46 protein-coding genes and 4 pseudogenes (2 of these 50 only partly in view) are annotated in these 57,671 nt (G+C 61.4%); 23 read left to right on the top strand and 27 right to left on the bottom strand.

The features are described from left to right. The 6 genes and pseudogenes from K410_RS0101085 to K410_RS0101055 all read right to left on the bottom strand — a co-directional run. On the bottom strand, positions 1 to 261 hold the beginning of the coding sequence (locus K410_RS0101085) for a site-specific integrase (RefSeq protein WP_028133121.1). Its footprint begins 1,566 nt before the window's first position; 261 of the gene's 1,827 nt are visible here — the first part of the coding sequence; it begins with the start codon at positions 259 to 261; the stop codon falls past the left edge of the window. Beyond that, on the bottom strand, positions 248 to 1,408 hold the full coding sequence (locus tag K410_RS0101080; RefSeq protein ID WP_028133120.1) for a tyrosine-type recombinase/integrase: 1,161 nt from the start codon (positions 1,406 to 1,408) through the stop codon (positions 248 to 250). The genes K410_RS0101085 and K410_RS0101080 overlap by 14 nt, the downstream gene beginning before the upstream one ends. Positions 1,409 to 2,458: 1,050 nt before the next feature. After that, positions 2,459 to 2,674, bottom strand: a pseudogene (locus K410_RS0101070) (zincin-like metallopeptidase domain-containing protein); the annotation flags it as partial. Positions 2,675 to 2,730: 56 nt separating this feature from the next. Next, positions 2,731 to 3,636 (bottom strand): ArdC family protein, encoded by a 906-nt coding sequence (locus K410_RS0101065; RefSeq protein WP_028133118.1) that lies wholly within the window; start codon positions 3,634 to 3,636, stop codon positions 2,731 to 2,733. 350 nt (positions 3,637 to 3,986) lie between these two features. Continuing rightward, a complete protein-coding gene (locus K410_RS0101060; RefSeq protein ID WP_049819865.1) occupies positions 3,987 to 6,149 on the bottom strand; it encodes an integrase in 2,163 nt (720 codons plus the stop codon). Further along, positions 6,146 to 7,354: a hypothetical protein gene (locus K410_RS0101055; RefSeq protein WP_230646861.1), complete on the bottom strand. Its 1,209-nt coding sequence runs from the start codon at positions 7,352 to 7,354 to the stop codon at positions 6,146 to 6,148. Before K410_RS0101055 ends, K410_RS0101060 begins: the two co-directional genes overlap by 4 nt. Positions 7,355 to 7,495: 141 nt before the next feature. Between K410_RS0101055 and K410_RS40915 the strand changes: the two genes are divergently transcribed. Continuing rightward, positions 7,496 to 7,903 (top strand): hypothetical protein, encoded by a 408-nt coding sequence (locus K410_RS40915; RefSeq protein WP_230646860.1) that lies wholly within the window; start codon positions 7,496 to 7,498, stop codon positions 7,901 to 7,903. A gap of 23 nt (positions 7,904 to 7,926) precedes the next feature. Here K410_RS40915 and K410_RS0101050 read toward each other — a convergent pair whose 3' ends face one another. From K410_RS0101050 to K410_RS0100980, 13 genes and pseudogenes are all read right to left on the bottom strand, one after another. Next, the gene (locus tag K410_RS0101050; protein ID WP_028133115.1) at positions 7,927 to 9,243 is read right to left on the bottom strand and encodes a tyrosine-type recombinase/integrase; all 1,317 of its coding nucleotides are present in this window, start codon (positions 9,241 to 9,243) and stop codon (positions 7,927 to 7,929) included. A gap of 367 nt (positions 9,244 to 9,610) precedes the next feature. Continuing rightward, a pseudogene (locus tag K410_RS36340) lies at positions 9,611 to 10,327 on the bottom strand (ArdC family protein); the annotation flags it as partial. 295 nt (positions 10,328 to 10,622) lie between these two features. Next, positions 10,623 to 11,210 carry a hypothetical protein gene (locus K410_RS0101040; RefSeq protein WP_028133114.1) on the bottom strand — a complete coding sequence of 196 codons (588 nt, stop codon included), beginning with the start codon at positions 11,208 to 11,210 and terminating at the stop codon, positions 10,623 to 10,625. Positions 11,211 to 11,605: 395 nt separating this feature from the next. Then, entirely contained in the window at positions 11,606 to 11,929 is a 324-nt protein-coding gene (locus K410_RS0101035) for a hypothetical protein (protein ID WP_028133113.1), read from the bottom strand. Between the two features lie 209 nt (positions 11,930 to 12,138). Continuing rightward, the gene (locus tag K410_RS0101025; RefSeq protein ID WP_028133111.1) at positions 12,139 to 13,011 is read right to left on the bottom strand and encodes a DUF7007 domain-containing protein; all 873 of its coding nucleotides are present in this window, start codon (positions 13,009 to 13,011) and stop codon (positions 12,139 to 12,141) included. Next, entirely contained in the window at positions 13,008 to 13,481 is a 474-nt protein-coding gene (locus K410_RS0101020; protein ID WP_028133110.1) for a UCP036055 family protein, read from the bottom strand. Before K410_RS0101020 ends, K410_RS0101025 begins: the two co-directional genes overlap by 4 nt. Before the next feature lie 84 nt (positions 13,482 to 13,565). Next, a complete protein-coding gene (locus tag K410_RS0101015; RefSeq protein ID WP_028133109.1) occupies positions 13,566 to 15,254 on the bottom strand; it encodes a ParB N-terminal domain-containing protein in 1,689 nt (562 codons plus the stop codon). 251 nt (positions 15,255 to 15,505) lie between these two features. After that, the gene (locus K410_RS0101010; protein ID WP_028133108.1) at positions 15,506 to 20,599 is read right to left on the bottom strand and encodes a helicase-like domain-containing protein; all 5,094 of its coding nucleotides are present in this window, start codon (positions 20,597 to 20,599) and stop codon (positions 15,506 to 15,508) included. Between the two features lie 160 nt (positions 20,600 to 20,759). Next, positions 20,760 to 21,317, bottom strand: coding sequence for a hypothetical protein (locus K410_RS36335; RefSeq protein WP_049819864.1), 558 nt, complete (start codon positions 21,315 to 21,317; stop codon positions 20,760 to 20,762). Positions 21,318 to 21,327: 10 nt separating this feature from the next. Further along, positions 21,328 to 21,930: a DUF1419 domain-containing protein gene (locus tag K410_RS0101000; RefSeq protein WP_028133107.1), complete on the bottom strand. Its 603-nt coding sequence runs from the start codon at positions 21,928 to 21,930 to the stop codon at positions 21,328 to 21,330. A 309-nt stretch (positions 21,931 to 22,239) separates the two neighbouring features. Continuing rightward, positions 22,240 to 23,139 carry a DUF3991 and toprim domain-containing protein gene (locus K410_RS0100990; protein ID WP_028133106.1) on the bottom strand — a complete coding sequence of 300 codons (900 nt, stop codon included), beginning with the start codon at positions 23,137 to 23,139 and terminating at the stop codon, positions 22,240 to 22,242. Between the two features lie 209 nt (positions 23,140 to 23,348). Continuing rightward, on the bottom strand, positions 23,349 to 23,525 hold the full coding sequence (locus tag K410_RS40210) for a hypothetical protein (RefSeq protein WP_028133105.1): 177 nt from the start codon (positions 23,523 to 23,525) through the stop codon (positions 23,349 to 23,351). Between the two features lie 490 nt (positions 23,526 to 24,015). Continuing rightward, a pseudogene (locus tag K410_RS0100980) lies at positions 24,016 to 25,442 on the bottom strand (replicative DNA helicase). A gap of 410 nt (positions 25,443 to 25,852) precedes the next feature. On the opposite strand from K410_RS0100980, the gene K410_RS38235 reads away from it, so the two are divergent. Then, complete coding sequence (locus K410_RS38235; protein WP_080672093.1) at positions 25,853 to 26,140, top strand: WGR domain-containing protein; 288 nt, start codon at positions 25,853 to 25,855, stop codon at positions 26,138 to 26,140. Positions 26,141 to 26,188: 48 nt separating this feature from the next. On the opposite strand, the gene K410_RS0100970 is transcribed toward K410_RS38235, so the two are convergent. Next, positions 26,189 to 26,917, bottom strand: a complete 729-nt coding sequence (locus tag K410_RS0100970; RefSeq protein ID WP_028133104.1) for a helix-turn-helix transcriptional regulator — start codon at positions 26,915 to 26,917, stop codon at positions 26,189 to 26,191. Between the two features lie 424 nt (positions 26,918 to 27,341). On the opposite strand from K410_RS0100970, the gene K410_RS0100965 reads away from it, so the two are divergent. The 14 genes from K410_RS0100965 (at position 27,342) to K410_RS0100900 (ending at position 40,727) form a co-directional block, all read left to right on the top strand. Next, on the top strand, positions 27,342 to 27,977 hold the full coding sequence (locus tag K410_RS0100965; RefSeq protein ID WP_049819863.1) for an acyl-homoserine-lactone synthase: 636 nt from the start codon (positions 27,342 to 27,344) through the stop codon (positions 27,975 to 27,977). A gap of 38 nt (positions 27,978 to 28,015) precedes the next feature. Continuing rightward, positions 28,016 to 28,582, top strand: coding sequence for a lysozyme family protein (locus tag K410_RS0100960; protein ID WP_028133102.1), 567 nt, complete (start codon positions 28,016 to 28,018; stop codon positions 28,580 to 28,582). A gap of 76 nt (positions 28,583 to 28,658) precedes the next feature. Further along, positions 28,659 to 28,955, top strand: coding sequence for a TrbC/VirB2 family protein (locus K410_RS0100955; protein ID WP_028133101.1), 297 nt, complete (start codon positions 28,659 to 28,661; stop codon positions 28,953 to 28,955). After that, positions 28,955 to 29,296: a VirB3 family type IV secretion system protein gene (locus K410_RS0100950; protein ID WP_028133100.1), complete on the top strand. Its 342-nt coding sequence runs from the start codon at positions 28,955 to 28,957 to the stop codon at positions 29,294 to 29,296. The genes K410_RS0100955 and K410_RS0100950 overlap by 1 nt, the downstream gene beginning before the upstream one ends. After that, the gene (locus K410_RS0100945) at positions 29,286 to 31,652 is read left to right on the top strand and encodes a VirB4 family type IV secretion/conjugal transfer ATPase (protein ID WP_028133099.1); all 2,367 of its coding nucleotides are present in this window, start codon (positions 29,286 to 29,288) and stop codon (positions 31,650 to 31,652) included. Before K410_RS0100950 ends, K410_RS0100945 begins: the two co-directional genes overlap by 11 nt. Further along, positions 31,649 to 32,371, top strand: a complete 723-nt coding sequence (gene virB5, locus K410_RS0100940; RefSeq protein WP_049819862.1) for a P-type DNA transfer protein VirB5 — start codon at positions 31,649 to 31,651, stop codon at positions 32,369 to 32,371. Before K410_RS0100945 ends, virB5 begins: the two co-directional genes overlap by 4 nt. Next, positions 32,368 to 32,613: an EexN family lipoprotein gene (locus K410_RS0100935; protein ID WP_028133097.1), complete on the top strand. Its 246-nt coding sequence runs from the start codon at positions 32,368 to 32,370 to the stop codon at positions 32,611 to 32,613. The genes virB5 and K410_RS0100935 overlap by 4 nt, the downstream gene beginning before the upstream one ends. 11 nt (positions 32,614 to 32,624) lie before the next feature. Further along, positions 32,625 to 33,611, top strand: coding sequence for a TrbL/VirB6 family protein (locus K410_RS0100930; RefSeq protein ID WP_028133096.1), 987 nt, complete (start codon positions 32,625 to 32,627; stop codon positions 33,609 to 33,611). Between the two features lie 343 nt (positions 33,612 to 33,954). Beyond that, positions 33,955 to 34,626, top strand: a complete 672-nt coding sequence (locus tag K410_RS0100925) for a VirB8 family type IV secretion system protein (protein ID WP_028133095.1) — start codon at positions 33,955 to 33,957, stop codon at positions 34,624 to 34,626. Continuing rightward, positions 34,623 to 35,474 carry a P-type conjugative transfer protein VirB9 gene (gene virB9, locus K410_RS0100920; protein ID WP_028133094.1) on the top strand — a complete coding sequence of 284 codons (852 nt, stop codon included), beginning with the start codon at positions 34,623 to 34,625 and terminating at the stop codon, positions 35,472 to 35,474. The genes K410_RS0100925 and virB9 overlap by 4 nt, the downstream gene beginning before the upstream one ends. An 11-nt stretch (positions 35,475 to 35,485) precedes the next feature. Next, positions 35,486 to 36,631 carry a type IV secretion system protein VirB10 gene (virB10, locus tag K410_RS0100915; RefSeq protein ID WP_028133093.1) on the top strand — a complete coding sequence of 382 codons (1,146 nt, stop codon included), beginning with the start codon at positions 35,486 to 35,488 and terminating at the stop codon, positions 36,629 to 36,631. Beyond that, positions 36,628 to 37,659 (top strand): P-type DNA transfer ATPase VirB11, encoded by a 1,032-nt coding sequence (gene virB11, locus K410_RS0100910; RefSeq protein WP_028133092.1) that lies wholly within the window; start codon positions 36,628 to 36,630, stop codon positions 37,657 to 37,659. Before virB10 ends, virB11 begins: the two co-directional genes overlap by 4 nt. Beyond that, positions 37,625 to 39,571, top strand: a complete 1,947-nt coding sequence (locus K410_RS0100905) for a type IV secretory system conjugative DNA transfer family protein (protein WP_028133091.1) — start codon at positions 37,625 to 37,627, stop codon at positions 39,569 to 39,571. The genes virB11 and K410_RS0100905 overlap by 35 nt, the downstream gene beginning before the upstream one ends. Then, a complete protein-coding gene (locus K410_RS0100900; RefSeq protein WP_028133090.1) occupies positions 39,555 to 40,727 on the top strand; it encodes an LPD7 domain-containing protein in 1,173 nt (390 codons plus the stop codon). Before K410_RS0100905 ends, K410_RS0100900 begins: the two co-directional genes overlap by 17 nt. Positions 40,728 to 41,484: 757 nt before the next feature. Here the strand turns inward: K410_RS0100900 and K410_RS36330 are convergent. From K410_RS36330 to K410_RS0100885, 3 genes are all read right to left on the bottom strand, one after another. Then, the gene (locus tag K410_RS36330; protein ID WP_049819861.1) at positions 41,485 to 43,929 is read right to left on the bottom strand and encodes a patatin-like protein; all 2,445 of its coding nucleotides are present in this window, start codon (positions 43,927 to 43,929) and stop codon (positions 41,485 to 41,487) included. A 518-nt stretch (positions 43,930 to 44,447) separates the two neighbouring features. Next, on the bottom strand, positions 44,448 to 45,716 hold the full coding sequence (locus tag K410_RS0100890) for a type II restriction enzyme NmeDI-related protein (RefSeq protein WP_028133089.1): 1,269 nt from the start codon (positions 45,714 to 45,716) through the stop codon (positions 44,448 to 44,450). A 425-nt stretch (positions 45,717 to 46,141) separates the two neighbouring features. Then, complete coding sequence (locus K410_RS0100885; protein ID WP_028133088.1) at positions 46,142 to 48,550, bottom strand: heavy metal translocating P-type ATPase; 2,409 nt, start codon at positions 48,548 to 48,550, stop codon at positions 46,142 to 46,144. Between the two features lie 53 nt (positions 48,551 to 48,603). Here K410_RS0100885 and K410_RS38225 point away from each other — a divergent pair. From K410_RS38225 to K410_RS0100865, 4 genes and pseudogenes are all read left to right on the top strand, one after another. After that, positions 48,604 to 48,902 (top strand): annotated as a pseudogene (locus tag K410_RS38225) (metal-sensitive transcriptional regulator). Positions 48,903 to 49,513: 611 nt separating this feature from the next. Beyond that, on the top strand, positions 49,514 to 49,768 hold the full coding sequence (locus K410_RS0100875; protein ID WP_028133086.1) for a DUF2933 domain-containing protein: 255 nt from the start codon (positions 49,514 to 49,516) through the stop codon (positions 49,766 to 49,768). Continuing rightward, entirely contained in the window at positions 49,765 to 50,445 is a 681-nt protein-coding gene (locus tag K410_RS0100870) for a methyltransferase family protein (RefSeq protein ID WP_028133085.1), read from the top strand. Before K410_RS0100875 ends, K410_RS0100870 begins: the two co-directional genes overlap by 4 nt. A gap of 22 nt (positions 50,446 to 50,467) precedes the next feature. Continuing rightward, complete coding sequence (locus K410_RS0100865; RefSeq protein WP_028133084.1) at positions 50,468 to 50,905, top strand: c-type cytochrome; 438 nt, start codon at positions 50,468 to 50,470, stop codon at positions 50,903 to 50,905. A gap of 94 nt (positions 50,906 to 50,999) precedes the next feature. Here K410_RS0100865 and K410_RS0100860 read toward each other — a convergent pair whose 3' ends face one another. From K410_RS0100860 to glgA, 4 genes are all read right to left on the bottom strand, one after another. After that, positions 51,000 to 51,785, bottom strand: a complete 786-nt coding sequence (locus tag K410_RS0100860) for a copper resistance protein B (RefSeq protein ID WP_028133083.1) — start codon at positions 51,783 to 51,785, stop codon at positions 51,000 to 51,002. A gap of 9 nt (positions 51,786 to 51,794) precedes the next feature. Then, complete coding sequence (locus tag K410_RS0100855; protein WP_080672090.1) at positions 51,795 to 53,858, bottom strand: copper resistance system multicopper oxidase; 2,064 nt, start codon at positions 53,856 to 53,858, stop codon at positions 51,795 to 51,797. Positions 53,859 to 54,120: 262 nt separating this feature from the next. After that, positions 54,121 to 54,360 (bottom strand): hypothetical protein, encoded by a 240-nt coding sequence (locus tag K410_RS0100850; protein WP_028133081.1) that lies wholly within the window; start codon positions 54,358 to 54,360, stop codon positions 54,121 to 54,123. Between the two features lie 129 nt (positions 54,361 to 54,489). Next, a complete protein-coding gene (gene glgA / locus K410_RS36325; protein WP_245269304.1) occupies positions 54,490 to 56,091 on the bottom strand; it encodes a glycogen synthase GlgA in 1,602 nt (533 codons plus the stop codon). Between the two features lie 122 nt (positions 56,092 to 56,213). Between glgA and K410_RS40910 the strand changes: the two genes are divergently transcribed. From K410_RS40910 to petA, 3 genes are all read left to right on the top strand, one after another. Then, the gene (locus K410_RS40910) at positions 56,214 to 56,978 is read left to right on the top strand and encodes a Spy/CpxP family protein refolding chaperone (protein WP_245269303.1); all 765 of its coding nucleotides are present in this window, start codon (positions 56,214 to 56,216) and stop codon (positions 56,976 to 56,978) included. A 183-nt stretch (positions 56,979 to 57,161) separates the two neighbouring features. After that, positions 57,162 to 57,395 carry an Hsp20/alpha crystallin family protein gene (locus K410_RS41490; RefSeq protein ID WP_080672088.1) on the top strand — a complete coding sequence of 78 codons (234 nt, stop codon included), beginning with the start codon at positions 57,162 to 57,164 and terminating at the stop codon, positions 57,393 to 57,395. 107 nt (positions 57,396 to 57,502) lie between these two features. Next, a protein-coding gene (gene petA, locus K410_RS0100830) for a ubiquinol-cytochrome c reductase iron-sulfur subunit (RefSeq protein WP_028133079.1) crosses the window boundary here: on the top strand, positions 57,503 to 57,671 show its start. 359 nt of this gene lie beyond the right edge of the window; the window shows 169 of its 528 coding nt (coding positions 1-169); the start codon lies at positions 57,503 to 57,505; the stop codon falls past the right edge of the window.

The following is a 57,671-nucleotide window of genomic DNA, read 5'->3' as shown; positions in this document are numbered from 1 at the left end:
GCGGGCAAAGCGGAGGATCGCTCCCCACGTCGTTCGGCGGGTCGCCGGCGTTTGGCCGACGCCATGCTCCCGGAACGCTTGGACCATGAGCCCGCGCAGATCGGCAGGCAGACCGGAAAGCTGCTCGGGGTCGAACCGTTGGATTGGCCGACCCCAGGCATCGGTGAAGATAACCTTATCGGTGATGAGGTCCGTTGCCGCATTCTCCGGCGGCGCAATTGTAATACGCCGATTGATCGACGTCCTTTTACGCCCGGCCATGAGGCACCAACTCACCGTAAAGATAGGCCAGGCTCTCGGCGAGCGTGTCGGCATGAAGCTCGACGCAGCGCAGATAGATTGCCGTCGACTGAATCGAGGCGTGTCCGAGCAGGACCTGCACGATCTTGAGCGGATTGAGATCTGGTGTTGTCGCCGCCTGCTTCTGCAGGCGCACGAGCATGGTCATAGCGAATGTATGCCGCAACCAATGGCCCGATCCTGTCAGCCCTGCCGACTGAAAGGCCGCGCCGAACGCGGCGGAAAACCTCGCTTTCGACACTGGGGCGCCGTTGCTGTTGAGGAACAGCGCCGATGACGGCCGATAACCGGCGCGTGTTCTGCGTCGGTGCTTCACCAGCGCTGCGCGCCGCTCTCCCGCATACCAGTGGGTCCGGTCGATCAGCCGCAGCGGCGGATAGACAGTGCGCGGCCGATCGCCCTTGGTAACGGTCAGCGGCACCCCGATAAGCGGGTCTTCGTCGATGTCCAGGTGAGCGACATCCGGCACCTGATGTAGCTGCAAGCCGCACAGTTCCTTGCGGCGCATGCCGGTGGCCAAAGCCCACTCGGCGATCAGGTCATAGGGTGACGGAAGATGCCGAAACAGGGATTGGAGCTGATCGACGCGCAGCGGTCGCGGCAGACGTTCAACCTCGGAAACAGTCAAAATGTTCGCCATCACGGTCGCAGGCCGGTGATCCAGATGCGCCAGCATGCCCTGACGACGCACTGAGCGAAGCGACACCTCAACATAGTCGAAGGGCACTGCCTCGATCAGACCGCGCCGATGCGCCCAAGAATAAAAGCGGCAGACCGTCCGGACACGATCGTTCACGGTGGACCGAGCATAGGGGCGCCCCGTATGGGGGCTCGGCGCGGCCAGCATCCGGTTGCGGTAGGCCGCGATCGTTCCCTCATCGGCGAGGTGCCAGTCCAGCTCACTTTGCTCCAGGCTGTCGAACCAGTCGTGCAGGTGCTCGCTATACGTCCTCAACGTCTCCATCGCATGCGAGCGGCCGGGAATGGTCGCGAGTTCGATCAGATAGCTAAAGGCAGGCTCGACAATCGACATCTGCGCATCGAGCAGAATGGGAAAGCCTGCTGGAATCCCGTCAACACCGGGCACTGCCCGTACAATCGAAACCATCCTGCTCTCCGGTGACAAAGCACCCGGAGGTGCAAGGTGACATCGATACCGTTCCAGTACTCACGACGTCGATGACAGAGATGACGGTACACAAACAAAAGATAATCGGAGCGCCTTCGGCGCGAGTCTTCTTTGCGATGCGAGGGGTTCCCCTCGCGCTCTCCCGTTCGCCACGTGGCAGGGGTGCAGGACTTCGCCTGCACCCCATCAAATAGCTTGTGGTGTCGCCGCCGCGTCAAGCGTTGTCCTCGCTACGCTGCGGGAACGCTTGACCCGGACGTCTGCGTGCCAGGCTCTCCGACGGTGGCGCTAAAGGACACTTCTCAGCACATGACCTAAGCCGGTGCCGCTCGAGGTGAAGGTGCCGATGGTCGCCATTGTCGTGTCCTTTCAGTTTCCCGGGCCGCCCATCGCGGCCTCGATGGCTGGCGACAGACCGGAGGCGATCGACCCGCACCCCGAAGGGGCCGGCACGCAGTAGAGGGCAGCCAGGGCACGACTTTCTTGTCTTGCGCGAGGAATGGACGCGCGAGCGGCCAGGGGAAGAAAGTCGTAACCGGCTGTTGCGGGGATAAGAGCGAGGCGGCGCCTTAGCGACGACGGCCTTCGGTCAGACATGCCAAATCGAGGACGACGTGGGTGTGCCTGAAGAAACGGCCGAGGGACACGATTTGCGCTCATCGAAACCCGACCGACGAAAGAACCCGATCACCGATCACCGCACACATCTTTCAATTCCTCAAGCTTGCGGGTCGAGAGCCGAACCGGGAAGGTAAGCGCGCTGCCCGGCCGACAAGAGCCACAGGGCCCGCAAGGTGAACGCACAGGCTGCGACCGCGATTTACTCGGCACAGCGATGACCTGCGCAACGCCAGAACGTTAGGTTCCCTCGAAGGAAGGCCGGCAAGGCCGCTGTCGGTTCGCGATATCCAGCCCGAGGAAAGGGCGCGGGCTGGCCGTCGAGCAGCCGACAAGGAGCGAGGGTCTCTGTGCTGATCGCCGGACAAGGAAGGGCCGGCAAGCGTCGGCGCGAATCGCGCTGTGCGCTCATCATGCCGCCTCCTCGACGTCTGCTGCTTTCGGCTGCAGGTCGTGGAGATAGGCGACGGCGCGTTGCGCATGCGCGGCAGCCGAGAAGATAAAGCGCTTCTCATTAGACAGAACCTCCAACCACGATGCGAGGTAGCTCGCATGATCCGGCCGCGGTTCGAGTTCGGGAGAGATCCCGAGATCCGCGCAGAGGAAGCAGCTCCCGAGTTCGGCAATATATCCTGACAGTCCAGCCCTTATTTGAAAGTTTACGCCGCTGGAGATGGTGCTGATCATGCTGCCATCTCCTCGGTTTGAGGCTGTTGGGCGTGCATCCAATCGGCCGCCTGCTGAGCCTTGCTGGCGGCCGTGAAGATGGCCCGAGGATCGTCCTTGAGGAGGCGCAACCAGGATGCCACGTATGCGGCGTGATCGGGCCTGGGATGATGGGCGACACCCAAATCTGCCAGGATGAATGACGCCGCCAATTCGGCGGTGGCTTCTTCGATCGGCAGCCAATCGCGCTTGAACCGTTCCTGGAAGTCCCGGTCGAGCCTGTGCTTTGCGCCTGTGGCATGCGCTGCCTCATGTATTAACGTGCCGGCTTGGGCCGCTGGGCTCGTGAACACCGCGTATTCCGGCATGAAGATCGTGTCGAGGTCGATGCGGTAGTGCGCATTGTAATTGCCGGTGACGATCGGGATCTTCAGTGCATCGATGAACGCGTCGACGTGAGTGAGGCGCTCGCTCTCCGGAAGCTTCTCGACGATCTGCGGTTCGTAGCCATCCACTTGGGCGACATTGAACACTGTGAAGGCACGTGCGAAGACGCGGCGACGAACGTCATCGTCACCGTCGTCTGCATCGTCGTTGGTGGCCGCCTTTGCCTGCTTCCAGAGAACAACCGTCGTTCCTCGTTCGCCCTTGCGCACCTGCGCGCCGATGGCGAGCCATTGTCGATAGGTTCCCCAGAGGCCGTCGGCGTAGCCCTGAGCTTGCGCAGCAATCCAGAGCGCGAGCACGTTGACACCCCGGTATCGGTTGCCCGACGAGATGTTCTGAGGGCGGGTAATGGCGGTGCCGTCGTGATGCCAGGGCATGCGCCATTCGCCGGCGCCAGCTTCGATGGCGGCGACGATCTCGGCGGTGATGCGGGTGTAGACATCGGCGCGTTCCGCCGAACTCGACGTATGGGACATGGGAGAATCTCCGCGGCCGGCGGAGCAAGCCTCTCTCACTCCCTCAACCGGCCGCCCGATTCCGGCCTTCCTCGTCCTCTCCCGCCGCCCGACAGGGCGGCCGTCTTTTGTTCTGCGCTGTCTCATCATGATGGGTGCTCCCGTTCGGCCGGGGTCCGTCCCCGGCGGCGGAGCAGCCACCTGCGATGCCCGAAAGCGCGACCGCGCACTCGCAGAGCCGAAGCGACAGCGGAGGACGGCGATCAGCCGTTGCGCGGCCGTGCGGGGCATCGCGCGCTCCGACTATGCCGGGACGGACGCCGACGAGAGCGATTCGGCGCGGTTACAACATCAGGCCTGGAGTTCTGACGTCAGTTGCTGCAGTCGATATCGTGGAGGACAGCCTCGATGCGCGCGAGATCCTGTTGCAGGGCGGAGCGCTGTAGCGAGGACAACCGCTTCTCTTTGAGGACGGCTCTCGCCTCATCTGCGGAACGCACCCATGCTGGCCGGTGTCTGGCGGTGATGCAGGCGTTTGGACAACGTGTTGGTTGGCAAAGCGCCGTCAGCGGCGTCTTGTTGTCGGCGTTGGTTGCCTGCTTCAGGCATAGGGCGATCCCGGGATCGAAGAAGCAATCGGCGAGCACCCCGACGTGCAATGTGCGCGCGAGACTAGCGAGCATCGTGCGAAGCCGCGCGCGATCTGCAATCATGACTGGAAGGGGATCAAGTTCTGCCCCCGCAGCATCAAGCGCCTTCGATATGCGCGGCGCCGCTGGTCCGGACAGTGTCGAGCCAGTCTGTCGCTCATCGAAGTAAACCAGCAGATCATCTAGTTGCCCAAGCGCACGCTGGCTCTCGACCTCGGCGCGAAAGCCGGACTTGCTGGAGCCGGCATAGCCCTCGAAGGCAGCGACGGAGGCGTGCTTATACTGGATCATGCCGGCGATCGCGCCGAAGGGACGGTTGGCGATATGCCATGCGATCGTTCGGCGAAATTGCCGTGTTGTGATGCGCCAAGGCTTGCCTTCGGGGCTGGTGGGAATAACCGGCTCGTTGACCGTGCCGAACAGCTTATTGAGGTGATCGCGGTAAAGATTGAGCTGCCGCACGATCTCGGCAGAGAGGTGATCCTTGCACACGGATTTGGCGGCCAGGACCGGCCAGAGTGTCGTGAGTCCGCGGGCGGTTGCCGCCGGGAACGACAGGCGCTCCAATACCTCGACGGCTTTGGCGACGGGTTCGATCGTGATCCATTCGGCCGCTTGGCCATGGCTCGACTTGCCTTTGTAGGCGACCGATCGGACGCGGTGGCGCATGATCAGACCATCTTCGCTGCGGGTAATGGAGAGACACCCGCGCTGCATTGCTTGAACTTCGCAGTCGCGCATGCCGCTCAGATACGCGCACAGGACATAGGCCGCTGATTGCAGCATCCGCTCCTCTTGGGCGAGCGTCTTGGCGTCGAAACGGGGTCGCCACGGTCGACCGGTCTCCGGCAGAAGAGAGATGCAGGTGTCCATGCCGCCGGTCTCAACGCCGAGTTCGCGTATGGCTGCATCGATCAGGTCCGGCGCTCCGCTCGCAAGCTGAATATGCATCCTGGACTCTGCGCGGGCATCGATCCCGATATGAAGATGAAGCAGGTGCGAGTTGACAGGAGGCAATACGTCACCCGTCTCTGGATGCCGCAAAACGGTGCCATTGTGAGCAGTCCCCCAGATCGGCACACCGCGCTCTTCACGCCGGCGCCGCTCAAAGTAGTCCGTGAGACGCCGGCGCTGTTGGCCACGGCGCTGTTTGCGGTCGAGGACCTGGTCTAATCGAACAAGCTTGGCGCAATGGGCCTCCAATCGATCCAACTCTTCACGGGCGGCGAAGATATCGGGCGCAAACTCGGTGACGTAGCGGATCGACCAGGCCAACAGTGGCGCGATGACTTCTTCCGGCATCCGTGGGGTGCGGTTCTCGCGGACGTGACGATAACCAGCGACACGGGCTGGAGCTTGTCCGCTCCACGGCTGGAACGACAGCCCTCGGGAAGGAAGATGATGACGATAGGCATGCAGGTCGATCGGCACTTCCAGGAGTTGGCCAACAATGACAGGCCGACGGCTGCGATCGGTCTGGAGATGGCGGGCATAGCGGTCGAGCAATTGCTGATCGACCCGCGAGAGATCGACAGCGCCGAGTTCGCCGCGGACGAACTCGAAGAATCGGCGCGCCCTGTTGAATATCTGCCGGACACAGGCAGGTGGGAGCTTCTTGCGATGACCAGGAAGGTCGACGTTGAGCCGGACATAGAGGAACTCCCGGATTGCTTCGCGGGTACCGATGTCTTCGACCGATGCGAAATGTACGGTGACGTGGCAGCGACGGGCGTTCTCGCGGAATACGGCCGGACCGAGATCCCAGCTTGCGTCGCCATAGCGCGAGAGGCAGCTCCGATCGAAGCCCTTCTTCAGCGGCGCGGAAGCAAGAACCGGACGATCGTCTAGTCCCTGTCGGGATGGAGCGAAGGCCACTTGGCTCATGGCCGAACCTCGGGCGGAAGATAGAGAGATTGTTGGGCGGCCTCGCTGCGAGCCTGGGCGATCACACCTTCAGAGAAGACGGGCAGAATCTGCTGGGTGATGCGTGCATGCGCGCGACCGAACTTGATGCTCCACTCGGCCGCAGAAAGCCCGGCCCGTTCGCCCTGGATAAAGTCAAGAAAAGCGAGAATCGCGGGCAGCTTGCGAGCAGTGATGACTGCATTGCGGCATTCCAGACACCCCCAGAACGGCTGCGGACAGGGCGAGCCTGCTTCGGCGAAGGGACTGTTCTGGAAACCTGAGCACGCCGCGAGCCAAACGTCCTGATCTCCATCCAGGAGCGCCGGCACGCTATTGGTCTGCACGGGGACATCAGCACCCTGGCGCCAAAGAGATTCGCTGTCGGGTGACAAAACGATCGGTCCTGCCGCCGCGACAACTTCCGTAAGGGCCTTGGCGACGGTGGCTTCATGCAATGGGCGCAGTGAAGGAATATCGGCATAGTGGCGAGCGGCGATCTCCGGCGTGTGGCCGACGGCAAAGCGCGCCATGTGCCCTTCGGTCTTGAGATACCAGAGTGCCTTATGCGTCTTGCGCAGCCGGGCGAGAGTGAGGTGAAGAGGACGGCGATCGTCGTCAACGATGCCGTGTCCAGCGACCCAGTTGTCCACCAACTGATGCGGGTGGTCGATGCCGGACCGAAACTGTCCGCGCCCTCTATAGTGATAGACCCAGAGAGACTCGACCGAAAGGAAGCGCCTGGTAAAGCCCGTCACTTCGATCAGCTTACGGATCAATCCGCCAGGTGTGCCGAGGCCGCCATCATGAACTCGCAGGCGCTTCTGTTCGGCACCGCGCGCGCGACGCTTTATGTAGCTGATCTCGACCGTACCGGGTCTGGGGTTCTGCAAACAGTCGATCGTCAGGGTCTTGCAGCATTCGATCTCGAGCCCCGTCTCCAATGACAGGAAGGTCAGCAATGGCGGCAGATCGGATGCGAGCAAATGATGGCGGCTATGGAGATCCTCGCAAAGGTTGGAAACCGGCAAGCCACGGCGCAGGCGCATGAAGTACAGGCGTTTGAAGGCGCGGTCCGAGTGATCGATCTTGCCTTCGGCGGCAATCGTGGCTTCAACATCGGCGACCGCACTGCGGAGGCTGGCGTCACCCGCCTCGTCGAGCGGACGGCCGATACGCCTGAACATCTTGCTGATATCGGCACGAGCCGCGTCACGTAGCTGACGAGCGACGAACGGACTATATGCGTCGCGGGGCTGCGATCGCCCGGCGGATTGCGCGCTCGTGTAACTTAGGCGACGGCGGAGCCCCTCATCGAGAAGGCCGGCTTGATCGGCATCTATAGAGCGCAGCGCAAGAACCGCCTTCGCGAGGACCATGTGCCGATGGATCGGCGTCATGCCGGCGGCCTCAAGGGAGGCTTCGTATCCGTCAATATCCTGCGCGCGAAGATCGGCAGGCTTCGTGGCATGAGAGTGGTCTCGCAGATACGCGAAAAACCGATGATACGCCGCGATGTGCTGCTTGATGGTGCTGCGCGCTCCCAACGAGCCGCCGAGTTCGGCCTGTCGGCGAACAGCGCCGGCAAAGGCTATAGCGAGTGCTCGCGGGCGCAGGTCAGTGAGATCGACTTCGACGATCCCACCATAGCGCGCCTCAATGTTGAAGCGCAGACCGAGCACTTGGTGACCGGCATGAGCCGGGACAACACCATCTGCGGGCGCAAAACGAACTGAAGTTCCCTTCCGCGGCCGCCGCCTCATAACGAGTGCTCCGACGGCAGCAGCGCCAGTAACTCCGCGACGGCGGCATCGACGGTATCGGCGCGCGAAGCGATATGATCGAGATAGATGTAGGTCGTTGCGAGGCTGGCGTGGCCAAGGAGGCGCTGGACCTGTTGCAAGGGATCGCCGAGGATCTGCCGATATCCTTCCATCGATCCAGCGGGCAAAGCTGCATCGCGAAGCCGGTGCTGGATCAGCATCGCGAGCATATGCACGGCAAAGGTATGGCGGAGCTGGTGCGGGGTGACGTTGATCGAAAAGCCGAGAGACCTGCACCGCTCGGATGCCCGGGCGAAGATCACTTCCCAGGAGTTCGGTTGAACCGGCAATCCGACTTCCGTGAGCCACAGCACGGCCGGCTCGCTCGGTGTACCGTCGTCATCGCAGACGATGATCCTGTTGCGCTCTTCAGGGCTGAGCAGGTCAAGAGCGAAGTTGCTCCCGTCGAGCAGTCGCAATCGGGAAGCTGACCGCTCCCCATGAACAAAGATCGGACGTTCGAACGAGCGCCAGCCGGAGCGTCGCCGGAACTTCGTGACCGCGTGAGCCCGTTCAACCGCGATGTAGGCCCGCGCCTGTTCAAGCAGTCGACCGGAAAGAAGAATCTGGCGACCACGATCACCCTTGGTCAGCGCGTCCGGCAGATCGAGCCACACCTGTCGAGCTGTTCGCCGATCGACGGCAGCGAGGTCGGACGCAAACAGAAAGGAGGCTTCTTCCAGCCGAAGGCCTGTCGTCACAACGAAGTCGGAAAACAACGCATTGCGAATGCCGTTGCGATCACGGGCTCCGGGGCGTGTTCTGCCATCAGGCATAAGGCCTCTGAGGCCGACGTCCCGAAATACCCGGTAGTCATCGAGCGTGACAAAGCTGACATCCGCTCGACGTGCAGCCGGCTCATAGGCGTCGTTGCGTGCCGTAATCTGTGCTCGCCGGCCGCCGTATCCTCGCCTCCAAACGGAGCGGTGCGTGAACGGCGCTTCGGAGACCAGGCCCTCGTGAACACCCCAGCGATAGAGGCGATCGAGACAGGCGACAGCTCGATTCCAGGACGCCGCAGAGATGCGTTGGCCGGCCTCGGCCCGGCGACGAACTCGATGGTAGGCGAGGACGTCGCGACGATCACCTTGCCATACGGACTTGCCGCAGGCTTCCGAAAGAAAGCGGACCCAGACGAGGACATCATAGCCGTATGCACGAAGGGAGTGCCGTGAGCGAACGCCATTGAGAGGAAGATCGCGGAAGAAACGCTCCAGATCAGGATCGTAGAGCACACCGTCCCGGAGGATCATGGGGACGTGTCCATCAAGACCGTCTGCTGATCGACGCTCCTGAATAGTGATGTTCGAAGCCGGCCTTACCTTGTCCACAAGTTCAATCTTCCCCCGGACCCCCCATACGGCGAGCCAGCATCAACGAAGGCGTTCAACGTGCCCGGCGCTATCGAGGCCGGCCGCCGCCAGCTATGTGGGAGCGCTGCGGCCGACGGTGACCACCGCAAAGCCGTCCGCCCGCTACGGCGCTATTGGATGGCGCGCGTGCGGACGGCTTTGCTCTACCGAGCTACACCACAAGTGGGAACACGACCTACCGCCTCCGTCAGTCCCGTTGCATCGACGTCAGCAAGACACTGAGAGTCGGTGCAGACTGTCAAGATAAGGCAATCAGCTCTTCGCGCGCGCGTTCGCTCCGATCCTTGCTGTAACGGCTAAGATCGCGATTGACGCGGTGAGCGGGAGCAGTCCAATGGACGGTCTCATGCGCTCTGACGGCGACATATGAGGCCGTGTCGCGAAAACTGTCGATCATTGGCATCTGGATGTGATCGGACGAGGGCGCGTAAAATGCCATCGAGCCGCCGTGCCGAACGATCGCGCCGGTGTTGGCAAAGAAAGAATCGGCGTGTGCGTTGCGCTCGATCGTTGATGCGATAGCTGCCGGCCGATCGTAATAATGCTCGGGCAAGCCATCGATTTGATCGACACAAAAGACCGTATAGGCTTTGAGGAAGGGGATATCTTTTTCGACTTCGTCGCCGTGAGCGTCGGTCTCGGTTTTGGTGAAGCGGCTCGCATAGACCACAGTGCTGCCGGTCTCGCCTTTGCGAACATGCGCGCCGAGTTCGCTGGCCTGCTTGAACGTCATCCAGATCGGAGACCGGAAGCCGCGCGCGACGGCCTCTGACCAAAGCAAGACGACGTTGATGCCCGAATAGGGTTGGCCGTTGTGTCGCAGCGGTCGGGTGATGCGGCCTGCCATATTCGGGGCAGTCCAAGGTTGAACCCAGGGGCGCACGCCGCGTTCGAGCTCGGCGACAATGCGGTCCGTGATGCGGGCGTACAGGTCGCCTCGCGCCTTTTCTCCGTTCCTGTTCATTATTACTAACCTCCATTCGGGAGGCCGCGCCCATCGCGGCTCCTCACGGGGTCCGCCACCGCCGGGCCAAAAGTCCGCGCACCCGAAGGGCCGAAGCAGCGCGAAGGACGGCGAAGCCGTTGCGCGGACATTGGGTCCGGCGCAGGACCACGGACCGGGAGGGGCCGATGATGGCGAGCAGCACGGACGGCGGCTGCCTTCGTTGCAGCGGCGACATGAAAAGGGGCGGTCTTGCGGGACCGGTCCGTCGGTGGCCGAAGGAAGAGGCGCGGGGCCGAAGCCCCGCGCTGGTCGGTCAGTCGAACGCCGACATCTGCGCCTTGGCCGCTTTCCGGCCGACGGTATCTGTCGTGTTGTCGACAAGCCGCTCGAAAGGCTTCCAGGTCTCGCCAATGACCTTTTCGTAGGCGGCGACGGCGCCTTCGGCGGCCATGCGAAGCGCGTGAGCCTGCACGCCCATGTCGGCAGCGAATTCACGCTTGCGCTGTGCCTGGCTATCGAAGCCGACCGGACCATCGAGGTCCTCATCGCGGCTGTCGTTGGCGAGTTTGGCGGTCGCATCTCGCGCTTCAGTGACTGCTCGGGTGTAGAACTGGCCGGCTCCGTGCGCGGACCCGACATAAGCACCGACGATCCGTTGAAGGTGGATCTGCATGGCGCGTTCACTCAGGCCGTCCCTGAGCGCGTCGGCGGTCTCGATGATGAACCGCTCGTGCAAATCGCGGATGCCGTCGCTGTCGAGGATCGCCAGGCCGAAGCTTTCGGAGATGCGTTGTGCCTGTGCGGCGTCTGGACAGGCGAGCCGGACCATTTCGAGCGTGATGCCCTTGCGGAGCGGGATGACACGGGCGCTGGCGCGAGAGGAACGGGCAGTTTTGGTCATGGTGAGATCCTTTCTCGGTTTCGCCTTGGGAGCTTCGGCCCCCGGCCGTCGCTCCCTCGGGTGCGGTCGACCAGAACCGGCGCGAGCGGGCCGCTTCAGGGGGCGGCGGTTGCACGGCGAGCATGGGCGGGGTGCGGCCGAGCGGGCCTTTAGGTCTGCGAAGGCCGCAGCCCCCCATGTCGAGACGGCGGCCGCCGATCGCTCGCGACTTGCCCTTGAAGCGGACCGCGGCCGGTTTAGACCGCAGCACAAACCGAGGGAGCGATGGCCGGGGGTCTACGCTCGACCCCGAACCGGGATTGGCTCGCCATGACCGACCGCTTTCCTCCAAGCTCGCCGTTTCGTCCTTGCCGCCAGGGCCTGGTCGACATGATGTCCGCACGGACGCAGCATCATCACGACGCCGCCCTGCTGCTGTGGCGCGATCGCAGCGCGACGATCGCAAGCTCCTGCCACTCGAGCTTGCGCATCAGGGCATCGATTTCGCCACGCCGGGCCAGTGTGAGCTCCGCAACATGTTGCTGGAACAGCCGCTCGTCGGCGCGGGTCCAGGTTAACGCGCCGCGCCGAGACTGTCGCCGCTTCACGCAATCGGTGACCGTCATGCGCTCCGCACGGGAGACGATCTGACGTTCGATGATGCGAAGGTGGCGACGCGTGTCGCCCTCGGACGCCTCGATCCTCGCCTGCAGCATGCGTTGTTGCATCGCCTCGTTCATGGAATCGTCCTCCGTAGCCTTTCCCGGAGCGAAGACGCGCTGAACTCCGGAGCGTGTACGGAGAGCCGCACGGCGCGCTTCCACGCGTCATCTCCGCTAAGATGCCGTTTGAGCCGCGGGTGCCAGACAACGAGGACGGGCGTGATGCCGTCCTCGTCGGTGGCCTCGCGCCAGCCAAAGGCTTTGGCGATGAGGTGCCATGGCATAGATCACCTCCATCCTACGAAGTTCGAGGGGCCGTCGTAGAGACGGTGCCGCGCTTCATCGATGACGAAGCCGAAGCGGCCCGGGCGGTATTCGTCCGAAGGGACGAGATAGCGGCGCTGTTCGGCCGCGCGGCGATCGCCACCAAGTGTGGCGACGCATTCCGTCATGCCCGCCTGGTGGTCAGAGCGGATGGCAGAGATCACGACCCAGCGGACGGCATAATCGCGTTCGAAATCACGCCGATCCTTCTCGTGGGATTCGCCCGGTCGAAGGGGCCGGCCGTGTATCGTCTCCCAAGCGTCGGGATACCAGTCCCGGATCGTCCGTTCAGCGCCGCGCCGTTCGTAGTCGGTGAACAGCTCCGGGAAGGCCTGCGCGACGGCCGCCCAGGCGCAGTCTTCCTCGTACCAGCCGTCGGGCGCGCGAAGGGCAGGGTGGACCTTCGCGTTGTGGGCGGCGTCGAGATGAAAACCGCCGTGCCCCGCGGTCGAATGTACCACGACGCCGTCCGAATAGAGGGTCGCGCCCTGCGATACGCCCCAGGGCGTATTTGCGCGGGAGCGAATCTCTCGCCGGCCGAGCGCGGCCCGCTGACGCTGATGTTCGGCATTCTCATGCACACGCGCCCGGAAGGCGGTTTCGTCTTCCAGCTCGCCGCTATGACCGTAAAAGTCGGCGCGTGTCCACTGTTCCATCGGCCCACGTAGCCGCCAGGCCGATGCGAGATAATAGTGCCCATTGGCCCCCGGCATCATGACAAAGGCGTTGTCACCAACCCTGGCCACGAGAAGACGGTCATGCGTGCGGGCAAACAAAACCTCCACCGAGGCACGCGTGGCATCGTCGATGTGAGAGGCGATTTGAGGCGTGTTCATGCCGCCCTCCCTTCAGCCGTATCCGACGTGCACTCATTGGCAGTGACCTCATCGAGCACGGCGTCGGAATAACGATGGGATGCGAGCCACGCTTCGGCGGCGACACGCGTGTCTGCGAGGTGCAGAAGCTCGGCATCGGCTCCGGCGCGATTGAGAACGCGCACCTGTCCGGGCTTCGGACGTTCGATCACGGTGAACGTCAGCGGTGAATTCACCGAGAAGGTCTTGAAGACCTTCAGGACGATGACGCCGGCACTGCCGAAGTCGCCCTGATGCAGCGTGATGCTTGCCGGCGTCATATGCGCGCCGACGATGTGCGGCTCGCTTTTGCGGACGAGGCGACCGCCATTGTTGTTATTCTCCCAGGCAGCGAGCTTCTTTTTGAAGCGCTCGGGCGGCCGCGGTGTACCGTCCGAATAGCGGATGAAAGAGCCTAGCGGCATGCGATCGTAGATCTCTTGTGCGGACATATCGTCCTCCTGTCAGAGCGTTGAAGACGGAACCGCCGCCGGACCAGGCCGGCGGCGGCGAGTGTTCGAAAGAAGAGAGAGGGTCTACTCGGCCGCGACGGCGAAGGAGTCGGCCGGCTCGGAGATTGCATCGTCACCGGCGACGTCCTCGCCCAAGGTGTCTTCTTCTTCGCCGGTGTCAGACTCGTCGGGCGCATCGTCGAATTCGTCCGCGTCAGCCGCGGAGAAGCGGTCAATCCAGGCCGCGATCTTGTCTGGCGCGGGGGCGAACAACGCCACGGAATGCACAAGGCGCCCATCGGCGAAGTGCTTGACGAGCTCGGCGCGCGTGTCCTTTACCCGCGGGCGCGGCAGCACGGGCGTGCTGCCGCAAACCGCTTCGAGAGCGGTGCGAGACAGGCAGGATAGGAACTCCTCCGTACCCATATTTGGCAGGAAGCTATCGGCACCGATCGCTTCGCCTGCGACCCGCGCGACGATGCCGCTGTCGGAGCGGTTCTCGCGGCACGACAACACGTCGATCAGCACCGCACGGGCCACCTGCTGGAGAGTCTCGCGGTCGAAGGCGAGCTTTCCGTCCTTGTCGATCAGGCGCGCGCCGTGCCGCTCGATGCGCGCGTAGCCATCGGCGTTGCCGGAGGTCGTGCTGACATTCTGGCCGGCGAAGGCGAGCACGAGCAGCGCGAGCAGCGTGTTGTCCTCGATCGGCGCCCGGCCGAGCGCCTCGTGCAAGGCGTCGGTGCGGAGGTCGCCAATCATCTCCATGCCCCGCCGTGTCACGTCGGGGCGCGCCTTCGGCGCTTCCGCGGCGCCGTCGTCGGACGTGGCCACGTCGGTTTTCTTCGGCGTCGGCATGCGGTAGCAGACGGACTGCACCTTGCCATCGCGATCAAGATACATCGCAGTGTGGTCGGATTTGCCGGGCTTGCCATAGACACGGTCGGCCTTCGGCGGCAGCTTCGGCTGGCCATACTCATTGACCTCGACGATGGCCCCGCGCTTGGGCAGATGGCTCGCCATCCATTCGTGCTGTGCGCCGAGATAGGCCTCGACATCGGTCGTGTAGCGACTGTCCTCGTCGGCCGGCGCGAACAGATCCTCCTGCCAAAGGATGCCATAGGCCTGGGCGAGGTCCTCGCCGAAGCTTGCATCGCGCGCGTACATCCGCGTCTTGGTCAGCGCCTGCGCGACGCTCCACCATGAGACCTGGGGATTGGCCTTGCTCGGCTTGTGTTTCTTCCAGACCTCCTTCTGATCCTCGAGCGAGGCCGAGGCGATGGTTCGAAGCTGGCGTTCGTCGGGCATGTCGCCTTTCGCCATCTGGTCCAGCATTGCCGGCAGCACGTTGGCGAGCAGGCGCAGCTTCTTGATCTGCCGCACCGGCTGCGCGAGCGCGACGCCGATCGCCTCCTCGGTCCAGCCGAGCGCGACGAGCCGTTCGATGGCACGCCACTGGTCGACCGGATTGAGCGGCTCATGCGCCAACGTCTCGGCGAGAGACCGCATGGCGCCGCCATCTTCAGCACGGTCAACGACGAGGACCGCGATCTCCTCAAGGCCGGCGCCAATAGCCTGCTTCACGCGCCGGTGCCCGGCATCGATGACGTAACCGTTGCCGCCGTCGCTCTCGGGAGCCACCACGGGCGGCTGGACGATGCCAACCGCCTTGATCGTGGCGAGCAGCAAGGCGTCGGCCTGAGGATTGGATTTGGAGTGGCGCGCCTTGTCGGGGTTCTCCTTCAGCGCGCGCGGATCGACGAATCTCAGTTCCATGGCAATGCTCCATCGAGGGGTTTGGCCCGCCGCCTCGGCCGGCCTTCTTCGTCTTCTTCCCGAAGACCCCCTCCGGCCCGCAGGGCGGTCGGAGCGGCGCAACTGCCGGCGAGCATCCCTGCCCGGCAGGCGTGAGCGGGGCGCCGTAGCGCGCCTTGCGAGCGCGCCGTGGCCGGGTTCGCGAGACGGTCGGTTGAGCGCCAGCGGCGCCGCGCCGACCGCTCTGCGAGAAGTTTTTCTCCTTCTCCCGATCACGCCGCGATGCGGCGTGCTTCTCCTGCTCCTTTTCCTTCTCCTTCGCTCGTCGCGGCGAGTTCGGCTTCGATAGCCGCGAGCTCCGCGCGCTTCAGATCGAGTTCGGCGTCGAACGCGAACGCCTCGCCAACCCGCGGTCCATAGGTGGCAAGGCGCTTGCGGGCGTCGGCGAGGCGGTACCGGTAGGCCTCGCACTCGCCGTCGAAATTGGACAGGGCATGTTCAAGCCGAGCCACGGCGCCCAATGGCGTCACCGTCACGGGAAGCTCGATCTCGAACTCCGCGCCGGTACGGTGAAGGACGGTTGTGTAGTGGTATCCGTCACGTCCCAGGCGCTGGCCTTCAAAGGTGAGTTCGAAGCCGCCGATCGAGGCGATGACCATCTCCTTCTCGTGCTGACGCTGGACGAGGGTCAGGACCTCCTGCATGAGAGCGCGGCCGGCGAGCTTGCGCTCTCTAAAGACCGTGCCCGTTACCGCCATCACGAAGGCGTCTCCCGCGGTTGGCACCAAGCGTACTATGTCCTGCCCGATCTCGCTGATGCGACGGGTGGCGCGCTCGACCTCGCGCTCGGCATCGCGAATCTGGCGGCGAATGGCATGCTGGTCGTCGATGTGGGCGGCGCGGAGCCGTTCGAGGCGAGCGATCTCGGCCTCAAGCCCCGCCTTCTGCATCAGGCGCGGATCGCCAGACGCGATCGCCTTGGCCATCGCGAACTGGTTCGCCTGGCCCTCGCCGAGATCCTCAAGTCGGCGCACGCTGGTATCGCCAGAGAGCGCGGCGGCGATGAAGCGGGCCTTGCGCTCGTTGTTCTGCCACATGGTAGCGTCGAGCGAGCCGAGCGTCGCGTAAGCAAAAATTTCGACTTCGTCATGCTGGTTGCCTTGCCTGACAATTCTGCCTTCGCGCTGCTCGATCTGTGACGGCAGCCAGGGGACGTCGAGGTGATGCAAGGCCTTCAGGCGAAGCTGGACATTGACGCCGGTGCCCATCGTGTCGGACGAGCCGATAATGAAGCGTACCTTGCCGGCATTGAAATCGTTGAACAGGCGCTGCTTCGCCTCGGATTTCCTAAACTCCTGCATGTAGGCGATCTCGGAGGATGGCACGCCGAGGCGAACGAGCTCGTTCCGGATCCAGCGATAGGCCGAGAAGCCGCGCGAGGCCTCAACGGAAATCGTCCCGAGGTCGGAGAAGATGAGCTGCCCGGCACCGGGCGTTTCGAAGGGCTGGCCGTCTTTGCGACGATAGATGTTATCGCCAGTCTCCATCCAGATGCGAAAGGCATTGGCGATGAGGGCGTTGAGCTTGTTGCCCGCCTCGTTGTCCTGGCCTCGATCGACCAGGCGCAGGTCGATCGCGGCGTGCCGGCCATCGGTAATGACCGAGAGGAGAATGTCATCGCCCGGCTCCGGCGGGCGGTCGCGTTCCTCGATGGCGGTGATGCGCTCATCCAGCAGGCGCTGGTACGCCTTGAAGGCTGCGGTCGGCTCCGCGGTGATGATCTGGCGTTTGCCGCCGGCGATCTGTGGGACCTTCACATAGTCGCGCAGGTGCTCGGGCAGCACCACGTCGGCAAAGGAGCGGAACATGGCGATGAGTTCGGGGACGTTGACGAACTGGGCAAAGCGCGTCACCGGCCGGTATTTGCCCGAAGGCTGAAGCTCGAGTTCGGTCGACGTGTCGCCAAAGGTGGACGCCCAGGCGTCAAACTCGTGCAGGCCACGCTCGCGCAGCGCCGCGTGGTCCATCAGCCGCTGCACGGTGAACATTTCGCCGAGCGTATTGGTGATCGGCGTGCCGGAGGCAAGCACGAGTGCGCGGCCGGGGTTCTTCATGTCGACAAAACGGGACTTCACATAGAGGTCCCAGGCGCGCTGCGAGCCGTTCGGGTCGACACCGCGCAAGCTGGTCATGTTAGTGGCGAAGGAGAGCTTCCGAAACTCCTGCGCCTCGTCGACGATGATCTGGTCGACGCCGATCTCCGACAACGTGAGCAGGTCGTCCTTGCGCGACGCTAGCGCCTCCAGCCGCTCCTTGTGGCCTTCCTTCATGCGCTCGACACGCTTGCGCGAAAGCCGGTCCTGCGTGTCGATGCGGGTGAGTAGCTCTTCATAAGCCTCAAGCTCGTCCTGCAGCATCTGCTGCTCGAAGGCGGACGGAACGGGAATGAACTTGAAGGCGGAATGGGTGATGATGATCGCGTCCCAGTTTGCGGTTGCGGCCCGCGAGAGGAAGCGATGGCGCTTCTCCTTCACGAAATTCGTCTCGTCGGCGACGAGGATCCGGGCGTTCGGATAGAGCGCTAGGAACTCGCGCGCGGCCTGCGCCAGGCAATGGCCTGGCACGACGAGCATGGCCTTGTTGATCAGGCCGAGCCGGCGCTGCTCCATGATCGCGGCCGCGATCGAGAGCGTCTTGCCGGCGCCGACGGCGTGGGCGACGTAGGTGCTTCCCGACGAGATGATGCGCCAGATGGCACGCTTCTGGTGCCCATAAAGAGAAAAGGCGCCTGAGGCGCCCGGAAGTTGGAGATGCGACCCGTTGAAGTGGCGGGGTACGATGTTGTTGAAGGTGTCGTTGTAGAGCCGCGCGAGGCGATCCGTGCGGTCCGGATCGGACCAGATCCAGGTCTGGAATGCGGTTTTGATTTTTGCGAGCTTCTCCTTGGCCGCTTCGGTTTCGACGGTGTTGAGGATGCGCCGTTCGCTGTCGCCCTCCTTCACCGTGTCAAAGATCTGCGGGATCGACGAGTTCAGCGCGTCCGAGAGGAGCTCTCCGGCGTGACGGCGGTGCGTGCCCCATTCGGTCGTGCCCGCCGCCGTCCACGATAGTTGCCGCGCATTGACCGTCCAGCAAGCAAGCTCGGCCGTGTGGTGGATGGTGATATCGGCATCCATCGTCTCCTTCACGAAGGCGATGATATCGGCCGCTGGGATCCAGGGTGCGCCGAGGCGGGCCGTGATGTCGGAGGGGCGAAGATCTGGTGGCTGAACCCGCTCGAGCGCCGCGACGTTGCGGGTGTACGACGGGTCGAGCTCGACGACAGCACGTGCGGCGGCGAGCTTGGAGCGCACGGCGCCAGAGAGATAGGCGTCCGCTGTCAGCCACGCGCCGCTTTCCGGATCGCGGAAGATCGCATCACCGAGTTCATCGATCACAGTGTCGACATCGCCGTGCAGGAGCTCAGCGACGTGCTCCGGGTCGACGGCGCCGCGCTCGTTGAGCACCACGGCAAGGGCGTCGACGGCCGAGGTGATGACTGGCGCAGGCGGCGGCGCGATCACACGCTCGGTGAAGATCGGCCCTGGTTTCGCGGTGTTGCTCTCGAGGTCGTAGTCCTCGATCGAGGCAACGAGCCAGCAATCGGGATCGTCCGCGAACGGCGCAAGATTCGGCCGGCGGTGCGTTTCCCGAGCCTCGCCGGTCTCTTCATCCTCGATCGACGACACCACGGTGGTGTTGATGGGTCCAAAGTCCCGCACGAAGCTCGACCAGGCGATGCGGAGCCGGACCTGCGGCTGTTTCCAGGATTGGTCCGTTTCCTGGGATTTGAGGATCTCACGCACGGCGTCGCGGATCGGGATCAGCTTGCGGATGATGCGCGCGTGCTTTTCGAAGATGCCATCGGTGGAGCGCCCCTTCCTGATCTTGATGGTGACGGCTGCGCCGTCGACCATCTGCATCAAGGCGCCGTTCGACCCGATGAAATAACTGCCCTCGCGGATGGAGGGATCAAGCTCCTCCCGGCCCGCATGAAAGGCAGGCTCGGCGTCACCGGGGCTGACCGTCTCCGGCTCGCCGTCGTAGATGGCTCCCGGGAGATGGAGGATCGCGGCAGAAAGCGCCTCATCCAGATCGCCGCGGGAGCGCGGCAAGCAGGTGTAGGTCTCGCCGTATGGACCCGAAACTAGCGCATGTTCACCAAGCACCATTTCGGGATGTTCGGCAAAATACCTGTTGATTCGGATCGCTCCGCTATCCTCCGTCTCCGCGCGGACCTCGGCGAGGTCGAGCCACGCGCCGCCATCGGCAGGTTCGCCATGACGGCGCTTTCGGAAGAAAAGGACATCGACCACGACGTCGGTCCCGGCATCGGCCCGGAAGCTTCCCTCTGGCAGGCGGATCGCTCCGGCAAGGTCCGCCATCGAGGCGATGTGCCGACGTGCAGCCGCATCTGCCTTGTCCATGGTGCCGGAGGAGGTGACGAACGCGGCAAGCCCGCCGGGCTTGAGGCGATCGATCGACTTTGCGATGAAGTAGTCATGCAGACGCAGGCCGAGCGCGCGGAACGCGCGGTCGCTGCGCACGGCGCGGTCAGAAAACGGCGGGTTACCGATTGCAAGGTCGAAGTGGGACTTCAACTCCGCCCGCGCAAAGTCCTCGTTGAGGATCGCGGCGCGAGGCTGCAGCAGCTTCGCGATCCGCGCGGTCACGGGATCGAGCTCGACTCCGGTGACGTGGCAGAGGTCGCGCAACGGGGCCGGCATCAGGGCCGGGAAGAGCCCGCTGCCAATGCCCGGCTCAAGGATCCGGCCGCCTCGGAAGCCAACCCGCAGAAGACCTGCCCAGACGGCACGAACTATGAATTCCGGCGTGAAGTGGGCGTATTGGGTACAGCGCGCGAGTGAGGCGTAGGCGCGTGCGTCGACGAGATCCTCAAGCTGTTTACCGATGTCCTCCCAACCCTTGCGGAACTCATCCTCACCCAAGCGCCGAAAAACACCATTGGCGAGCTCCGACGCGCCGAAGCCGATGAAGCGGATGAGCTGCGCCTGCTCCTCAGAGGTCGCCGGACGATGGTCAGCCTCGATCCCGGCTGCGAGGCGGATGGCGGCGAGATTGTCCTGCGCGCGACCGCGCCAGCTCTTCGCAAGCCCGCGGTTGCCAACGAGATGGAAATTCTCACCCAAGGACACTGCGGGCTTCGACGCGGTAGACGCAGCCGGAAGGGGAGGAGCATTGGTTGCTGGCGAGATAACGTGATCATGCTCTGCCGCGGAAGGAAAAGCCGTTACCCCGAGGCCGAGACCTGATGAGAGTGAGCTATTGCTGAACAGATCGAGCGTGAAGGGATCGTTGAGCGCCATTGAAATTTCTCCTTGTGGCGAGGGCGCGTGTCGCCGGTCCGCAAGCAGGCGGGTGACGGCGTTCACAGTGGGTTGGAGGAGGGCCCGGACGGTCTGCCGGCGCCGAAAAAGCGAAGCCCGGCGCTTGGCCGGGCTGGTCGCAGGTCGTCAGGGGCTTGGACTATCGGTTGTCCGTCGAGGAAGGGACTTGACGAGCAGCCGCCGCCTTGGCCGCCTCGATCCGGAATTCCTCAAGGATGTCGGTCGTGGACCGGTAGCGGATGGCATCCACCGTGATCAGCATCACGCTGCCGCCGAAGCCATCCGGACGCATCTTCGTGCAGGTAAACGCCGTTGTGACCACGATTTCGTCGATCGCCGCCGAGCGACGTACGATGTCTTGAAACATCCGGTCCCAGCCGGCGTCGGGGTCGGTGAGATCGACGTCGATATCATCAGGCGGATCGTCGCTGGCGTCCGCGTCGTATCGCGAGAGCAGGCCGATGACGTGGTCACCTATGCTGCTCTGGCCGTGATCGCGGGACGCCGCCCAAGCGGTCCGCAGATCGTCGATGGACAAGGTGACGACGTCGCTCGGTCCACACCATGAATAATAGTAGATGCCGCCTTCGCTATTCTCGCTGTCGAAGACGAGATCAAGGATCAGGCGTTCCAACGGTGTCATGTCCACAGCCGGGATATCCGGCTGGACGACGGTCGGGGAGTGATAGTCTGCCATATTGCCCTCCTCAGGCCGCAAGCGGCGGAAGATGGCGCAGCTGCACGGGCAGCTTGGCGGCGACCTCGTCGTCGGTGAGATCGTCGAGAAGCTTCAGCACCGTGCCCGCCCCTCCGCAATACACCAGCACGGTGCGCTTGCCTTGCAGCGCGGCGGGCCAGCGCTCGCCGGCATAGCCGCGATAGTCGTCGTGAGTGCTCGACCAGATGTGCTCGAGGCGTTCGTCGCGAGTCATGGCGCGGACCGGCCGCGATTCGCGCTCGATGATGGCCCGCTTCATGCTCTCCGGGGTGCTGCGATCGGAGAGGTCGCAGTATCCATGGAAGAAGCGCTTGCGGCCGTCGATCCAGAGCGACAAGAAGACGCTCGTCACGCTATCGGTCACGAATTCGCGCATCGCGAACATGTCGCCGCGCATCCATAGCGGCGGCAGGATGTCGAGCATGTAATCGTGCTCGGACTCCGCGATCTCGAACCATTCGCCGGCGAAGAGGTGCCGTGCCTCCCCCGCGGCCATGGCCGGATTGCCGCGATGACGGTTGAACATACGATACATGTCCTGGCGCGTGGCGACGCCTTCGAAGACTTTGCGGATATTGGGTGAGGTGTGCATCGGCGGCTCCCTTGGCCTGGCCGGGCTGAAGCGCGAGCGATCCGTCTGATCTCTTCGTCACTTCAGCCCTTCATCAGACCTCCTCGCCGGCCGCCTCACCGGTTCGGCGGGTCAAGGGCCGCGGAACGCGGGCGAAAGCTTCACCCTTGACGCGCTGGCCGGGCATGCGGCAGCGCCTCAATTCCCTTTCATTTTTCCTTTCTCATTTGTTCGATCTCCTTCTCCTGCCAATCGCCGGCAGCATCAGGGCCGCACTGATGACGGCCTTGCCGCTGCGACCACCGGCCAAGGCTTGCGTCCGCTACTACATCAAGAGGTCGCCGTCAGGGCCTTCAGATCCTCATTCCAGTCGTCGGCGCGCGGTCGTGATCGCGCGTACCCCACGCTCGCTTCTGCGGCGATCGCACGAACACGAGCCGCATAGACGTCGCCCTGCCGATTGTTGTCGGTTGCTGCCACGAGGTGGACGTTGGCGCGCTTGGCCAGACCACGGATGGCTTCATCCGTTGCCGGGGACCAGCCGCCGCCAGTGCTGACATAAAGAGTGTCGGACCGCAGGTCCTCGATCGCGGCAAGGCTCATGGCGTCGATGGCCGCTTCAGTGATGCAGATCCGCTCGAACTCGGCCGGTCCCAAGCGGAATAGCTCCTTGGTGCCGTCAGTGGCGAAACCGCGCCATGCCGGCCCACGCTCCTCCCAACCCGTGACGGCTCCGGCAGAATCGCTGTGCGCCGCCCACATGCTGCCCTGGGGGCCCTCTCGCAACCGATCGCAGGCGACGGCCTGCTTCAGGATGTCGGCCGGCAGGGCGCGCTCGCCGGTGAGATAGCGCCAAGCTGGCGAGCCGGGGCGCGGTCTGAAACGACGTCTCCACCGCTCTACAATGGACGCTAAGGCTTTGGGCCTTGCCGTGTGCTGCCATGCTGGTGCAGCGGGGACGAAGCCAACAACATCTGCAACACGCTCGGATGCTTCGACGAACCCATCGGCACCGAGGTGTACGGCGAGCGAAAACACGTCCCCTTTCGCCGGTGACAATGGATCAAACCAGCCGCGACCTTCGTGGATGACGATAATGATGTTGCTGTCGCGGCGATATTTGATTGCGCGGCGGGTGCTTTCCTTGACGTCGACCTTCCAGCCGTCCTTCTCCAGCAGGGCGGCGCAACCGACCTTTTCGCGCAGCTCTTCGATTTCTTTCTTGTCCATTTTTCTGCTCCGGATCTCGCGCAAGCGACGTCCGACCCTTTCGTCTGTTGGTCTCACCTGTTCCAAGTTTCCACGGAACATCACCGACCGGCCGCGAAGCCTGCCGGACGCAAGGGCGCGCGGACAAGCTGTCGAATTTGTCAGACACCTGGGCGCGGCAACGCTTCCCTTGCAGCCGGCATGGCGCCAGCGGCAGCCGGTCACCCGGCTCAATGAGCCGGGCACCAGGGGTCGTACTCATGAACGATGGCGTCCTGATCGCCGTCGTACTCGCTGGAGACCATCACGCCGAACTCGCTATCGGTCTGAAAAAGGATGACCGGCACCATCAGCGTGCGGGCGAGATCAAAGGCGTGGTTCTGAGCGAGAGTAAGATTGTGCGACATTGAAAGGCTCCCGTCTTGCGGCGGGGACCATCCCCGCTCGACAGGCGCCCGACGTGTTCGGGGACGGCTGCGGTCACCTCGAGAGGCGAAGCCGAAGAGGTCGCACGCTTGCGTCGCGAACCCCTTGCGGGTTGATCGCGGAAGGCCGTACCTGAACCAAGGAAAGCCCATTTGAGAGCGGGGCTGGTCCTTGTCCGGAAGCATGGTGTGCCGAACCGCACATCCTTCGTCCGCGGAGCGCCCATGCCGCCTTGATCCGGGCGGCGCAAGGACACGTGTGATCCTTTTGGGTGAGACGGCGAAGGCGTGGTGACGCCTGCAAACGAGCTAAGTCAGCTCGACCAACGTGTAGTCGGCTCTGACACGGTGCGAGCAGGAACTCTTCTCGCCGCCGACAAGGGTGTGAATGAGAGATCGGTGTTGCCGCCTAACCTGATCGGCGTGGCAGGTGATCCTCTTCGGCAAGGTCGAAGAAGCGGGTGAACTCGCCTTAAAATGTCATGGGCACCGTACCTGTCGGACCGTGCCGCTGCTTAGCGACAATGACCTCCGCCTTGCCACGAGCGGCGCTCATCTCCGATTCCCAAGCGAGATGTTCGTCGGTACCGGGCTTGGGCTCCCTGTTCTTGAGATAATATTCTTCACGAAACACAAACAATACGACATCGGCGTCTTGCTCAATCGAGCCGGACTCGCGAAGTTCTGAAAGTTGCGGACGTTTTTCATCGCGGTTCCCGACCAACCGTGAAAGCTGGGATAGCGCAATGACTGGCACATTGAGTTCTTTGGCCAGCGCCTTCAACCCGGTCGTGATCTCGGTGATCTCCTGCACCCGATTCTGCGCCGCACGCGGCGACTTGCCCTGCATGAGCTGAATATAGTCGACGATAACGAGGTGCAGTCCTCGTTGTCGTTTCAAGCGGCACGCACGGGCCGCGAGTTGAGCGATGGAGACGGCGCCGGTTTGGTCGATAAAGAGCGGCAGCCGGCGCATTTTCTGACGGCATTCGAGCAGCTTGCCGAAAGCTGTCGCGTCGATGTCGCCACGCCTAATGTCGGAGGAGGGGATCTCTGTTTGCTCGGAGATGACGCGAGTGGCAAGTTGCTCCGACGACATCTCCAGCGAGAAGAAAGCAACGATGCCACCAGCTGTCGGTCTTGCCGAGCTATCGACTTGCTGCGTGGCATCGTAGGCGCTTGCCACATTGAACGCTATGTTGGTGGCTAGAGATGTCTTTCCCATGCCGGGCCTACCGGCGATGATGATGAGGTCTGTTGGCTGCAGACCTCCCATTTTGGCATCGAGGTCCTTGAGACCGGTTGCAAGGCCAGAAAGCCTGCCCTCGCCTGGTAGGCTTCTGCGGCTCTATCGATAGCGCTGTCCAGCGCAGTCTCGAACGTCTCGAAGCCCCCACCATAGCGGCCCGTTTCGGCGATTTCATATAAGAGCTGTTCGGCGTGCTGGATCTGATCCGCTGGAGCGCAATCGACGGGCGCTTCAAATGCGCCGTTGAGCATGTCCTCGGCGACCCTGATCAACTCACGCCGGACCGCAAGATCGTAGATAGTCCGGCCGTAATCGACCGCGTTGATGATCGTGGTCGCCTCCGCGGCCAGGCGCGCGACATACTGCGCGATCGACATTCCAGCGACAACGAGCGTGGCGGGAAAGAAGGTCTTAAGGGTGATCGGATTGGCCACTTTGTTCGAGCGGATCAGCTCGCTGATCACTTCAAAGATTTCACCGTGCAGCGGCTCGAAGAAATGATTTGCCTTCAGGAAATCGGCAACACGATGAAAGGCTTCGTTATTGATCAAGATGGCGCCGAGCAGCGCTTGTTCAGCTTCGATGTTGTGCGGCAGCTCGCGATAGGGCGAAGCCTGCGGCGATTTCAGCTTGAATACTGCTTCTGTCATGTTCGTCCGTCCGCCGGCCCAATGTTGAAGTGCAGGACCTACGAAGGACAAGGGATCATGCATGGTATAGGCGACGAATCGCCCTCGCTTGAGGAAGTGTACCGCCAATAAGGGCAAAACCAATCGATTCGCGCTACAATAGGCCGGGCCTGCCGCCCGTTTGCGTCAGGGATGGCAGCCCGCAAGGGGGAAGACCCGCTCGCGGGGCTTCAGCGCAGCCAACAGCCCGGCCCGCAGTGCGACGCCCATTTTCTTCGCCATCAGAATCGCACAACAGCCAGTGTATTTTCCGAGATCGATCGTTGAACGCCGCGATAGGCCTTAATCAGGTATTAAATTTCTGAATCGCTAGGCCTGATCGATTCGATAACTTAATTGGACGTCAGTTCCGACAATTGCGATTCTTGCGCATGTCCGAACTCACGGTGCCATACCTCGTGCTTCAACGTTGCGATCCGGCCCGCAATATGGCGAGGTTCTATGTACTCACGATCGAACCGACTCTGTTCGGTGATACGGCGCTGGTGCGCGAATGGGGACGTCTTGGCCAACGCGGCCGCCGGCGGATGGATCTGTTTGCCGGGAGAGTCCAGGCCGTGGAAGCGCTCGAGGATTGGCTCGTCCGCAAAACACGCCGTGGTTATGTACCAAAGAGTCCCGCGCCCTGGATGCGACCGCCCAGTCCGCAACCTGATTGAGCGGTCGATCTTGGGAGCACCCTACAAGCCGGACGAGTGTTTTGCGCATTACGGAAGCAATCCCTGCCGAAATGCGAGCGCCACAGCGTGCGGGAGGGTTAATGCAGCAAGATTTCGCCTGGCATTGTCCAGATGAAACTTCACACCTCGCGGGCTGACATCAAGAAGCTCTGCGATATCCTGCATGGTTTTGCCATCGGATATCCATCCGAGACACTGCCGTTCGCGCTGTGTCAGCGGGTTGATGCTCCCGTCGCCTACCAAGGCGCGTCCGATCTTGGCACTCACGTGCGCATGGAAGGTGAGACCCACCATTTCCAACATGTCTTGCGAGCTCTCGATGAAGCGATCGAATCCAAGACTGCGTTCGTCCACGGCCAGCGTGAACGCCGCAAACTGATTCTGACTTGAGGGAATGCGTACCGTCAGACCGGTCCTGATCTTGAAACTCAGGGCATCGTCAAACAGGCGACGCTGTTTCGCCGACTTTGCGCTTCGCGCTGACCGTCCATCCCATAGGACCATCCGGCTTGTGGTTCGCGGTTCCTGAAGGACGGGGTCGATGTTGTCATATCCTTCCCGAAAATAGTGGCTGGTCCAACTCTTCGGATAGGATGAGATCAGACTGGGGCCGTTCGCGCGCTGCCCAAAATAAGCGAACCACCGGAATCCCAAGGCATGCGCGGTTCGTTCCGCGATGCGCTTAAAATCATCCTCCGTACGGGCAGAATGAAGACAATCGACCAATTCATTGCATGTTCTTTTGACATCTTTCATTGCGCGACTTCAGCTATTCCAAGTTCCTAGAACGTGAGCACTTCGACGTTTCGCGCTCTACGTGCAGGCCGTGTATGGTGAGGTTGCGGCAGCTTTGCGGCACGAACAATTCGGTACCGTCCTGTCAGAACAACAGCAGCAACGCGAACCCACGACGAAGGAGAAAAAAACCTCTGGACCGCGGCCACTCAAAGCAACCATTTTTCTTCATTTGCAAAGGTGAAGGAATTCCATTTCCTGCGCTGTCAGATCCGCGCGTCACGAACTTATAGAGTTTCCAAAGTGCGCGCGGATAACTGCGCCTTGCGAATGCGGCTCGCGACCCAGCAGAACCACAAGGCCCTGTCAGAACTGACAGCGCAACGCCGTGACCGTGACTGCTTTCTTGATCTCGAAGCTGTGATTCGTAAGTTTGAGGTTAAGAATGAAGGTCACTGTTCGCACGCGTGCGGCGCTCCTGCACGATTCTGAACTGGCAATGGGAATGCACCGCCTGCGAGGGCGTGTGTTCAAGGAACGACTCGACTGGGACGTCTCTGTCCGCGACGGATTAGAGATCGATCAGTACGACACCTTCAAGCCGACTTATCTCCTGGCGCTCGAGAAGAGCGACGTTGTTGGCTGCGTTCGCCTTTTGCCCACCACCGGACGCAACATGCTGGCCGATACGTTCCCGGTGTTGCTGGATGGCAACCCGGCGCCGAGGGCGGCCAGAATCTGGGAGAGCTCGCGCTTCTGCGTTGACACCAAGAGTGCGGCGGCAACAGCAGAGAATGGTCTGCGCAATGCGACGTTCCTGCTGTTTGCAGCCATGATCGAATGGGGGCAGCAGCACGATCTTCAGGCCATCGCAACGGTCACTGATCTGCGCATGGAACGCATCCTGCGCCGGGTCGGATGGCATCTCGATCGCCTCGGCACGCCTCGTCAAATCGGGACGACCAACGCCGTGGCTGGATTGCTGCCGATCAGCGAGGAGGCGCTCGGCGCGATCCGAGCGGCCGGGCAGATTTCAGGGCGTGCAATTGACGCGCCGTCGAACCTAGCGATCGCAGCCTAGCATCGAACGTCTCAGCTCCTCACAAAAAGGCTCTCAACATGGATCCCGCTGCATTCGCGGCTCTTGTCGAGCGATGTTCCCCGACGACAATGGTCCGGCCGCTAATGGCAATCGTGCGGCAGGCGAGCTCGTTCGAGCCGTTGCTCATCACGATCGAAGGGCGCAAGCCGATTCCAATTCAAGCCACCGACCGTGAGGAAGCCATCCAGCTCGCGACCGAGGCTATCGCCGCCCGCCAGCAGGTCCGAGCCGGTCTCGCTCAACTTGATGCCGAGGAAACAAAGAAGGCTGGATTGACGGCTGCCACGACGTTCGATGCGTGCCAGCACATTGCTGGCCTTGGCAGACTGTTCGATGCGCGCCTGCAAGCGGCGAGCATGAAAAGCGCGGATCGCGACCAGGCAATCGCCAAGGTTGTCGCGAGCTTCGCGCCCAAGGCTTCCGGTCAAGTCTCGGAGCCCGGTGAACCGATGGCGACCACCGGGCGTGATCGTCCCACCGGCGATACAACAATCAATCCACCGGCCGCCTCTGCCAGCGAGCGCCGGCCCTGGGACGTCTATCGCTCGGGACTAGGCACGTCAGCCTTTGTTTACGAACGATGAAGATCGCCGTTTTTCATCTCAACTCAATCCGCGGTCCGGGCTGGGGTCCGGCTGCAGCGCCAATCGGAGCCGTGCCATGACTTCTCCTCTTAAACACTCTGCTGCCCTCCTTTGCATGGGAGCCGTCCTTAGCATCGCTTTGGCCGAGCCGGCGCTGGCGCAGACCGCGAACATTGAAGGCGTGCTGCAGAACATCGTCAACATGTTGACCGGCAACGTCGCTCGGCTACTGGCGACGCTGGCGGTCATCATCGTCGGCATCGCCTGGATGTTCGGCTATCTCGATCTGCGCAAGGCCGCCTATGTCGTGCTCGGTGTCGCCATCACATTCGGCGCCTCCGAGGTGGTCTCAACGTTGACCGGAGGTCACTGATGGTTGAGGCCGCGCGTCTCACGGAGGACACCTTGTTCCTCGCCTGTACGCGTCCCGCCATGATCGCCGGCGTCACGATGGAGGCCATGGCGCTCAACGTGATGTTTTCCTGCATCCTGTTTCTGGTGGCTGGGAGCATCGTCTACGGCCTTGTCGCGATTCCGATCCATGGGCTCTGCCGCATCATCTGCCGGCACGACCCGAACATGTTCCGGATTCTGCTCGCCTGGATCGAAACCCGAGGACGCGCGCGCAATGCCGCATTCTGGGGCGGGTCGTCCTGCACGCCCCTCAAACTCGTCCGAAGATATCAAACAAGGGAGCTCGGTTATGCGCAATAGGGCGCTTAAAACCCGAGAGATCGAGCCCGATGTCTATCTGCCGTTCGGCCGGCATGTCACTGACACGGTGATCAGTCTGACAACCCGCGCCCTGCTGGCGGTAATCCGGATCGACGGCGCTTCGTTCGAGACTGCCGAAACATCGGACCTGAACGATCTACATGCCAAGCTGAATCTCACCCTGCGCAATGTTGCAGATCCGCAGCTGGCGCTCTGGAGCCACCTGGTGCGCCGCCGGACATCGGTCTATCCCGACGGTACCTTCAGGTCGACCTTTGCAGCGGCGCTTGACGCACAATATCGCCAGCGACTTTGCAAGGAAGCGCTGTTTCGCAACGATCTCTATCTAACCCTGGTTTGTCATCCCGGCCGAGCGGCTACCGATACGGCGGCCGCCTTCTTTCGGCGGCTCGGCCGAAGCGCAGGGAATTCCACCGAGGTGGACAGCGGGGCGCTGAAACGGCTGGACGATGCAACGCGAGATATCGTCGCGGCACTCGACCGTTACGGCGCCCGTGCGGTTGGATTGTTTGAGCGCGACGGCATCACCTTCTCGGAACCGATGGAGTTGCTCCATGCGCTCGCCTCGGCGGAATGGATGGCGATGCCATTGCCGCAAGGGCCGATCGGCCCGGCACTCTATTCAAACCGTGTCATCTTCGGCCGCGAAGCCCTCGAAATCCGCAGCGCCGGCGGATCGCGGTTCGCCGGTATGTTCGGCCTCAAGGAATATCCCGCGTCGACCCGGCCTGGCCTGTTGAACGCGCTGCTTTCCGCGCCGTTTGAGCTCATCGTCACGCAATCATTCGCGTTTCTGGCGAAGGCGGACGCCAAGACGGTCCTGACGCGCAAGCAGAACCAGCTGGTCTCGGCCCAAGATCCGGCGGCCTCGCAGATCGACGAGCTCTCTGATGCGCTCGACGATCTCGAATCCAATCGGTTCGTGCTTGGAGACCATCACCTCTCGCTCCTGGTCTACGCCGATACGCCATCGCAGCTGCAGGAGCACATGAGCGTGGCGAGGCGCGCACTGGCCGATGCGGGTGCCGTGGTCGCCCGGGAAGATCTTGGACTTGAAGCAGCCTATTGGGCCCAGCTTCCCGGGCTGTTCAAATATCGGGCACGCACGGGCGCGATCAACTCGCGGAATTTCGCGGCGTTCTCACCGTTCCACACCTATCCGACCGGACAGCCTGCGGGCAACCATTGGGGACCGGCGGTTGCAATGCTCAAGACCGCGTCCGGTTCGCCCTTCTATTTTTCTTTTCATCATGGCGACCTCGGCAATACCTTCATCTGCGGCCCCTCGGGATCCGGCAAGACCGTCGTACAGAACTTCCTGCTGTCGCAGGCCGAGCGGTTAGGTGCGTCCTACGTTTTCTTCGACAAGGATCGGGGCGCCGAGATTTTCGTGCGCGCCGCTGGTGGCACCTATCTGACGCTCCACAACGGCGCCCCGAGCGGGTGCGCGCCGCTCAAGGCGCTGGAGCTGACGCCAGCAAATCTTTCCTTCCTGAGCGAACTTGTGAGGAAACTCGTCACGCCGGACGACCGCCCGCTGACCGTGATCGAGGAGGAACGAATCGATTCCGGACTGCGAGCGCTCGGTCAGCTGCGGCAATCAGAGCGATCGTTCGGGACGTTGCGGGCTTTTCTTGGACAGCAAGACCGCGAGGGCATTGGCGCGCGGCTCGAGCGATGGTGCCGGGGCGCTCCTTTTGGCTGGGTGCTCGATGGTGATCAGGATGCGATCGGTCTCGACGCTCGGTTCATTGGTTTCGACATGACCGATCTCCTGGATCATCCCACGGTGCGCACGCCGCTGATGATGTATCTGTTCCATCGAGTGGAGCGCTTAATCGACGGCCGGCGCCTGATCATCGACATTGACGAGTTCTGGAAGGCGCTTGGGGACGAGGCATTTCGCGATCTCGCCAACAACAAGCTGAAAACCATCCGCAAGCAGAACGGCGTCATGGTGTTCGGGACGCAGTCGCCACGCGACGCGCTGGCCTCGCCGATCGCGCACACCATTGTCGAACAATGCCCGACACAAATCTTCCTGCCAAACGCGCGCGGAACACGATCGGACTATGTCGATGGCTTTCATCTGACCGACACGGAATTCCGCCTGATCAAGGAGGAGCTCGCTCCTGAAAGCCGGCGCTTCCTGGTCAAGCAAGGCCATAATTCGGTGGTGGCGGAACTCGACCTCGGCGGTTTTGACGATGCACTCGCCGTCTTGTCGGGACGCACCGAAACCGTCGAACTGCTCGACGGCATTCGCAAGCAAGTCGGCGATGACCCGGCGCAATGGCTGCCGCTATTTCACGCGGAACGGAGGAAGGCCCAATGATGGTTCAGCGTATGCCGGCGGCTCTCGCCTGCCTGTCCGTCATCACCCTCTTGGTGGCCTCACCCGCAGGGGCGGAGATCGTGTTCGACCCAAGCGTCTATGCGCGTCAGTTTGAACAGCTGACTGAACTCAAAAAGCAGGTCGACACCCTGACGTCGCAGCTCAAGGTCGCACAGGATCAATTGAGCCAGGCCAAGCAGCTCTATGACAGCTTTAACAAGCGGACGAATGCCAATGATATCGGCGCGCTCCTGAACACGCCACAGTTCCGGAAAGTTCTGCCCCAGCAGTTCTCGGACATCGAACGTCTCGTCGCGGGGCAGGGTGGCGGCAACTTCGCCGACGCGATCAACCATTATCTTTCGCAGAATCGCGCCTATGCCGGCAACAGCGGAAATTCCTATTACCGGAGCGAGCTCGACCGGATCGCTCGGCAGACCGGGGCGAAGCACTCCATGGGTCAGGCAGTGTATGACACCGCCTCGCAGCGCATCGATGCGCTTGAGGAGCTCAGGGCTCGCATCAGCTCGGCGACCGACGCCAAGGAGATTCTCGATCTCTCAGCGCGGTTGCAGGCCGAACAGGCGCTGTTGCAGAACGACGTGCTCCGAATGCAGGGGCTGGCAATGATCCAGCAGGCCCGCGCGGACATGGATGGGCAGCGGGAACGGGAGAGACGGCGGCAACTGGTCGATGAGATGAAGGCAGCCCTGCAATGAAGACGAGACTTGCCATTCTTCTCCTCACCGGCGCCACGGCTCTCGTGGGCTGCAACGACGCCGACAAGGGTCAACAAGCCAAGACCGTCGGCTGGTTTCTGGATCACCGGGACGAGCTCACCACGGCTCTCAAGGCGTGCCGCGACAATCCGGGCGAACGCGGGAAAACTCCCGACTGCATCAACGCCAATGAAGCCCGCAAGAAAGCCTTCGTCAAAGAGATGAAGGACGCCCTGAAATAAGGACCGCCACGATGGCCGTAAACGTCTTCGACAGTTTCCTGAAGGAGTTCGAGCAACCGATCACGGCATTCGTGTCGACGTCGGTCTCGAATCTCGCCACCTACATCGACGGTCCACTTCGTACCGCAGTGACGCTCTACGTCATTCTCTACGGCTTTGCCGTGATGCGCGGCGCGATCTCTGAGCCGATCATGGAATTCGCCTGGCGGGCGATGCGGATCGTGGTCGTGGTGTTGCTGGCGACGAATTCCAGCGCGTTTCAGCAATATGTCACGAGTCTGTTCTTCGACTCGTTGCCGAAAGAAATCGGCAATGCATTAGCGGGCTCAGGGCTAAATACCAGTTCGGGAGCGCCCTTCGATCAACTTCTCTCCAAAGGAATCGACGTCGCCAATAAGATCTACGATCAAGCGGGAATCACCGATGTGGCGCCGGCACTGATTGCGGGCATTCTTCTCGTTTTTGTGGCAGTCGGTGCTTTCTTACAGTTCGCTATCCTGCTCTATGCCAAGGTTGGTCTAGGCGTCGTCATCGCACTCGGCCCGATCTTCATAGCGCTGGGACTATTTGAGGCAACGCGCCCGTTTACAGAAGCCTGGCTTCGGCAGCTCGCGAACTTCGTGATCCTGCTGGTCCTGGTTGTCGCACTGGTCGGGTTGATGCTGTCCACCGTCAGCGGCTTCATCGACAGGTTTGGAGCCAACGCAGGAACGGCGGGCGAGATGGTGGTCGCCGCGGTCGCCATCAGTGCCGTGCTCGGTCTGTCCGGATATATCGCGCTTCAGTTGCCGACCATCGCAGGCGGTCTCGCCGGAGGTGGGGCGTCGCTCGCAAGCCGGCTGGTCACAAACCCACTGATTGCCAATGCCACGGCCGCGGCGGGAGGGGCCTACGCTGGCGCCAGCTGGTCGGCCAGCCGCGGTCTCGCCGCGATACGGGCGAGCCGCCAGGGCGGCAGCATCCGGCGTGCGAAATCCCAGGGGACCACGGCTGCGTAAGCAAGGTCGCCGGCACCAGGCGACAAGCAAGACAGGGGCATCAGAACGATGTGGCGTCGACTATCCATCATTTGCGTCATCGCATGCCAGCTTGGCGGCTGCGGGACCTGGTCAAAGGGACCGCCGTCATGTGACGGTACGGCGCGGCGGCCGCTTAACCGCTCATTGTGGGATTGGGAGTCCGGCGCGCCGCCGGCGACACCGGAGCCACCAGCTTCGCCATCCGCACCCATCATTCGGAAGGGCGAGGGCAATTCCTCCGTACCCTCGACCCATCTCGCCGCGTCTGGCCGCTGGACCAACATTGCGGCCTCGTATCGCACTTGCGGCAGGGAGGCGTGAGATGGTCGGGCATGATGATCTGAAAGCCTACTTTGAGAACTCGCGGCGATGGGAACAAGATCTCCTGCTGTCGGCCCATCGCTCGCGGCGAATAGCCTGGGTCATTGCCGCGGGCGCCTGCGCACTGGCGATCGCCTCGGTCGGAGCGGTCGCAGCGCTGGCGCCGCTGAAGACAGTCGAGCCGTTCGTGATCCGGGTCGACAATGCCACTGGCATTGTGGACACTGTCTCCGCCCTCAATTCGACGCCGGCGCGATACGACGAAGCGGTGACCAAATATTTCCTTGGTCGCTACGTTCGCGCGCGTGAAGGCTACAGCTATCCGGAAGCCGAAACCAATTTTCGGACGATTTCGCTGCTTTCCGGGCAGGGCGAACAAGCCCGCTTCGCAGCCTGGTACCGTGGGTCGAATCCCGAAAGCCCACAGGTCGTCCAAGGCCGTTTTGGTGTTGCCACCGTCCGGATCAAAGCGATCTCACTCCTGGCCGACAATGTCGCATCTGTGCGGTTCATGAAAGAGACCCGCAAGGGCGAGGAAACCCATGTGACCCATTGGGTCTCGACCCTAACCTTCTCTTACGCCAACGCACCGATGTCGTCCGCCGACCGTCTGATCAATCCGCTCGGCTTTCTGGTTTCAGAATATCGCGCCGATCCGGAGGTCGTGCCATGAAACGTTTTGCGCTTTTGATGACTTTAGCTCTTGGATTTGCGGCACCGGTGCTGGCGCTGCAGCAGCCGGCGCCCGGTCAACACGATGCGCGCGTACGCACCGTGACCTATGACCCAGCCAACGTGGTCCGCCTCAATGGCGTCATTCGCGCCTCGACCCAGGTCGTGTTTGCCGATGACGAGGAAATCGCCCATGTCGCCATTGGTGACGCCATCGCATGGGAAGTTGCACCGGCGGGTTCGATCCTGTTCCTCAAGCCGCGCGAAAAGCACCCACCGACCAATCTGCAGGTCGTCACCACCCGGCCCGATGGACGCAAGCGCTCCTATCAGTTCGAGTTGTCGATCGCCGAGACGACGCTGGCCGACAGCTACTTCGTCGTCCGCTTCGCCTACCCAGGCGACGAGATCGAGCGTCGGCGCATCGAGGCCGCTGCCAGGGGCGCCGAGCGGGAAGGCGCGCTGATCGATCAGACGTTTGACCTGCACCATGCCTACGGCGCGCGCAACTGGCGTTTTTCGGCCCAGGGCTCGATCGACCTCGAACCCGAAGCCGTCTTCGACGACGGCAAGGAGACCACGTTCCGCTTTGCTGGCAATCGGGAGATCCCGGCGATCTACCTGATCAACTCGGACGGCTCTGAAAGTCTCGTCCCTAAAGATGTCCGCGGCGAGCTTGTGGTAGTCCACGCCACTGCCCGCGAGTTTCGGCTGCGCAAGGGCGACATCGTGCTCTGCATCTTCAATGAAGCGTTCGATGCTGTCGGCGTCAATCCCGGCACCAACACCACGAGCCCCTCGATCGAGCGGCGGGCGAAGAGGCCATCTCCAATCCTTAAGGCACGATAGGCGGGCGCAACATGACCGAGCTTGAGAACGAGACGCTTGCCGGCGAGCGCGGCATTACCCCGGTTGGAGGTGGGGACAACGGTCGAACAGCGATGCTCAAACGCGGCTTCGGCGCGCTAGCGCTCTCCGCATTCGCCTTTCTGGTCATCTGGGGAACCTGGAAAAGCGACAAGCCGGTCGGCGAGTCCGCCCGCAAGCTCATGATCCGCCAGGCGGCCGCCTTCGAGCCCGCCGCAGAGCCACCTGCCGCACCCATCACCACCGCGTCCATTCCGGTCGCACCTATTGCTGTCACACCGGCGGCCGCCGTATCCGCTGCGGACCAGATGCTCGAAAGCGCGCGGCGCGCGCCGGTACTGGCCTATAACCGGCCGGTCGCATCGGGGCGTCCGCCCCGTGATGGCCTGACCGGAAGCGTCCCGGTCGATCCCTTTGATTTTGGGCGGGCCGAGCCACGGAACGAGCTTGCGGACAAGCTGAAACCCACGCCAATCGAAGGCGTGCGCGCAGCCCGACTTCCCAATCGCAATCTTCTCGTCACCCAGGGCACGTCGATCCCTTGCGTACTCGAGACCGCGATGTCCTCAGATGTGGCTGGCTTCGTCTCCTGCGTCGTATTGCGCGATGTGATGTCAGATTCCGGCAACGTGGTGCTGATGGAAAAGGGCACGCAAGTCGTCGGGGAATATCGTGGCAATGTCCGGCGCGGCTCCAAACGGATGTTTGTGCTATGGGCGCGCGCCAAGACGCCGACGGGCGTGATCGTGGCGCTGGCCTCGCCTGCCACGGATGGACTGGGCCGCGCAGGGTTCGACGGCGATATCGACACGCATTTCTGGGAGCGCTTCGGTTCGGCGCTGTTGCTGTCGATCGTCAGCGATGCCTCCTCGATCGGGCGGCAGCAATTGCAAGACGGCTCAATCCAGATCAACAACACTGCTGGTGCGAGCAACACCGCCGCCGGCATCGCCGTCGAGCAGTCCATCAACATCCCGCCGACGCTGAGCAAGAACCAAGGCGAGCTCGTGAATATCTTTGTCGCGCGCGATCTTGATTTCTCGTCTGTCTACCAACTCAAGCGGATCGAGAGCCGCACCCAAATTCTCGACCGTACCCTCCCCGGAGGCATCGTGGGTCCGGCTGTGGTGACGAAATGAGCGCAGGCACATCGGGCAATCACGATGGCGGACGGTTGGTGCTGGCGCGGTACCTCGAGCCGCTGGCTCCATACCTAGCCGACGACACCCTCACTGAAATCGTCGTCAACCGTCCGGGCGAGGTTTTCGTGGAGGGGACTGACGGTTGGACCCGGCATGAGCTAGCTGCCCTCACGCAAACTTACCTCTCACATCTTGCAACCGCAGCCGCCAGCCACACCCGACAGGATATAGGGCCGGAATACCCGGTGGTCTCGACCAGCCTGATCGGCGACGAGCGCTGTCAGATCGTTGTGCCACCCGCGGTCCCGGCGGGCATGATCAGTCTCACGATCCGCAAGCCCTCATCGTTGACCATGAACCTGAAAGCGCTCGAGCGGGCAGAGCTATTTGATGCGGTCCGCTCCGCGAGTGACGACCTGGATGCCGACGAGCATCGACTGCTGGCCCTGAAAGAAGCCGGCCATTGGCGCGAGTTCCTAGAGCTTGCGGTGCGCACCCGTCGCAATATCCTGATTTCGGGAGCAACCGGGTCGGGCAAGACTACTTTATCCAAGGCGTTGATTGCGGCGATCCCGGAGCACGAGCGGCTCATCACCATCGAAGACACCGCCGAGCTGGTCATCCCACATCAAAATTGCGTCCGGCTGCTCTATGCCAAGGATGGGCAGGGTGTGGCCAAGATCGGCCCCCGCGAACTCCTGGAATCGTCCTTGCGCATGCGGCCTGACCGCATTCTGCTGCAGGAGCTGCGCGACGGCACCGCCTTCTTTTATCTCAGGAATGTGAATTCGGGGCACCCAGGATCGATCACGACGGTTCACGCCGACAGCGCTCGCCTTGCCTTCGAACAGATGACCTTGCTGGCCAAAGAGAGTGCGGAGGGACGTGACCTCCACCGCGACGATATCCGTTCGCTTTTGCTGCATCTGGTCGACGTGGTGGTGCAGATGCAGAAGCGTAACGGCCGCTACCGCATCTCGGAAATCTACTATGACCCCGTTCGCAAACGCGACCACGCCCGTTAAGACCGGCCTCGGCACGGCGCTGGCGCTCGCGGCCGGCGCCGTTTTCCTGCTGGTCGCCTCGAACGTTCTGCTGCTCGGGCTCAGACTCCACGATGGCGGCTTCCACTGGTCGGAGATCGCCACAGGCTGGCCGCGTTATGGCACGGATCCGCGCTTCGACCGTTGGCTGACGCTGTCGACCCTCGCTGGCTTGATTGCAGTCTTTGGCCTGCTCGGCGCCATCCTCCGGCACCGTCCGGTTCCCCTTCACGGCAAAGCCCGTTTCGCATCCGAGCGCGAGATCAGGGCTGCCGGCCTGCGATCCAAAGAGGGTCTACTGCTCGGCCGCAAGGATGGAAAAATGCTCTGCTTCGGCGGATCGGAGCACGTCCTCCTTTATGCCCCAACGCGCGCGGGGAAGGGGGTCGGCTATGTCATTCCGAACTTGCTCAATTGGCCGGATTCGGTTGTTGCGCTGGATGTGAAGAAGGAGAACTGGGATCGCTCGGCCGGCTTTCGCGCTAGCCACGGGCAGGAGGTCCATTTGTTCGATCCGCTCGACGAGAACGGTCGTACTGCGCGTTACAATCCGCTGGGATATGTGCGCAGCGATCCCGCCGACCTGTATGACGACCTACAGCGCATTGCGGTGATGCTGTTTCCGGCCGAGAGCCGCGGGGACCCGTTCTGGTTTGAGGCCGCTCGTTCATCCTTTGTGGCGATCGGCGGGTACGTCGCGGAAACGCCGGGCTTGCCATTGACGATCGGCGAGATCCTGCGCCAGCTGTCGGCGACCCAGGATCTGAAAGCCCACTTCGACAAGATCATCGCCGACCGTAAGGCGGGTCTTTCACCGCTCTCGCGGTACTGCATCACAGCGCTGAACGACTTCCTTGCTGCCTCAGAGAACACCTTGAACTCGGTCCGCAAGACCGTGACGGCACGGCTCGGCCTCTGGCTCAATCCCCGCATCGATGCCGCAACCTCGACCAATGATTTTGACCTGCGGAAGCTTCGCCAAGAGCCCATGTCGATCTACCTTGGGGTGACACCTGACAATCTCGACCGCATGGCGCCGCTCTTAAACCTGTTCTTTCAGCAGGTGGTCGATCTCAATACTCGGGAGCTGCCAGAACAAAACCCCAAACTCAATCGCAAGGTACTGCTGCTGATGGACGAATTTCCGGCGCTCGGCAATGTCAATGTGCTGGCAAAATCGGTCGCCTTCATCGCCGGCTACGGCATCCGCCTTCTCACTGTCGTCCAGAGCCCGGCGCAGCTGCGCGCCATCTACGGGATCGACGCAGCCCGCAACTTCATGACTAACCACGCAGTCGAGGTCGTGTTTGCCCCGAAAGAGCAGGACGTGGCGAATGAGCTCTCGGAGCGCATCGGCTACGAGACCGTGAACGCCCGCAGCCGCAGCGGACCAAAAGGGCTCGCGATGCGTGCAATCAGCGAAACAGTGTCCCAGCACCGGCGCGCCCTCATGCTGCCACAAGAACTCAAGCTTCTTCCGAAGTCCAAGGCCTTCATTCTTGGCACCGGCATTCCGCCAATCATCGCCGATAAGATCATCTACTACGAGGACAAGTCTTTTCTGAAGCGATTGCTGCCGGCGCCTGTCCCCAAGATGCCCAAAGCGCGTTCAAATGCACTGCTCGACGCCGAAATCAAGGAGTTGCGCTCCGAGATCGCCGAGCTGCGTGCGGTATTCCGAGCACGACCCATGACCGACGAGGAGGTGGCCGATCCCTCCACGATTCCTGCAGGCGCCAGTTTTGATTTCGGTGACGTGGATGTGGACCTCGAAGGCCTTTCCGAAGACGACATGAAGGCCTGGGTTCTGAATTATATCGACGCCCAGGCCATCCCGCCGGCGCGACGGCCCGGCCGCAAGCGGAGCGAACAGCAGCATGAGCGACACACATGATGATAGCAACGAGTTCAGCCTCGAACGGCACCGCCGCGCCGCGGATTCTTCGAACAGAGACAAGAGGGGCGATGACTCCGGAAGCAAGGCCGCCACTGACAAGTCTTCCTCCACGGAAGGTCTCGACAATGCTCTCCCCGATCGCATCCGCCGCAAATATTACGTGGTGGCCAGTCAAACCGAAAAGGATGGATCCGCCCGGGAAGCGCGGCTCTATGCCGATGAGCGGAAAGAGTACCTCGCGTTCAAGGCCACTGACGATCGCCTGGTCACCCGCCTAGCTGCCATTGAGGTGATCCGCGATATGGTCAGCGTGGCACAACATCGCCAGTGGGAGGCGCTTCACGTCCGTGGTTCTGTCGAGTTTAGACGCGAGGCTTGGCTGGAGGCTGCCGCACGCGGGATCGACGTGAAGGGCTATCAGCCAAACGAGCTTGACAGCCAGGCGCTCGCTGACCGACGAGTCGCATGGGATCGAGCCCACCCCCGGACCAACGACGTAGGGGTCCGCTCGACCTCCGACAGGTCAACCAAGGCGGATAGGCTCGATTACGACAAGGGCGTTTCCGGACGTCTGATGGAGGTCGGTATTGGCCCCTACCGCAACCGACCCGACGCGGAGCCGTCAACCTATGTAGCCATCGAACTGGGCGATGGCCGGCGACATCAGGTGTGGGGCGTCGGCGTTGTAACTGATGTCGCAGATAGTGGCGCCAGGCCTGGCGACCGCATCTCTCTGCGCAGGGATGGCGTCGAACCCATCATCAGGACGATCAACTCCATAGACACCGCCACAGGAAACGCTGGCATTGAACGGCGCCAGATGTGGCGCAACAGGTGGAGTGTAACGGTGGAGGCGCGCCGTGCAGACCGACCGGCTGCCTCGCATGATTCCGACCTGCTCGCGGCCCGATCCCAGATTGTCGTCATCAACAAGCTTGTCGAACGCGCTCTGCCGAACGATGAGAATGCTCGCCAGAGCATTCTGGCTTTCGCCAAGGAGCGCATCGCCCAACGCCTCGAGCAGGGGCACTCGTTTGCGCGAGCAACCGTCATGGAGCCCGTTGGAGAGCGGCAGCAATCGGGGCGCAACAAAGAAGAGGTCCGGCAAAGCCGGGGCGGCGAACGAGTGAGGCTGCAAGAGCGAGAGCGCTGAATGCGCGAGTTCATGCAATCAATCTTTCGACTTTGTATCACGTCACGTCGTCGCGCGGATTCACAATCTGACATTTCGAAGATAATTCATCGGACGCAATGATTCCGCGCACCGCAGACTCCGACTGACCCTCGGGAATTGCCGAACCGTCGAGAACCCGCACTGACCAGGGAGGCCCAGGCAATTGGGCTCGCCGATAGGCCTGGCCAAGCCAGACGAGATTTTGCTCAGCCGCACACGAGCCTCGCCGAGAGTCACCTGTGGCGTGGGCGTCGTCATTACGGCAAGATGCTCATCGGCCTTTGGACAAATCACGCGAAAGCAGGTCGCGGATGACATTCAGATCTGTAAGATACAAACTGACCGACGTGGGGGGGTGACTACCAGAAAGCCGTTTTTGCAAGCAGGCCCTTTGCCTTTGTGCCTTTCCTACACAGCTTTTGTCGGTCGAACGGATAACCGAGACCGCGAGATACCACCAGCTTGATGAAGCGCATGTGACAGCGGCTCCCGCAACCGCTTTCGTTATATCAACTCACCATCTCGGTCTAACCGCCCGGGGCGGACTTTTTTTTAAGGATAGGGGGTTGACGACGGTCAGCTCGGCCAAGTTTGGCATTGCCAAGTCCAATCGGCACATGAGATCGTCGAGTCCAAGTCGGTCCATTTTTGCATCGCGAACGCTGATAGTGCGAGTTTCATTGAGCATCTCATATCGCAGTCAACCATCCCGCATCATTGGATCGTTGGGTTCGTCTCAGGTGAGCGCAGCCCTTAGTTCAGCAATCAGTTTCCCGCACGCGGGTAGGTGGCGTTCCTCCACATCCAAAATACAGAGAAATCCTCGCTTCTTGGCTGCCGCTATGGCAGCTGGAGTTTGAGAGTCCGGACCGGCCGCCTCGGAAACAATATCGATCAGACGGTCCATGGCATGCAGGCGGCCGAGTAGGTAATCGTTCTCACGGTAAGCCCGCGACAGGAACGCTGCAGATTGACTAAAGCCAGTTCCCCTTAGCCGGAATGTACCAAGTCTGTTGATGCCGACAGCGTCCTGTGCGGCGATGCGATCAATCCGGATCTCATTGAACTCCCCAACTTCGCGCCACGGCATGACCGGAAACGTCACAATATCCCAGAAGGGAAACCCGAGGTAATTCACCAGGACCTCATGCGCTGCACGCGGTGGCCACCGCTCGGTTTCGGCAAGGAGAACGTCGAGGTCCGAGGTAGTGGATTTGAGGTCCACGTCCGAGCCCAAGTGCTCGATGAGGAGATCAATCCGATCCTTATGTCGCGTCACAAACGACTGCGCAAATTTGGATATCTCTTTGACTTCAGCCGGAGATGGACCTGCCCGAAAGATGTCTTCGACCAGATTGCGCGTGGTCGCGCTGACGCTGGCTTCCGTCTCTCTCCGCTCCAGCGCCTCGGCACACTCGTAATACTTACGTTTCAAGCGGTCGACGCTGGCGGCGTCTAGCCCATCGAACTCTTGTGAACCGAGCATTTGGGAAAGGCGATTTTGACCTTCAATCAAAAACCGTAGCCTGCGCTTTCGATAACTTATGTCAAATGTAAGCAAAAACGCGATCCACTTCGGGATGATCTCACCGCCTGTAACTCCACGCACAGACGAACTGTCTGCGGGCTCGTATATTACACCAGCGCGGATCGCCCAGGCGTCTATGATCTCCGTGATCGACCGTGCAAACGGCGATTCCATACGAACGCCGCGTATCTCCATTATCATTCGGCTGATGAAATCTCGCACCGAGGCGAGCTTCAGACGCACATAGGCATCGTATGCGAAGCCCGCGTCGCGAGCGGCCCTCACGTTTGCCTGCTCGCGCCAACCGCGAATCTGAGCCGCGCTGTCCGACCCCTCGCAGTCGAAGGCCTCGACTTCCTCCACAACTCGCCGGATATGAGGACGAGCGCTATCCACGATCGATCTGAGCCGCCGCACTTGTTCGTTGAAGTCGGCTATCCAGCCAAGCTCGTCGGTTACAGGTTGCGACAACGGAATCTCGGACATCGCGCCTTTCAATGTCGAGAAAAACCCCGGCAGGCCGTGATGGGCAGCTAAGCCCGTTGGTGTGGGATTGGGATCAACGTAAACGACCCGTCGATCTACCTCACGATAAGCGGCGCGGCCTCGGATGGCGCTGACCGCCTGGCGAAACGGATGGCTGCTCAAGACGCTGCCATCGATGAAGGGCACGGACGCAGCGTCAACATTCATCTGCGCATAATTTTCGAAGTTTCTGACCATAAAATCCGCGCGGTGCGGCCAAATAATAGAGCGGTCTCTGAGTAGCTGATCGACCTCCAGAATGCGCGCCGGCGGGAAGGCTCCTGGAATTGATGATGTTGCGCGCGCGGCGAAAGCTAGTGCGGGCGCATTCGTCATGTCAAAATCGCTTTTGATAGCTCCGCTTGCGCTCCGCCGATATTTGAAATGAAGCTGGTGACGGTGATCGCGCTCATGGATGATCGGCGGACTGTGAATCGGCATGCTTCGTTGATGACCGTTGAAATCAGTCAAGGTCACGAATAAGTCGAGACCCTGACCTGGAGGAAGCAGAGACGACGTCTCCTCCCGTGGCCTTCCCATCGCCGCCACCGCGTCGTACATCAGAGCCGTCATCTTCGGACCATCAAACGGCGGTTCGAACCAGCGAGACCGCATGAACAGCGACAGCTTGGAACGCACCTCCGGGTCTCTAACGAGCCCCTTTCCAATTAGACCCGCTGCCCAGAAAAGCGGCCGAAGAACCCATTTGCTGAATCTACTTGCCTTTGCTTCGGATGCCAGGAGTTCAGTTATATCGGCATTCTCAAGCCAGAGGTCGCGCAATCTCCCCAGCGGCAGGTCATGGCTCAGTGCACGTGCCAGCATGACCCCGTTGATTCCCCCCGCAGAGGCACCAGCAACTATGTCAACCACGACTCGCAGGTCGACCGTTCGACCGACGTCGCGCAGAAGGTCGAAATAGATCCTTTCGGTATCAAATTCGGGGTCGGAAGCATCGCGGACATCTGCGAATGCGACGCTCGAGCGCTTCTTCCGGTTGGCAACGGAATGAAGAGCGCTCGAAGCCCTGGCGAGCTTCAGAACCTCCTTGGTGATCCCATGCATATAGATAGCGAGCGAGGCACCGCCAAAGCAAACAAGCGCTATGCGGAGTTCTTTTTCGCGCAAACTCTTTTCCGATCTTGAAAGTATCGATACCCTTCACAATAGCTGCCTAGCGACACAGAGGTAAGGTTTTTTCCACAACTGGAGCACACTTAAGCCTTGCGTCGGGAAATCCGGGGCAGCTCTTAACCGACTTTCGTCGGCAACATCCTCCCGGGCAGGTACGAATGCGGCTCGCAATCCTACACTGGCCGTCGCGCCATGAAACTTGCCCCCTCAGGAGTCATGAGGAATTGCCCCTCATTGGACAGCCGACGAGCGAATTGACGATGAAACGAATCACGGAAGGCTCGTCGGGCGCCGAATGAGGTGACAGAGATGTTACGGCGGAGAGCGAGCTGGGGTCTGAAGCGGATTGCGCGATAGCTGGCAGAGGAGCTCATTTGGGCGAGATTCAGCCGGCCCTTAACAAGGTCCATCTCTCGAACAGGCTGGCGCTCGTCAACCGGATAGTGATCGCTTGAGTGGTTTAGCCCGGGACGTCCGGGAGCCGATCGGATCGCGATTGGGGCCGGTGCCGGTCAAAGTATGCGCGAAATCGCCTGAATGCCTTTCATTCCGCTCCCGAACCGCGCGATTGCTTCCCTGTGCCTTTCCAACTCGCCGTAAGGCAAGAAGCGTACCTGCAAATCCGCTACGCGACTGAAAGCGGGGCGGCGAAGTTGTGCCCGAACCTCCTCTTCACGCGCATCGGGGGCAACCAGAAAGAGACCGCCCGTCGCGTGCAGGTCGCTGCTTAAGGCGAGATCCAGCATGCGAACGATCCCCGAGTAGATAGAGGTCGTGTGTTCGACCTCGAAAGCGGCCGTCACGCGCGTGCCATCCGAGTTGATCCAAAGGACGTCGATGAGTCGGATCGAGTCCGCCCCCGGCAAGCTTTCGATCGACGGCGAAAGGCACTCCAGGCAGCCAGCGGCCAGCATGCCACCATTGTGGGTGCGCCCACGATCGTTTGAGGCAACCCAGACCTTGTAGCCGAGCGCTAGCCCCAAATCCCTGAGCCACGCCTGAATTTCCGTGTGCGTGCGATCGCCTTCTCGGGCGGCGGCGATCGATCCCTGTAGTCTCTTGGCTGTATCCCGTGCCTTCGACAATTCTGCGAACCACGCATCGCGCGCCGCATCTCCTTCGGCCACCGGCGGCGCGGAGTAACGTCCCATACCGATATCGAAGAGGAAGCCCGCGATTGCCCCGAGATCGTTCGACAGGAGATCGCGGTGGGTCTGGTTCAGCCGCAACATGCCGGCTCGCATCGCCAGATACTGATCCCAGCGTCCGAGCTTGACCTTCGAACCGGTGACAGCATTGAAGCCATTGACGATGGCGGTGTTGAACGGCGACATCAGGGTAGGGTGCAGGAAGTAAAGCAGATTTGCGACCGCCGGACCGAGCCCTTTGATGGCCAACCGATCGATTGTCTCGATTCCCTCGATCAACTCCTGTTCGGTGCTGCAACACGAGCAGTGATGGAGCAGTCGACCGAAGGCCCGCTGGTTCTGCGCATCCTCATAGATATCCGGAATGCGCAGCTTAGGCTTCCAAAGGAAGGCATGATCGGCGCCTTTGAATATTTGCCGCTGCTCCGCAATGGAGCCTACGATCGTTTCCAGCGAGGAGCCCCTGTAGACGTTGCCGAAAGTTCCGGCCTCGATCTCCTCGACCACCTGCGCAATGCCCCGCCGGATCGATCGAAAATTCTTGAGTCGCTCGTCCCAGAGAAACCAACTTCGATAGGTTGATTCCGGATCATCACGCCAACGTTCAATCAATACGCGCAGGAGATCAGCCACCCCACTCTCCCTTGGACATTTCTTGCCTGTCTAAGTCGATCACCAATCAATTCGCGAATAGACAAGATCATCGGTGGGCTTAGGCCTTGTCAAGTCGCCTCCGCTGCCTGGCTCTTTGATTGCCCGGTGCTCACCAACTCTAAGAGGAACAATGCCGACGGGAACGATGTCAATCAGCGCTTCGGAGCCGCCGTGATTGCCCTACCGTATGATTGTTTTCTGATTGTCTGGTTCGTGCTCGCGCTGGCATCTACGGCCTATGTGCCTACGACCAGTTCGCGGGGAATCCCGGCCCGACAGTTATGAAGTGGGGCTTATCCTGGTCACGCTCTACATGGGCCGCTCGGGTTCTTGCTGTACGTCCTCGCCGACAAAGATCCACGGAACGAGACTTTCTTCGAGCAAACTTGCAGGGCTGGCTAGTTTCAGATTCGGACAGTTCGTAGTCGCAGCGCATTGCCCACCACGCTGACCGAGGAGAGCGCCATCGCGGCCGCGGCGACGATCGGTGTCAGCAGAAGACCGAACGTCGGGTAGAGCACCCCGGCTGCGATCGGAATTCCCGCCGCGTTGTAGACGAAGGCGAAGAACAGGTTCTGGCGGATGTTGCGCATCGTGGCGCGCGAGAGACGCCGTGCACGCACAATCCCGTTCAGATCGCCCTTCAGGAGCGTCACTCCTGCGCTCTCCATCGCCACGTCCGTCCCTGTGCCCATCGCCACTCCGACTTCGGCGGCGGCCAGCGCCGGCGCGTCGTTCACCCCGTCTCCGGCCATGGCGACCTTCCGGCCTTCCTTCTGTAGCCTGGCGACGACTGCGCTCTTCTGATCCGGCAGGACTTCAGCTTCGACGTCGCCGATGCCCAGCCTGCGTGCGACCGCCTGAGCCGTGGTGCGGTTATCGCCGGTGAGCATGATGACCCTGACGCCTTCGGCCCCAAGGTCCCGCAGCGCCTCCGGCGTGGACTGCTTAACCGGGTCGGCGATGGCGAGGATGCCGGCGAGCTTGCCGTCCACGGCCATGTTGATGACGGTGGCGCCTTCGCCGCGCTGACGCTCGGCTTCGGCTTCTATGGCGGAAGTATCCACTCCCTGCGAGCGCATGAAGCTGGCGTTACCGAGCAGAACTTTCTTGCCATTGACAGCTCCCAGCGCGCCCTTTCCGACGGGCGAGTCGAAGTCCTGGACGTCAGTTATCTGGATGCCTCGCTCCTTCGCTTCGTTCACGATCGCGTCCGCAAGTGGGTGCTCGCTCGCGCGTTCCACGCTGGCCGCGAGCTGCAGCACTTCGGCCTCCGAGTAGTTGCCAGCGGGCACGATAGCCACGACCTTCGGCTTGCCCTCCGTGAGGGTGCCTGTCTTGTCCACCACGATGGTGTCGATGCGCTCCATGCGCTCCAGCGCTTCGGCGTTCTTGATCAGGACGCCCATGTGAGCGCCGCGCCCGACACCGACCATGATCGACATCGGAGTGGCCAAACCGAGAGCACAGGGGCAGGCGATGATTAGGACGCTGACTGCGGCGACGAGGCCGAAGGCGAAGCGGGGCTCCGGACCGTAGACCGCCCAGGCGGCAAAGGCCGCGATAGCAACGACGATGACGGCCGGGACGAACCAGCCTGCAACCTGGTCGGCCAAGCGCTGGATGGGAGCGCGGGAGCGCTGGGCCTGCGCAACCATCTGAACGATCTGAGACAGCATGGTGTCGCTGCCGACCTTTTCGGCGCGCATGACGAAGCCGCCGGAACGATTCAGCGTGCCGGCGATCACCTTGCCGCCGACCTCCTTGGTGACGGGCATCGATTCGCCGGTAACCATCGACTCGTCGAGCGAGGATCTGCCTTCGACGATCTCACCGTCGACCGGCACCTTCTCGCCCGGCCGCACGCGAAGGCGATCACCTGGCTGCAACACCGCAATCTGGACCTCCTCCTCGTCCATGCCGTCAGAGCGAATACGACGGGCTGTCCTCGGCGCGAGGTCGAGAAGAGCCTTGATCGCGCCTGAAGTCGCTTCGCGGGCCCGCAGTTCGAGCACCTGGCCAAGCAGGACCAGCACGGTAATGACCGCAGCCGCCTCGAAGTAGACGGCTACCGCTCCATCCTGCCCTCTGAACGTGGCCGGAAAGACACCCGGGACAACGGTGGCGGCGACGCTGTAGACCCACGCGACCCCGATGCCCATCGCGATCAGCGTGAACATGTTCAGATTGCGTGTCAGGACCGATTGCCAGCCGCGCACGAAGAACGGCCAGCCCGCCCAAAGCACCGCCGGCGTTGCAAGGACCAACTGGATCCAGTTGGAAAGCGTCTGATCGATCCAGCCATGGCCGCCGATGAGGTGACCGCCCATCTCAAGGATTACAACAGGGACCGAGAGGGCGAGGCCCACCCAAAAGCGCCGGGTCATGTCGATCAGCTCGGGGTTCGGACCGGTTTCCGCGTTTGCCAGCTCGGGTTCGAGCGCCATGCCGCAGATAGGGCAGTTGCCCGGCCCGAACTGGCGTATCTGCGGATGCATCGGGCATGTGTAGATTGTGCCTTCCGGCGCGTCGGGAGGGGTCGCTTGCTGCGTCTCGCGGTGAACGTACGTCGCCGGATCTTCCGCGAATTTCGCCCGGCAGCGCTCCGAACAGAAGTAGAAGGTCTGTCCGTCGTGCTCGATCTTGTGACGAGCCGTGGCGGGATCGACCAACATCCCGCAGACAGGATCCACGGTCGGGCCTTGCGCTGGATCGTGACGATGGTGATCTGCGGACTCCTGGGAGGTGGAGTGAGACTGTCCGCAGCAGCTTCCGCGCGCTTTTTCCAAACCTGAGGCGTCCTGCTCAAACATCATCATCTACTCCATCTCTTGCGGAATGTACCCGTGGGGGGTACGTACGGCTCATGATGAACGACATCAAGGCTTCTTGTCAGAAACGCCTGAACCGCATCGAAGGCCAAGTTCACGGGCTCGCGAAAGATGGTCGACGAGGACAGATACTGCATCGATATCGTTACCCAGATCTCAGCCGTGCGTTCCTCGCTTCGTCGTGTAGAAGAAGAAATCCTGAAGGATCACGTCGCCCACTGCGTGGAACACGCCATCCGCAGCGGCGACAAGCCGATCAGCGCCGAAGATCGCGGAACTGATGGAAGTCGTCGGCCGGGCGGATAGTAAACGAGCGACGGTCACGAATGCTTGATCCCGGATCAAAGACGCCCATCGGACCTGGACTATGTTATTTAATGAAATACCTGCCGCCGCAGTGGGATCCGCAGGCCGCGAATGCCGCTAGACAAGCAACTCGGTTGGTTCCTGCCATTTTGGCATTCGTGGATCGCCTCCTTGGGCGAAAAGCTGCCGGTCGGCGCGTTGAGTTGGAGCCGGGTTATGTTCAAGCACACAGTCAGAACTCTGTTGCTGGCACTGCCATTGGCAACAGCAACGGCAAGTGCTTACGCAGGTGTCACCATTTCGGATAGGCGGTATTGGCCAAACGAGGCGAGGCAGAGCGCGCATGAGCTGTCGGTTCCGCAGGACGGCGGGAGTTCTGCGTTCGCTTTAATTCCTATGGCGCCGCCGGGCTACTCCTTCGCGCCATCTCCGAGCAGGCGGGTCTGGAGATATCAACGAGCCAGAAATTCCCGATGATGTAGCTGCATGTTCGACGCGAGGCGGGCGACCGGAAACTCTCTTTTCGGGACAACGGAAGCCCGTAGGTGGGCGGATCGTTCCTCTCGGTTCGCGCCTTTGATATCGATCAAGACTTCCGCTGCAGCATACTGTTTACTGTTTACGTAGCAGGAGTTTACGATGTCGCTGCAGGAGCGTTCCGATCACCAGGCACAGCCGCCGAAGGGTTTGTCACTTCAATCGCGCGCCGGACTGGTTGTGATCGGATTTTTGATCGTCGCAGGTGTCCTGCTGTTCACCGAACACCGCGCACACGTGCTCGGGCTTCTGATTTGGCTCCCCTTGCTGGCTTGTCCGCTGATGCACGTTTTCGTGCACGGTGGGCACGGCCATGACGGCACTGACAGTCAGCAGGACAATCGGAGAGCGTCATGAACGAGGCCACGCCTGCCTACGGCCTATGGAGCCTTGTGATCGTCAATTCGGCGATCTTCATCTTCTTTGCTTACACGTTCTTCAAACCACGGACACCTCGGGATTGTCGCTCATTCAGCGCATTCAGCGCGTTTCTGGTGGCACTGTTCGCGGAAATGTATGGATTCCCGCTGACCATCTACTTCCTGTCCGGCTGGCTGCAGTCGCGGTTTCCCGACGTGGATTGGTTTTCGCACGATGCGGGTCACCTCCTGGAAATGATGTTTGGCTGGAAGGCCAATCCGCACGCCGGTCCATTTCACATCTTAAGCTTCGTCTTCATCGGCGGCGGCTTCATCCTGATTTCTGCAGCGTGGAAGGTCCTTTATGATGTGCAGCAATCGCGGTCGCTCGCAACGACGGGACCCTACAGCTATGTCCGGCACCCGCAGTATGTCGGCTTCATCATGGTCATGTGCGGCTTCCTGTTGCAGTGGCCGACGATCCTCACGCTCGCTATGTTTCCGGTCTTGACAATGATGTATGTCAAGCTTGCGTGGGCCGAAGAGCAGGATGCCAGAGCGGCATTTGGCGAGGCATACGCAAGATATGCGGCCAAGGTGCCCGGATTCATTCCGAAGCTCAGCCGCATCCTGGGCCAATCGGCTGGCGGTTTTCCGCCACGGCTGATAAAATAATCCGAGAGAGCCAGATCAAGTCATGAAGCAAGTCCGGTATGGCAATATCAAATTTGCCCTCGGCGCGGCAATGCTCGTCGCAGCAGTGGCTGTGTTGTGGATGATGTCCTCCGCCGGACCGCCGCGATCTGTTAAGGTGGAGGTCACCGAGCCCGAGCTGTCCGCATTGGCCACAAAGGGCAAACCCTTATTCGAGGCCAATTGTGCAACTTGTCATGGAATGAGGGCCTCGGGGACGGAGAAGGGTCCACCCCTTGTTCATGACATCTACAATCCCGGGCACCATGCGGATCCCGCATTTTTTTCGGCAGCCAAGTTCGGCGTGAGGCAGCATCACTGGCCCTATGGAAACATGCCGCCGCAACCCCAGGTCCGTGAGGATCAGGTGGCGGCCATCGTGCGATACGTTCGAGAGCTCCAGATCGCAAACGGCATCAAATATCGGTCGCATCACATGTAAGGCACCAGCTGCAGGTTCGATTTCAAGTGACCAAGTCGAAGAGAGCCGGTTGAAGCTTCGGGATTTCTACAAGCTGTCCTGGTTCGATCTTGCTTTACCACAATACGCGAACGCCGCCCGCAACAAACAGGCTGCCGACAGCCTCTCCGTTGGCCCTCGCAATACCGGCTGTTTCTCCGAGCTTGCGGTCCCATACGACGCCGATATAGGGGGCGACGTTGCGAGTAACTTCATAGCGTAGCCGAGCACCCAGCTCGACATCGGTGAATCCACTGCCGAGATTGAGATCGGAGACGCGCTGCGCCTGCAGCTTGAGGTCTATGCGAGGCTGCAGAATAAGCCTGTTGGTAATCAGAACATCGTGAAAGGCGGTGAGCGCGGCTGAGACCTCGCCCTTCTGGCTGATGTAGAGGTCGGCGTCGATCTCGATGAAGAATGGGACCAATCCTTCGACGCCTATGGTGGCATAGGTGCGGTTGGACTTGGCCGAAAAGTCCTGGCGAATGCCGAATTGTGCATCAAAATAATAGCTGATGAGGCGCGAATAGAGTAGCTGCACTTGTCCTTCTTCGAGCTTTCTCGTTTTGCCGTCATAGAAGCCTTCCGACTTCAGGAAGAACTTGTCGTAGTCCCCCCCGACGAAGGCTTCCATGTCCCATCGAGCGTTCGACCCGGGCCCGTTCCATTCCAGCTTCTCGAACCGCATGCTGCCGAATGGCTGCTGATCTGGGAACATTGGCTGATAGTAGGGGACGGGTGGGACGCTCAGGTCAGAATAGTTCGGCTTTAGCGAGTTGGTTGATGACTGCGCTGAGGCGATCGACAGCGTCGCAAGAATAAGACCTCCGCTTGCGACCAAGGTGGAAAGCAATTTTTGCATTCCGTCCTCCTATTTTGCGGCCGAGGCCGTCTCGCGCACGACCTCGATCTTGCGCATCATGCCGGTTTCCATGTGGTAGAGCTGATGACAGTGGAAGGCCCAAGGCCCTTCGGCATCGGCCGGAACATCGACGTCGACAGTCGCGCCTGGCTTGATGTTGACCGTGTGCTTTTTTGGGCTTCGCGCGCCATTGCCGACGTCAGGCAGAAACCAGGTGCCGTGAATATGCATCGGGTGGTTCATCATGGTTTCGTTGATGAACCGGAATCGGACACGCTCGCCGTAGCGCAGCACGATGGGCTGTGCCTCGCTAAACTTGCGGCCGTTAATCGACCAGAAGTAGCGCTGCATGTTTCCGGTGAGACGGATTTCGATGATACGGTCGTAGCGCTTGTATGGGTAGGGATCGATCGCCTTGAGATCGCGATAGGAAAGAACTCTGGTGCCTGGAGGCGCGCCGGTATCGTTGGTCAGTGGATCGGGGTCCATGTTGACCGAGGTGACCGGGACGCTGGCCATGTCCTCGCCGCCGCGCAAGGCATCGGCCTGCGGCCCAGTCTGAAGCCCAGTAGATGGCATCGACGCTGGCGACATCCGAGATCTTCGGCTTGCGCCCTGCGAACCGCCTTTCATCGCTCCATGATCCATTCCCGACATTTGTGCCAGCGCCTCGCTGGTACTTTGCGTAGGCGCTGAACTCATTCCGGGCATCTTGCCGTGGTCCATGCCCGGCACGGTTGGCGATTTCGCTGGCTTGCTGGGCTTGGATCGCGGGGCGCTCGCCGCGTGGCCAGTGTGCTGGGCGCTACCGGAGCTCGTCGGGACGCCCTTCGGCATCCCTTTCATTCCTTGCATGCCGCTCATCCCGCCACCGGAGGACATGCCCCCCATGCCAATTTCCATAGCGACAGGATCTTCCGGTGCGACATGGCCTGGCAAATCCTGCTCGGGCTGCCGCGTGCCGCGATCCTGTCCTTTGGGTCCCAAATTCATGCCCATCTCGGCCATGGACACCAGGGGTCTAAGCCGGTGCGGCGGCAGGCCGCCGATCATGCCGGGGCGCGGCGCCAGGGTGGCCCGCGCGAACCCGGTGCGGTCCATCGGTTCGCCCACGATGGTGTAAGCGCGGTCTTCCGTCGGCTGGACGATCACGTCGTAAGTTTCGGCATTGCCGAAGCGAAACTCATCGACGCGCACGGGTTCGACGTTGTTTCCGTCGGCGGCGACCACTGTCATCTTCAGGCCGGGAATGCGGACGTCGAAGTAGGTCATCGCCGAGGCATTGATGAAGCGCAAACGGATGCGTTCGCCGGGGCGGAACAGAGCCGTGAAATTCTGCTCGGGCGTTCGGCCGTTGACCAGGAAAGTATAGGCCGACACGTCCGAGATGTCGGTCGGATCCATTCGCATCATGGACCAGGCGATGCGGTCGTTGATGATAGCTTTGCTTGCCTGCTCGTCCGGCGCCTGCGAAAGCTCCTGGAACAGACTGACCAGAGTGCGCCGGTTGAAATTGTACCAGCTGCTATCGATCTTCAAGTTATGGATCACGCGACTGGCCTCGTCGGTCCAATCCGACATCATGATGATGTAGTCACGGTCGTACCGGTAAGGGTCCGGCTGCCGAGGCTCGATAATGATCGGCGCGTAAATCCCGAGTTGCTCCTGCTCGCCGGAGGAGTGGCTATGGTACCAGTACGTTCCCGATTGTTTCACCTTGAAGCGATAGGTGAATGTCGTCCCCGGCTGGATGCCATTGCCGTAACCGGGCGAGATGCCGGGCACGCCATCCATCTCCGGCGGAACGATTAAGCCATGCCAATGAATGGATGCGGGTTCGTCGAGCTGGTTCGTTACATTGATCGTGACATTCTCGCCCTCCTTGAAACGCAGCAGCGGTCCTGGCAGCTGACCATTGATCAACATCGCCGCGGCCGGACGGCCGGTAATGTTTACCGCGCGACGCTCAAGGACCAGATTGTAGGTCCCAGCCCTCGCCTGCACGCCCGATATCGTGAGAATGACGCCTAGCAGGAATAGGCGAAGCGGCAAGCGATGAAGCAACGACTGCATGGGGGTCTCCCGGAAACTCGGAGCGGTTCGTATCCTTCTCCAGACTTGCACACCCGGTTCGTTGTACAAGCTGCGCGGATTAATATTCCGACACTGTGACCAGCGCGCCATACTTCAGGCTGAGGTCATGGCTAATTCATAGATGTGTGCCGAAGCGTTGCAAGCACATCTGCGTCAACCCGCATGGGCATCGGCCGAAGATCACTTTCCGCCAGCATCTGCGGCGCAAGCTTTTTTGGCCACTTCCTAGACGGCATCCAGCCTACGACACGAGCTGAGAGCAGAACTTTAGCCCGTCCTCAAGTTCGATTTCCGGCGGCCTCTCGGATTGCGGTCGCGAGACGACGTAGGCGGGCTTCTGGGTCGGATTTTCGACGCAGAGGACCTCGACCGAACGCCCTTTCTGGTACACCTGCCAGTTGGCCTTGTACGTGGTCTCTGGCGCGATCAGGACGCAGATCGCTTGTCCAAGCGCGCAAAGCTGCGGCAATGCGGGCCCCATTTTCCCTCCCATGTTTCCGCCGACGAGACGGCGGTTCGCTTGAACGTTGATGATAGTATTGGAACTCGCGGCGATTCTTGTTTTTTCTCCAGACTTGCACACTCTTATGGTTTGGCCCGCGTACCGACTTCACGCCGCGGTCAGGGTTGAATCATAGATGCTTGCATAATCCGCTGCGGCATCATTCCAGCCGGTGGGGCGCGCCATCGCGGCCCTGCGCATCGTGCGCAGACGCGAAGGTGAATGATAAACGTCGAGAGAGCGGTAGATCGCTCCGAGGAGGCCGCCGAGCGAGAACTCACGGAACAACAGACCGGTGACACCGTCTTGAATGGTATCGGCAAGCCCGCCGGTTCGATGTGCAACAGGCAATGAGCCGAAACGTTGCGCGTACATCTGGGTCAATCCGCATGGTTCAAAGCGCGAGGGCATCAGCAGAAAATCGCTTCCCGCCAGCATCTGACGCGCGGTCGTTTCCTCGTATCCGATCTTGATGCCGACCTTGCCGGGATGTTGCTTGGCCATCTGGCAAAGTGACTGTTCGAGTTCGCTTTCGCCTCTGCCGGTGACGACAATCTGACCGCCCTGTCGCACGATCGTTTCAATGGCTTCGATTGCAATGTCCAGGCCTTTCTGATGGACCAATCGCGAGACGATCGCAAACAGCGGGCCCCGCGACACCGCCAAGCCGAACGTTCTCCTTAGCGCTTGCGCGTTGGCGGCCTTTCCCTTCCAGTCATCCGGACTGAACGGTCGCGCCAGGTGCGGATCCGTCAGAGGGTCCCAGCTTTCGTCGATGCCGTTGATGATACCGGTCAAGCGCCCCTGATCGAGCTTTCCTCTGAGCAGCCCGTGCAAGCCGCAGCCATGCTCGGGTGTCACGATTTCCCGCGCATAGGTGGAACTCACGGTCGTAATGTGCGATGCGTAAAAAATCCCCGCTTTGAGGAAGGAAATGTCACCACAGAACTCGACCCCATTGATGTCGAATGCTGCGTGGGGAATGCCGAGCCGATCTAAGCGATGCCGCGCAAACAAGCCGCGATGCGCAAGATTGTGGATGGTCAGCACGCTCGGTATCGATCGGCCGCTCCAGGCCAGGTAGGCGGGCGCCAGCGCCGAGGTCCAGTCATTGAGATGCAGCAGGTCCGGTATCCAATTTGGATCACCTGTGCCGGACGCGATCTGTGCAGCGGCAAGACCGAGCCTGGCAAAACGAAGATCATTGTCCGTCCAGTCAATGCCCGTTGCGTCTCCATAGGGACCGCCGTCGCGCTCGAAAAGCTGCGGACAGAGCAGCACATAGACGGCAAGATGGTCGTCCGTGGTGCTGCGCGCAAGATCGCAGGCCGGGACGCCGCCGCGGGAAGGCAAATGACCGACGATTTCGACTGCCCGAAGTTGGCTCACGACATCGCTATACCCTGGGAGCAAGACGCGCACATCGCACTTATTTCGGAGCGTGCGGGGCAGCGCGGCGGATACTTCGCCAAGGCCGCCCACTTTTACGTAGTCGGCAAATTCGGAGGTGACGAACAGAATTTTCGGGCAACTGCGTGGAACCTGGTCGGCGCCGAGCGCAGCCCCACTTCCGGGTTTGATCGGCCGCTTATGCCGAGCCGAATCATGCGCCTTCCGCCGGTCTCCCATTCCGCTTCCCCCTTTGATGCCAAGGACCAACCATTCGATAGACGCTCGAACAGCGAAATCATTACAAGCCTCGGCGGCCATTTGTCGTTGAAGTGCCGTCACCTATTTGGAGGTTGTCACGCATTTGACCGCAGACTTTGTTTTAGATCAAACGTCTTTCACCAAGAGACAGCAACATGACGTGAGTATCAGGAGGACCAGACATGAGCCTTAGCCGTCGAAACAACCTGCTATCTGTCCCGACAATGTCGTACCGGGTCGCCGCAGTCGCCCTCATGGGCGTGCTGTCATCGCAGCTAGTCGTAACCTCTGTGCTCGCGGCATCACCGTCCGTTCGCATGGCGATGATGGACGACAAGGAAATGGGCTCGATGGGAGGCCAATCCAACAATTCGATGTCCGGCATGGGCGGAATGTCGGGAAGCCCGTCAGGGGGTATGGGGGGAATGTCCGGCGCTTCGTCCAGCGGCATGGGCGGCGGTTGCTGCATGGGATCGATGGGACAGGCGCCCGGATCTGGGTCGTCCAGTGCATCGGGCATGTTAATGCAAACCAGCCTACCGGGATTTCCCGGCTCATCTCATATTTATCACGTGGGTGCGACGGGATTTTACCTCGAATATGCCGACAAGCTCGGCCTTTCTACCCAGCAGAGGACCAGCCTCAACGAAATCAAGCAGCGCGCCCTCGTCGACCAGTCAAATCAGCAGCGGAAGATCGACGAAGCAGAGCAGGCCCTCTGGTTGCAAACGGCAGCAGACCAGCCAGATGCCACGTCGGTCGAGGCCAAAATCCGCGAGATCGAAAAGTTGAGGGCGGATCAAAGACTGAACTTCATTCGCAACGTGGGCGATGCCGCCAAAGTCCTGACCGACGATCAGCGCAAGATGGTGCTGGGAATGGCGCCGATGCCAGGCTCAGCGGCCGCACCTGCATCGGCGCCGAAGTCGATGAATATGGGTAAATAGACGATCGACAGCAATGGTAGGCGTTCAATGAAATCCAAGGAGGCTGAGCCGCTGTTTAGATGTGGTCTTTCAGGAGGATGTTTATCTGGTCTCTCCTCGGAACACTGAAGCGCCGTAACCTCAGCTTCCTGCAGAAGCATTGCCATACTCGCCTAGCCGGCAACAAGTGGCAGGAGCCGCGTGATGGCGTACCGTTGGTCAGAGACAAACCGGCACAACCGGCGGAACGTTGACACACCAATTGCCGCGAGAAGTTCCCTTCGAGTTGGAGGAGGCGTTCGATGTATCGTCGCGCGACTCTCCCCACGCGGATATAGCTCGTTCGAACGGTTCATTGACATGCCAGTCGGCATCGACCTCGACAAGGTCGAGGCGCAGTTCGCGAACGGCGTGCTGACCGTTGAGCTAGTGACGTGACGTCCGAGAATGTGACAACACACAAAGAGATCCCGATCGAGGACAGATACGCAGAACGAGGCCATCGGGCCAGACACTGGCGCCTCGAACGACACGAGAGTCAAAACATGACCACTGACAGTCTGGCCGAGCCAACACGCCGCGACTTCCTTTATGTTGCGACCGGGGCGGCTGCAGCTGTAGGCGCGGCGGCCGCTATGTGGCCTCTGATCAGCCAAATGAACCCCGATGCGTCAACGATTGCGGCGGCTGTTCCCATTGAAATCGATCTCGCGC

This window comes from Bradyrhizobium sp. 22, from assembly GCF_000482425.1.
GTDB lineage: Bacteria > Pseudomonadota > Alphaproteobacteria > Rhizobiales > Xanthobacteraceae > Bradyrhizobium > Bradyrhizobium japonicum_B.
This window is presented reverse-complemented; position numbering and strand designations above follow the sequence as displayed.

What these genes read in the sequence shown, in the direction of transcription:
- K410_RS0100905 (WP_028133091.1), top strand. Translation starts at nt 37,625, where the DNA reads ATGACCCCGTTCGCAAACGCGACCACGCCCGTTAAGACCGGCCTCGGC.
- K410_RS0101025 (WP_028133111.1), bottom strand. Translation starts at nt 13,011, where the DNA reads ATGAACACGCCTCAAATCGCCTCTCACATCGACGATGCCACGCGTGCC.
- K410_RS0101020 (WP_028133110.1), bottom strand. Translation starts at nt 13,481, where the DNA reads ATGTCCGCACAAGAGATCTACGATCGCATGCCGCTAGGCTCTTTCATC.
- K410_RS0100900 (WP_028133090.1), top strand. Translation starts at nt 39,555, where the DNA reads ATGAGCGACACACATGATGATAGCAACGAGTTCAGCCTCGAACGGCAC.
- K410_RS0101040 (WP_028133114.1), bottom strand. Translation starts at nt 11,210, where the DNA reads ATGACCAAAACTGCCCGTTCCTCTCGCGCCAGCGCCCGTGTCATCCCG.
- K410_RS0100865 (WP_028133084.1), top strand. Translation starts at nt 50,468, where the DNA reads ATGAAGCAAGTCCGGTATGGCAATATCAAATTTGCCCTCGGCGCGGCA.
- K410_RS0100970 (WP_028133104.1), bottom strand. Translation starts at nt 26,917, where the DNA reads ATGAAAGATGTCAAAAGAACATGCAATGAATTGGTCGATTGTCTTCAT.
- K410_RS0100950 (WP_028133100.1), top strand. Translation starts at nt 28,955, where the DNA reads ATGGTTGAGGCCGCGCGTCTCACGGAGGACACCTTGTTCCTCGCCTGT.
- virB10 (WP_028133093.1), top strand. Translation starts at nt 35,486, where the DNA reads ATGACCGAGCTTGAGAACGAGACGCTTGCCGGCGAGCGCGGCATTACC.
- K410_RS0100965 (WP_049819863.1), top strand. Translation starts at nt 27,342, where the DNA reads ATGAAGGTCACTGTTCGCACGCGTGCGGCGCTCCTGCACGATTCTGAA.
- K410_RS0100850 (WP_028133081.1), bottom strand. Translation starts at nt 54,360, where the DNA reads ATGGGGCCCGCATTGCCGCAGCTTTGCGCGCTTGGACAAGCGATCTGC.
- K410_RS0100875 (WP_028133086.1), top strand. Translation starts at nt 49,514, where the DNA reads ATGTCGCTGCAGGAGCGTTCCGATCACCAGGCACAGCCGCCGAAGGGT.
- glgA (WP_245269304.1), bottom strand. Translation starts at nt 56,091, where the DNA reads ATGGCCGCCGAGGCTTGTAATGATTTCGCTGTTCGAGCGTCTATCGAA.
- K410_RS41490 (WP_080672088.1), top strand. Translation starts at nt 57,162, where the DNA reads ATGGCGTACCGTTGGTCAGAGACAAACCGGCACAACCGGCGGAACGTT.
- K410_RS0100955 (WP_028133101.1), top strand. Translation starts at nt 28,659, where the DNA reads ATGACTTCTCCTCTTAAACACTCTGCTGCCCTCCTTTGCATGGGAGCC.
- K410_RS0101000 (WP_028133107.1), bottom strand. Translation starts at nt 21,930, where the DNA reads ATGCACACCTCACCCAATATCCGCAAAGTCTTCGAAGGCGTCGCCACG.
- K410_RS0100990 (WP_028133106.1), bottom strand. Translation starts at nt 23,139, where the DNA reads ATGGACAAGAAAGAAATCGAAGAGCTGCGCGAAAAGGTCGGTTGCGCC.
- K410_RS0100860 (WP_028133083.1), bottom strand. Translation starts at nt 51,785, where the DNA reads ATGCAAAAATTGCTTTCCACCTTGGTCGCAAGCGGAGGTCTTATTCTT.
- K410_RS0101050 (WP_028133115.1), bottom strand. Translation starts at nt 9,243, where the DNA reads ATGATCCTCCGGGACGGTGTGCTCTACGATCCTGATCTGGAGCGTTTC.
- K410_RS0100855 (WP_080672090.1), bottom strand. Translation starts at nt 53,858, where the DNA reads ATGCAGTCGTTGCTTCATCGCTTGCCGCTTCGCCTATTCCTGCTAGGC.
- K410_RS0101080 (WP_028133120.1), bottom strand. Translation starts at nt 1,408, where the DNA reads ATGGTTTCGATTGTACGGGCAGTGCCCGGTGTTGACGGGATTCCAGCA.
- K410_RS40910 (WP_245269303.1), top strand. Translation starts at nt 56,214, where the DNA reads ATGAGCCTTAGCCGTCGAAACAACCTGCTATCTGTCCCGACAATGTCG.
- K410_RS38235 (WP_080672093.1), top strand. Translation starts at nt 25,853, where the DNA reads ATGTCCGAACTCACGGTGCCATACCTCGTGCTTCAACGTTGCGATCCG.
- K410_RS0100935 (WP_028133097.1), top strand. Translation starts at nt 32,368, where the DNA reads ATGAAGACGAGACTTGCCATTCTTCTCCTCACCGGCGCCACGGCTCTC.
- K410_RS0101010 (WP_028133108.1), bottom strand. Translation starts at nt 20,599, where the DNA reads ATGGCGCTCAACGATCCCTTCACGCTCGATCTGTTCAGCAATAGCTCA.
- K410_RS0100930 (WP_028133096.1), top strand. Translation starts at nt 32,625, where the DNA reads ATGGCCGTAAACGTCTTCGACAGTTTCCTGAAGGAGTTCGAGCAACCG.
- K410_RS0100885 (WP_028133088.1), bottom strand. Translation starts at nt 48,550, where the DNA reads ATGTTTGAGCAGGACGCCTCAGGTTTGGAAAAAGCGCGCGGAAGCTGC.
- K410_RS0100945 (WP_028133099.1), top strand. Translation starts at nt 29,286, where the DNA reads ATGCGCAATAGGGCGCTTAAAACCCGAGAGATCGAGCCCGATGTCTAT.
- K410_RS0100870 (WP_028133085.1), top strand. Translation starts at nt 49,765, where the DNA reads ATGAACGAGGCCACGCCTGCCTACGGCCTATGGAGCCTTGTGATCGTC.
- K410_RS0101035 (WP_028133113.1), bottom strand. Translation starts at nt 11,929, where the DNA reads ATGAACGAGGCGATGCAACAACGCATGCTGCAGGCGAGGATCGAGGCG.
- virB9 (WP_028133094.1), top strand. Translation starts at nt 34,623, where the DNA reads ATGAAACGTTTTGCGCTTTTGATGACTTTAGCTCTTGGATTTGCGGCA.
- virB5 (WP_049819862.1), top strand. Translation starts at nt 31,649, where the DNA reads ATGATGGTTCAGCGTATGCCGGCGGCTCTCGCCTGCCTGTCCGTCATC.
- K410_RS0100960 (WP_028133102.1), top strand. Translation starts at nt 28,016, where the DNA reads ATGGATCCCGCTGCATTCGCGGCTCTTGTCGAGCGATGTTCCCCGACG.
- K410_RS0100925 (WP_028133095.1), top strand. Translation starts at nt 33,955, where the DNA reads ATGGTCGGGCATGATGATCTGAAAGCCTACTTTGAGAACTCGCGGCGA.
- K410_RS0101065 (WP_028133118.1), bottom strand. Translation starts at nt 3,636, where the DNA reads ATGTCCCATACGTCGAGTTCGGCGGAACGCGCCGATGTCTACACCCGC.
- K410_RS0101060 (WP_049819865.1), bottom strand. Translation starts at nt 6,149, where the DNA reads ATGAGCCAAGTGGCCTTCGCTCCATCCCGACAGGGACTAGACGATCGT.
- K410_RS40210 (WP_028133105.1), bottom strand. Translation starts at nt 23,525, where the DNA reads ATGTCGCACAATCTTACTCTCGCTCAGAACCACGCCTTTGATCTCGCC.
- K410_RS36335 (WP_049819864.1), bottom strand. Translation starts at nt 21,317, where the DNA reads ATGGCAGACTATCACTCCCCGACCGTCGTCCAGCCGGATATCCCGGCT.
- virB11 (WP_028133092.1), top strand. Translation starts at nt 36,628, where the DNA reads ATGAGCGCAGGCACATCGGGCAATCACGATGGCGGACGGTTGGTGCTG.
- K410_RS0101055 (WP_230646861.1), bottom strand. Translation starts at nt 7,354, where the DNA reads ATGTTCAGGCGTATCGGCCGTCCGCTCGACGAGGCGGGTGACGCCAGC.
- K410_RS0101015 (WP_028133109.1), bottom strand. Translation starts at nt 15,254, where the DNA reads ATGGAACTGAGATTCGTCGATCCGCGCGCGCTGAAGGAGAACCCCGAC.